Origin of the sequence: uncultured Comamonas sp., assembly GCF_964277875.1 — a bacterium.
GTDB classification, from domain to species: Bacteria; Pseudomonadota; Gammaproteobacteria; order Burkholderiales; family Burkholderiaceae_C; genus Comamonas; species Comamonas sediminis.
Genome location: NZ_CAXYJV010000002.1, coordinates 110,511 through 159,678, shown reverse-complemented (window position 1 = coordinate 159,678; position 49,168 = coordinate 110,511). Strand labels below are relative to the sequence as shown.

The following is a 49,168-nucleotide window of genomic DNA, read 5'->3' as shown; positions in this document are numbered from 1 at the left end:
GATGGTCGGCATGCGAAGCCATGCCGGCATCAGCCGCTTTGCCTACGACGGGGCAGGGAGATTAACTGGCGCGCACACGCCGCATGCTGGCTCGCAACGCTGGCAATTCGACCCAGCAGGCAACCGCCTACCCATCGCTGGGCCTGAAACCCTGCCCACCGCCCCAGACGCCATCACCGGCCACCTCAACGAAACCGACCGCCTCAGAGCCCAGCAACGCGCCGCCGCCCAAGCCAACCCCATCACCCAAGAGCAACTGCTGCGCAGCGACTTCAACCCGCTCCAAGCGGGTCCAGACCCCAGCAGCAACCAACCGCTGCACACCAGCAAACGCTGGGCCGGCAACCGCGTGGCCTATTACGAGAACCAGGAAGATGCGAGTAGCCAGGGTGCAAAAATCCACTACCAGTACGACAGCCGGGGCAATCGCACCCAAAGCCTGGACGAGGCCAAGGGGCGCAAGCTGGAGCTGGCGTATGACAGTGGCAACCAGTTGGTGCAGGTAGTCGTTGAAGAAGCAGGTCAGCGCCACACCCAGAGCTACCGCTACGACGCCTTTGGACGGCGCCTGGCCAAATACAAAATGCCGGCGAACTCAGAAGCAGGTGGTTTGAGCGAGACAGACTACTTCGGCTGGGACGGAGATCGCCTGATCCACACCGAGCGCTTTAACAGCGCCAATGCCAAAGATGACGATGGCGCAACCCAACCAGAAATCATCCACACCATCTACGAGCCAGGGTCCTTCACTCCGCTGATCCAGCTGCGCAGAGCCAGCAAAGCTCCCCTTGACCTGGGCGAACAACTGCTCGCCAACACCTCGCCAGGCGTAGTGCAAGACGCCTTGCGCAAAGCCCTGGCAGATATCAAAGAGCTCAGCGCCACGCTGCCCCAGAACATCGCCTTTAAATCCATGTCCAAGGATGTGCAGATCTTTATGCGCGAACAGCTGCAGGAGTACGAGCAAACGTTGAGCGACCAGCGCAAAGCAGCTGCAGAAAAAGTCGAGATCCGCCACTACCTCTGCGACCACCTGGGAACGCCCAATGCGCTGATCCGCGAGAACAGCCGGCTCGATTGGGCGGTGCAATTAGATGCTTGGGGGAATGTGCGGGTGGAGCATAACCCGGATGAGCTGTACCAGCCAATTCGGCTGCCGGGGCAGCATGCGGATGGGGACACGGGGCTTTATTACAACCGGCATCGGTATTATGAGCCAACTAATGGAGGGTATGCCACTCAGGATATGCTAGGGGTGGAGGGAGGAATAAACCTCGGAATGTACACAGGAAACCCACTCAAATGGATAGACCCTCAAGGGCTTTCTCCTGTAGCGACAAATGCCTGTGTCGTTGATCCGATTACAAAGCAAAATGTAGGAAGATTTATTGTGGATTCACGAGGAAATATTATTCCTGAGCCAGTGGGCGGCAAAACAATCCCTTACCCGCTATCCAACCCTGGAAGTCCGGATACCCATACACTATACGCAAATGGTTCAAATGCATACAGATTAAATCCCCAAGGGCATGCCAATAACCCAACACCTCACGGGCATGCACACTTACCGGGAACAGGTCCCAGCAGAAAAGGGCAAGGCCCATCTCTAGATGCTAGCGGACAGCAAGTTCCGTCCAACAGCGCTGGCGCACACATTGCATTAAAATCGCTTGGAGCAATTGACTTCCTAAGAAGTCTATACCAAATGGGTCGGCTTAAATCCTGTACTGAAGGTGGTTTTGGACAGTGTTTTTGCGCTTTAAATAATACAACCATGGGACATGATGAAAGAACTTCAGACAATGCCTGCATGGGAAACATAATGGATCTTTAAAATGATACTCAGTGACAATCAGAAAATTTACGTGGGCGACCGAGCTATAACCAAAGTAATGTTTGAAACATTAGCCAATAAAATATCTATCGAATTTGACTGTGTCTCCATTTTTGAAACCGAACGTTGGATCCCAGGGGAATCTATTGACATAGACAACTGCGTAATAGATTTTTTTGAGGTGACAGATTACTTCATAAAGCCTCTGGGATTTACCCCCAATGATTTTATAATCAACATTGAACTATCAAGCCATAAAGTAAATATTAAAACTCTAGGTGAATTATATAATTCACAAAATCACCAGCCAGATATTGTAGAAGGTGAGTTGTATATTGAGTTCGGTAGATACGCCATCAACGAATGATGGTAATGGGCACCACTTAAGAATTCTGCGAAACCCTCATCCGAAGGGCTGAACGCGGATCTGAATAAGACACATGAAGTCTTTTTGACAGGCAAGACGTAGCCATTGATTAGGAAGGCAACGAAGCGGATCGCCCGAACCCGCATCCATACCTCAAGGAAGGGGATCGGCAGAATTCCCTAAGCGCCCCCCCGCCTCAAGACCCCCGGTACGTCGAATAGCTCCAGGGGCTGACGAGCAGCGGCACGTGGTAGTGCTGGTCCGCATGGGCCACGCCAAAGTCCAAGTTCACCTGGTTCAGAAAGTTGGGGCTGGGCAGCTCCACGCCCTTGGCGGCAAAGTAGGCCGCCACCTCAAAGCTCAGGCGGTAGGTGCCGGGGCGCAGCGATGCATTGTCAAACAATGGGGTCTGGGTGCGTCCGTCGTGGTTCAGCGTGTCACGCCGGATCAGGCGCAGCTCGCCGCCATCGGTGGCATACAGTGCAATGTCCATGCCCGCTGCGGGGCAGCCGTGCATCGTATCGAGAACGTGGGTGCTCAGGCCCATAGGTAAATCTCCTGATGATTCTGGGTAAGATCGGACTGGTGATGTGCACTAAAAGTGTATACACTTTTTGTCATTCGGCCTACTATCCTGACATGGAAACCACCTCAACGTCCACCATTGCCCAATCCCTGACCCGTGCCATCGTCGAGCACCGGTTGCTGCCGGGCACCAAGCTGGCCGAGCAGAAACTCGCGGACCACTTTGGCGTGTCGCGCACCCTGGTGCGCCAGGCGCTGTTCCAGCTCTCGCAGAACCACCTGGTCACGCTGGAGCCGGCACGCGGCGCCTTTGTGTCGACCCCGTCCGTCACCGAAGCGCGCCAGGTCTTTGCCGTGCGCAAGATGCTCGAAGCGCAGATGACCCGCAGCTTTGTCGAGACCGTCACGCCCAAGCAGATCAAGGTCTTGCGCGAGCATGTGCGGCAAGAGGCCGCCGCCGTGCACCGCGCCGATGTCACCGAGCGCACCGAGCTGCTGGGCGACTTCCATGTGCGCATGGCCGAGCTGATGGGCAACGATGTACTGGCCCAGCTGCTGGGCGACCTGATCTCGCGCTGCGCGCTGATCACCCTGATGTACCAGTCGGCCAGCGCTGCCGCCCATTCGCACGAGGAGCACGAAGAGATCGTGCAGGCCCTCGCCCGCAAGGATGCAGAAGGCGCTGTGCGGCTGATGATCGCGCACCTGGAGCATGTCGAGCAAGGCCTGCAGTTCGAACGCGAGATTCCCAGCAACGATTTATCCATGGCTCTGTCCTCGATCACGCTATGACCTACGACGCTACCACACCCTACCCCCGCGACCTCATCGGCTACGGCCGCGATGTGCCCCACGCCCAGTGGCCCCAGGGCGCGCGCATTGCCGTGCAGTTTGTGCTGAACTACGAGGAAGGCGGCGAAAACCATGTGCTGCACGGTGACCCGGGCAGCGAGCAGTTCCTGTCGGAAATGTTCAACCCGGCCTCGTACCCGGACCGCCACATGAGCATGGATGGCATCTATGAATACGGCTCGCGCGCCGGCGTATGGCGCCTGCTGCGCGAGTTTGAGAAGCGCGGTCTGCCGCTGACGGTGTTTGGCGTGGCCTCGGCACTGCAACGCCACCGCGAACTGGCCCAGGCGTTTTCCGATCTGGGCCATGAGGTGGCCTGCCACGGCCTCAAATGGGTGCACTACCAGAACACGCCCGAAGACGTGGAGCGCGCCCACATGCAGCAGGCCATGGATATCTTCCACAGCCTCTACGGCAGCCGCAGCACCCACGGCCTGGGCTGGTACACCGGCCGCGACAGCCCCAACACCCACCGCCTGGTGGCCGATTTTGGCGGCTTTGCCTATGACAGCGACTACTACGGCGACGACCTGCCGTTCTGGATGAAGGTCGGCAAGAGCGATGGCAGCGCTGCCCACCAGCTGATCCTGCCCTATACGCTGGACTGCAACGATATGCGCTTTGCGCTGCCCCAGGGCTATTCGCATGCCGATCCCTTCTTCCAGTACCTCAAGGACAGCTTCGATGTGCTGTACGCCGAAGGCGATCCCGCCGGTGAGAACCGCCCCAAGATGATGAGCATCGGCATGCACTGCCGCCTGCTGGGCCGCCCGGGCCGCATCACCGCACTGCAGCGCTTTTTGGACCATATCCAGCAGCACCAGAACGTCTGGGTCTGCCGCCGCATCGACATCGCCCGCCACTGGGCCGAGCGCTTTCCCGCGCCCACGCTCTGAAAGACGACACCACCGCGCGCGTGCGCAAACGGCACCCATCCATTCGATAGGAAACACATGGCCCTGACCCTGGAACAACTCAACCAAGCCACGCCCGATGCGGCACTGGCCATGCTCGATGGGCTGTACGAGCACTCGCCCTGGATTGCCCAGGCCGCGCTGGCCCAGCGGCCCTTTGCCTCGCTCGCCCAGCTCAAGCACGCGATGGTGCGCGTACTGGCGCAGGCCCCGGTCGATGCGCAGCTCGCCTTGATCCGCGCCCACCCCGAGTTGGCAGGCAAGGCCATGGTGGCCAACACCTTGACGGCAGAGTCCACCTCGGAGCAAAACCGCGCGGGTCTCACCCAGTGCACGCCCGAGGAGTTCGCGCAGATTCAGCAGCTCAATGCAGACTACAACGCGCGCTTTGGCTTTCCGTTCATCCTGGCGGTGCGCGGGCCCCGGGGCCTGGGCCTGCCCAAGCAGGAGATCATCGCCACCTTTGCGCGGCGCCTGAACCACCACCCCGATTTCGAGCGCGAGGAGGCGCTGCGCAACATCCACCGCATCGCCGAGATCCGCCTGAACGACAAGTTCGGCTACGAGCCGGTGCTGGGCAACGACGTCTGGGACTGGCAAGAGCGCCTGGCCCAGCACAGCGACGAGGGCTTTGCCGAAAAAGGCCAGCTCACCGTCACCTACCTGACCGATGCCCACCGCGCCTGTGCCCAGCGCATCAGCCACTGGATGCGCGACAGCGGCTTTGACGAGGTCGAGATCGATGCGGTCGGCAATGTCGTGGGCCGCTACCGCCCGGCGCAAGAAGGCGGCAAGTACCTGCTGACCGGCAGCCATTACGACACTGTGCGCAACGGTGGCAAGTACGACGGGCGCCTGGGCATCTTTGTGCCGATGGCCTGTGTGCGCGAGCTGCACCGCGCCGGCAAACGCCTGCCCTTCGGCATCGAGGTGGTGGCCTTTGCCGAGGAGGAAGGCCAGCGCTACAAGGCCACCTTCCTGGGCTCGGGCGCGCTGATCGGCCACTTCAACCCGCAGTGGCTGGACCAGGCAGACGCCGCCGGCATCACGATGCGCGAGGCCATGCAGCACGCCGGCCTGTGCATCGACGACATCCCCAAGATCCAGCGCGATGCCTCGCAGTACCTGGGCTTTATCGAGGTGCACATCGAGCAGGGCCCGGTGCTGACCGAGCTGGATATTCCGCTGGGCATCGTCACCTCGATCAATGGCAGTTCGCGCTTTGTCTGCGAGATGCAGGGCATGGCCAGCCATGCCGGCACCACGCCGATGGACCGCCGCCGCGATGCCGCCTGCGGCGTGGCCGAGCTGATGCTGTACGCCGAGCAGCGCGCCGCGCAAGATGGCGACTCGGTCGCAACCGTCGGCATGCTGGAGGTGCCCAGCGGCTCGATCAACGTCGTACCCGGCCGGTGCAAGTTCAGCATCGACATGCGCGCCCCCACCGATCCGCAGCGCGATGCGCTGGTGCGCGACGTGATGGGCCAGCTGGAGGCGATTGCGCAAAAGCGTGGCCTGCGCTACCGCGCCGAGCAAACCATGCAGGCCGCAGCGGCCCCCAGCGCTCCGGCCTGGCAGCAGCGCTGGGAAAAGGCCGTGGCCGCCCAGGGCGTGCCCTTGTTCCGCATGCCCAGCGGCGCCGGCCACGATGCGATGAAGCTGCACGAGATCATGCCCCAGGCCATGCTCTTTGTGCGCGGCATCAACAGTGGTATCAGCCACAACCCGCTGGAATCCTCGACCGCCGATGACATGCAACTGGCGATCGACAGCTTCAGCCACGTCCTTCAACAACTAGAAAACGAAACCGTATGACCACGAACAACGCCACCTACGCCGCCCTGGACCAGTGGATCGACCAGCACTTTGACGAGCAGGTGCAGTTCTTCCAGAAGCTGGTGCAAGTCCCCACGGACACGCCGCCTGGCGACAACACGCCGCATGCCGAGCGCACTGCCGAGCTGCTGCAGGCCATGGGCTACACCGCTGAAAAGCATGAGGTACCCCAGGCCGATGTTGAAGCCTATGGCATGACCTCGATCACCAACCTGATCGTGCGCCGCCCCTTTGGCGCAGCCGGCTCGGGCCGCACCATTGCACTCAATGCCCATGGCGATGTGGTGCCGCCTGGTGAAGGCTGGAGCCATGACCCCTATGGCGCCCGCATTGTCGACGGCAAGCTCTATGGCCGGGCTGCCGCCGTGAGCAAGTGCGATTTCTCCACCTTCACCTACGCGCTGCGCGCACTGGAGGCCGTGGCCAAGCCCAGCAAGGGCGCGGTCGAACTGCACTTTACCTATGACGAAGAGTTTGGCGGCCTGCTGGGCCCCGGCTGGCTGCTGGAAAAAGGCCTGACCAAGCCCGACCTGATGGTCGCCGCTGGATTCAGCTATGAAGTGGTCGTCGCCCACAATGGCTGCCTGCAGATGGAAATCACCGTGCACGGCAAGATGGCCCATGCCGCCGTGCCCCACACCGGTGTGGATGCGCTGCAGGCCACCGTCGCGATCATGAACGACCTGTATGCGGAAAACACCACCTACCAAAAGGTCAGCTCCCAGGTTGCAGGCATCAAGCACCCCTACCTGAACATTGGCCGCATCGTAGGCGGCACCAACACCAATGTGATCCCCGGCAAGGTGCTGCTCAAGATTGACCGCCGCATGATCCCCGAGGAGAACCCGGTCGAGGTCGAGGCCCATATCCGCCAGGTGATTGCCAAGGCGGTGGAGCGCTTCAACAGCGAGCGCGGCTACCAGGGCGAAGACGCCGTGCGCATCGATATCAAGCGCCTGCTGCTGGCCAATGCGATGACGCCGCTGGCCGGCAACCAGCCGCTGGTCGATGCCATCCAGACCCATGGCGAAGCGCTGTTTGGCGAGAAGCCTCCGGCCGTCGGCACGCCGCTGTACACCGATGTGCGCCTGTACGTCGAGCGCGGCATTCCCGGCGTCATCTACGGCGCAGGCCCGCGCACCGTGCTGGAAAGCCATGCCAAGCGCGCCGACGAGCGCCTCGACCTGGAAGACCTGCGCCGCGCCACCAAGGTCATCGCCCGCTCGCTGGTCGATCTGTTGGCCTGATCCAACGCGGCGCTCCAGCACGCCGCCGAAAACATCCTTTTACCAACTGCCCCCTGGCCCGGCGCCCGGGGGCAGTTTTGCTTGTGCCTGCAAGCTTTGCGGGGGGCGGGCCGCTCATCGGCCACGGGGTTTGAAGCCGCTGCAACAGCGCTGCTTGAGGGTAATCAGGGGGGTGCTGTTGCAGTGCATGTGTATACACTTTTTGTATGGATTCCTAAGCAATAACACTGGCTTATTCAGTCAAATTCCCCCGCATGAGGAGTGATAAAGATGCAATCTGACAAACACCCCGTTGACCAGGTGCTGCCCCTGGGGCGCCTCACCACCTTGGGCTTGCAGCATGTACTGGTCATGTACGCGGGGGCCGTGGCGGTGCCGCTGATCGTGGGCCGCGCGCTCAACCTCGATTCCCACCAGATAGCCAAGCTGATCTCCGCTGATCTCTTCGTCTGCGGCCTGGTTACCCTGATACAGGCCTGGGGCGCGACCCGTTGGTTTGGCATCCAGCTGCCGGTGATGATGGGCGTGACCTTTGCCAGCGTGGCGCCGATGATCTCGATGGCGCAGACCAATGGCGGCGTCTATGGCGCAGGCCTGATCTTTGGCTCGGTCATCGGGGCGGGGGTCATCTCGATACTGATCTCGCCGCTGGTCAGCCGCATGCTGCGGTTCTTCCCGCCGGTCGTCACCGGCACCATCATCACGGTCATTGGCATCAGCCTGATGCGCGTGGGCATCAACTGGATCTTTGGCAACCCCGCCGGCCCCACCGCGCCTTCGGTGCCCAATCCCGAGCATGTCAAATGGCTGCAGAGTGCGCAGGTGGCCGCTGGCGCGCCCGGCTCGGCGCTGCCCCCCATCCCCCATGGGCTGGCGATTCTGCCGTCGGTCCCCAACCCCCGCTATGCGGACCTGAGCGGCGTGGGCATCTCTGCATTGGTGCTGGTCTGCATCCTGCTGATCACCAAGTTTGCCAAGGGCTTCATGGCCAATATCGCGGTGCTGGCCGGCATTGTCATTGGCGCCATCGTCGCCTCGGCGATGGGCCTGATGACCTATGAAAAAGTGGCGCATGCCGAATGGTTTGATTTTGTGATGCCGTTCGAGATTGCGATGCCGGTGTTCGACCCCATCCTGATCCTGACGATGACCCTGGTGATGATCGTCGTGATGATCGAATCGGTCGGCATGTTCCTGGCGCTGGGCGACATGACGAACAAGGAGGTCACCCCGGCCGACCTGACCCGGGGCCTGCGCACCGATGGCCTGGGCACCTTGCTGGGCGGCATCTTCAATACCTTCCCCTACACCAGCTTCTCGCAAAACGTGGGCCTGGTGGCAGTCACCGGCATCCAGAGCCGCTTTGTCTGCGTGGCCGGCGGCTTCATCCTGATCATTCTGGGCGTGCTGCCCAAGCTGGGCGCGCTGGTCGAATCGCTGCCGACGATGGTGCTCGGCGGTGCGGGTCTGGTCATGTTCGGCATGGTCGCTGCCACCGGCATCCGCATCCTGTCGAATGTGGACTTCCGCCATAACCGCTACAACGCCATGGTGGTGGCGGTGTCCATCGGCGTCGGCATGATTCCGCTGATTGCACCGCAATTCCGCCAGTGGATGCCCCATGCCATCCACCCGCTGATCGAATCGGGCATCCTGCTGGCCTCCATCTGTGCGGTGGCGTTGAACCTGTTTTTCAACGGCGCCAAACTTGACCAGGCCCAGATCATCAAGGCTGCGCAGCAAGCAGATGCCCACTGACAAGATTGCTGCGGTGCAGCATCGAAACTTAGGCCCACTGCCCCATAGGGGTGGGCCTGCGCCTTTATCATCAGCTGGGTTCACACTGGATTGATTCACTCTTATGGCACAACAACTGTCCGCCGCCGAACAGGCACTGCGCGAAGCCGCACTCGAATACCATCGCAGCCCCAGCAAGGGCAAGATCTCCGTCACCCCCACCAAGCCGCTGTCCAACCAGCGTGACCTGTCGCTGGCCTATTCGCCAGGCGTGGCCTACCCTTGCCTGGACATCGAAGCCGATCCCAGCCTGGCAGCCGACTACACCTCGCGCGGCAACCTGGTCGGTGTGATCACCAACGGCACCGCCGTGCTGGGCCTGGGCGATATCGGCCCGCTGGCCAGCAAGCCGGTGATGGAAGGCAAGGGCTGCCTGTTCAAGAAGTTCGCCGGCGTCGATGTGTTCGACATCGAGCTGGCCGAGCGCGATCCAGACAAGCTGATCGACATCATCGCCAGCCTCGAGCCCACGCTGGGCGGCATCAACCTCGAAGACATCAAGGCACCCGAGTGCTTCTACATCGAGCAAGAGCTGTCCAAGCGCATGAACATTCCGGTGTTCCATGATGACCAGCACGGCACGGCCATCATCTCCAGCGCTGCGCTGCTCAACGGGCTGGAACTGGTCGACAAGCAGATCGGCAACGTGAAGATCGCCGTCTCCGGCGCGGGCGCTGCAGCCATTGCCTGCGTCGATGTGATGGTGGGCCTGGGCGTCAAGCGCGAGAACATCTTCATGGTGGACTCCAAGGGCGTGATCTACGAAGGCCGCCCTGGCAACCTGGATGCCTCCAAGGCGCGCTACGCGCAAAAGACCGAAGCCCGTACCCTGGCCGACGTGGTCAACGGCGCTGACGTGTTCCTGGGCTGCTCCGCCCCGGGCGTGCTGACGGCCGACATGGTCAAGACCATGGCCGACAAGCCCATCATCCTGGCGCTGGCCAACCCCGAGCCGGAAATCCGCCCCGAGCTGGCCAAGGCCGTTCGCCCCGATTGCATCATCGCCACCGGCCGTTCGGACTACCCGAACCAGGTCAACAACGTGCTGTGCTTCCCCTACATCTTCCGTGGCGCGCTCGATTGCGGCGCCAGCAAGATCACCGAGGCGATGAAGCTGGCCTGCGTGCGCGAGATCGCCGCGCTGGCCAAGCAGGACGTCAGCGACGAAGTAGCTGCTGCCTACCAGGGCAAGGAGCTGAAGTTCGGCCCCGACTACCTGATCCCCACCCCGTTCGACACGCGCCTGATCCTGCGCATTGCGCCCGCCGTGGCCAAGGCTGCGCAAGAGTCCGGCGTGGCTGCACGCCCGATCGAAGACATCGACGCCTACCGTGAGAACCTCACCCGCTTCGTCTACCAGACCAGCATGTTCATGCGCCCGGTGTTTGCTGCGGCCAAGAGCCATGTGCAACGCGTGGCCTACGCCGAAGGCGAAGACGAGCGCGTGCTGCGCGCCGTGCAGGTCGCCGTGGACGACGGCCTGGCCAAGCCGATCCTGATCGGCCGCCCGGCCGTCATCGAAGCCCGCATCGCCAAGGCCGGTCTGCGCCTGCAACTGGGCAAGGATGTGGACATCGTCGATCCGGAAGATGACCCGCGCTTCCGCCAGTACTGGGAGGCCTACCACGCCCTGATGGGCCGCAATGGCGTGACCCCCGAGGTCGCCAAGTCTGCCGTGCGCCGCTCCAACACCGTGATCGCCGCGCTCATGGTGCACCTGGGCGATGCCGATGCGATGCTGTGTGGCGTGATGGGCCGCTTCGACAAGCACCTGGGCCATATCGAAGACGTGCTGGGCCACCAGACCGATGCCAACCGCCTGGCCACCGTGAACGCGCTGATGCTGGAAAACCGCACGCTGTTCATCGCCGACACCTACATCAACGAAGACCCGACCGCCGAAGAGCTGGCCCAAATCGCCAAGCTCGCCGCGCAAGAGGTGCAGCGTTTTGGCCTGCCGCCCAAGGTGGCCTTCCTGTCGCACAGCAACTACGGCTCGTCCACCCGCAAGTCGGCGCTGAAGATGCGCGCTGCCCGCGACCTGTTTGCCGCTGCCAACCCCGACATCGAATGCGATGGCGAGATGCATGGCGACGCCGCGCTGGACGAACACGTGCGCGAGCGCACCCTCATCGAGTCGAGCCTGACCGGTGAAGCCAATGTGCTGATCTGCCCGAACCTGGACGCAGCGAACATTCTGTTCAATGTACTCAAGACCACCGCCTCGCACGGCACCACCATCGGCCCGATCCTGCTGGGCAGCGAGGCACCCGCCCATGTGCTGACCCCTTCGTCCACCGTGCGCCGCGTGGTCAACATGACGGCCCTGGTGGCCGCCCAGGCCCAAGCCCGCAAGGAAGGCAAGTAAGCCCTGGCGCGGCACCCGCTGCGCCTTGGTTTGGTTTGCACGGATAGCCCAAAGATAGCCCCAGGCACAGCGCCTGGGGCTTTTTTACGTCTGCCACTCAGCCACGGCGGCTTTCAGCACGCCCCCGTCACCAGCCGGTCAAACAGCTGCGCATCGCCCATCTGCCCGCCTTTGAGCATCAGCTCCAGCCCATCGATGCGCGCATCATCGCTGCGCGCCACGCTCAAGGTCACCCCGGGCGCCAAGGTGCTGTGGAAGGCCAGCCCCCACAGCCCCATCGCTTGCGTTGCCAGGCTGGAGGTATCGCCACCTGCAATGCCCAGGCGCCGCAAGGGCTGGCCCTGTGCGGCCAGCAGGCGCAAGGTCTCTGCCACCAGCTGCGCGCTGCGCTGTGCCACTGCTGCCGTCGTGGCCGCATCCACCGCTTGGCTGGGCCGGCTGGTGTGCGCCAGCATAGGGCGCCCCTCGTGCAGGCCCTGGGCCAACTGGGCCGCGCAAGCGCTCAGATAGCCGTCTTCGGCCAGCAGCCGGCCCACCTCCACCTCCCGCTTGTCAAACTGCTGGCTGGCCGCGATCTGCTGGCGGGAGACCGGCGACAGGCTGCCGACCAGCACCAGCACCGGGCCCTGCGCGGGCGCCAGCGGCTCAGCCGCTGGCACATCGCCCAACCATCCCAGTTGGCGCCAGCCTGCTATCAGGCACTGCTCCACGCCGCTGGGCCCCACGGCCAGCAACGGCGCTTGCTGCGCACGCGCCCACAGCAGCGCGCCAATCTGCGGCAGCTGGGCTTCGTGCACCAGGTCGATCAGCAAGGCATCTGGCACAGGGCCTGCGCCTTCTTGCGCCTGCATCCAGCGCAACAGCACCTCGGTATCGGCACCCGCCAGCTCCAGCTGCCGCGTGCTCAGCAGCCGAATATCGGCCAGCCCTTGCCTGGCCAGGTGCAGGCGCAGATCGGCCTCGTCCATGGGCGTGACGGGGTGCTGCCGCATGGTGGGATGGCGGTCAATACGGTGAACCGCACCACCCGGCCCGGCCTGCGCAAACAGGTTGCCAAAGGCACAAAAGCGCCCGATATTGGGCTGGCCGCCCACGATGACCGCTGGTGATGCAGGCGCCACCTTGCGCAAGGCCGCCACGGCCGCACCAATGCTGCCCACATGCGGAGCGCTGTCAAAGGTGGAGCAGCATTTGTAGTGCAGCAGCGGCGCGCCACTGGCGGCCATGAACTGCGCCACCGGCGCCAGCACCTCGGCCATCGCAGTCGGCGGCAGGCTGCGGGCCGCACCGGCAATGCCAATGGCCTGCAAGGGCCCGGCCTTGGCCCGCTGCGCCTCGGTCGGCACATCCAGAAAAAGCAGGGACCGCAGGCCCGCCTGTGCCACCGTGGCCAGGGTGTCGGTCGCACCGGTAAAGTCATCGCCATACCAGACGACGGCGGGCTGGCCGCGCAGCAGGGTGTCCAGCATGTCGCCTATCCGCGCTTGCCAAAAAACTGCAGCGCGCGCGCCAGCTCCGGCGCATGCCAGGCATAGTCGTCCAGGCTGCTGCCTTCGCGCACGGCAGCCCAGGCCTGGCGAATGCTCACCACACCGGCAGCCGGGCCATCGGGGTGGGCCAGAATGCCGCCGCCCGACATGAACAGCAGGTCATCGCTCTGCAGCGCTGCCCAGGTGGCAGGCACCGTGCCCGCCCATTGGCCCGATGAGAAGGCCGGCAGCACGCGGTCATCCTGCGCCGCAGACAGGCGCCGCTGGCAGTCCTGCGCAGATTCCACCACCTCGGCATCGGGCTGCGCAAACTTGCCCTGCAGGCCATGCACATGCACATGGTCCACCCCAGCCAGGCGCCAAAGGGTCTGGTAGGCCTGGTAGCCCATGCCCAGCATCGGGTCGCGCGACAGTGCGCCATAGCCATTGCGGTGCGCATGCAGCGCCAAGGGCGTGTGGCGCCGCAGGCTCTGGATGCCCGATAGCCCGCACCAGTTGATGCTGGCCATCACGCAACTGCCGCCCTCCTGTTGCACCAGATCGGCATGGCGCAGCATGGCGCTGGTCTCATCGGTGATGTTGAAGGCCACCATCACCCATTTTCCGGTGCGCTCCCGGTGCTCGCGGATCACGCGCATCACCGCCGGAATGCGCTCCTGCAGCGGTGCATGCGCCGGGTTGGCCGATACCTCGTCGTCCTTGATAAAGTCCACGCCGGCATCACAGAGCTGCCGCACCAGGTCGGCCGTCTGCTCGGCAGAGAGGCCCACATTGGGCTTGATGATGGTGCCCACCATCGCGCCCGCGCTGACCCCAATGCTGCGCCGCGTGCCGGCCACGCCCAGGGTCGGCAGATCGAACTTGTCGCGGTAATCCGGCGGCAAGTCCAGGCTTTCCAGCCGCAGGCCCGACACCTCTCCCAGGTCATACAGATTGCCGCTGACCGTGGCGGCCAAGGTGGGCAGGTTGGCGCCCACATTGGCGATGGGGAAGGCAATGCGCACGCGCGCACGCTGCCAGTTGGCGCCCGCGCCATAGCCTTGGCGCTCCAGCCAGGCATTGGGCAGGCTGGGCCGCTCCACCGTGCCCAGCGGCTGCACCTGCAGCACCTGGGCACGTGCCCGCGCCCGCAGGTCATCGGTCTCGCCCGCCACACGGGTGAAGGTGCCGCAGGATTGCTCACCGGCCATCACCTCGGCCACGGCCTCGGGCGCCAGCGGCGTCTCGATCAGGTAGCTGGCTTCAAAATGGGTAGATTTCATCGCATTTCCAGGCCCAGGGAGGGCCGGCCATCACAGGGTGTTGAGGTCAGGGAAAGGGCGCACAGGGTTCTGGCCGTCCCAGTCCTGGGAGGCCGCGCGGATCAGATCAAACATCTTTCCCTTGGGCCCCATCACCTCGGACAGCTCGATCACCGTGCCCGGGTGGTACTCAGTGTCAAAGTAGATAAAGCGGCCGTTCTTGCCCACCTCGCCACTCATCTGCGGCTTGAAGCCCTGCGCCAGCAAGCGCTGCAGATCGGCGTCGTAGTCGGTGGTCCAGTACGCCACATGCTGCAGGCCCGTGCGGCCGGCGCGCAGAAAGTCGCGGTACATCGATGGCACATCGTTGCGCACCTGGATCAGCTCCACCTGCACAAAGCCCGAGTTGGCCAGCGCCACCGAGTTGTGCGGTTGGTAGCTTTCACCCGCGTACTGGTAGTTCTCGATCGGCACCTTCGGGTTGTAGAACCAGGGGCCCACGCCCAAGGTCTCACTCCAGTACTTCATCGCGGCCTCGATATCGTTGACCACATAGCCCAGCTGGCGGATTTCTCCCAAAAAGCGGCTCATAGCTTGTCTTTCGTTTGTTGTAGGGTTGGTTGTTGCGTTGGTGGCATAGGCGCTGCCTCACGTGGGGTACACGCGATGCAGACCTAGACCTAAAAGCGGGCCCTGAGACCGCAGCCCGCTTTAAAGAAATCCGGTAGAAATCCAGGGGATGGCCGCCACAAAGAGCAGCCCGACGAACAGCGCCAGCATGTAGCCGCCAATGGGCCGAATGCCCTCGTTGGGGTTGACCTTGCTGATCGCGCAGGCGCCGTAGTAGCCCACACCAAAGGGCGGCGCAAACAGGCCAATGCCCATTGCAAAGATCACGACCATCGCGTAATGCACCTCGTGCACGCCCACCGCTTTGGCGATGGGGAACAGCAGCGGGCCAAACAGCACGATGGCGGGGATGCCTTCGAGCACACTGCCCAGCACGATGAAGCAGACGATGGAGATCGCCAGAAAGCCCCAGCTGCCGCCGGGCATACTGGTCATCGCCTTGGCCAGGTCAGACGAGAAGCCCGACTGCGTCAGCCCCCAGGCCATGCCGGTGGCGCAGCCCACAATCAGCATGATCGCGCCCGACAGCGAAGCGGTCTCCACCAGCATGGGTTTGAGGCGCCGCCAGTCAAAGCAGCGGTAGATAAACAGGCCCACCAGCACCGAATAGACCACGCCGATGGTGGACACCTCGGTCGCCGTCGCAATCCCCTCAACGACGGCGGCGCGGATCACAAAGGGCAAGGCCAGCGCCGGCAGGGCAATCACCAGCAGGCGGCCAATCTGCTTGCCGCTGAAGCGCTCCACACCGCCCAGATCCTCTTTGCGGTAGCGCCACCACACGACGCAGCACAGCGCAGCGCCCAGCACCACGGCCGGCAGCATGCCGCCGGTAAACAGCGCGGCAATCGATATGCCGGTGACCGAGCCAATCGTGATCAGCACGATGGACGGCGGAATGGTCTCCGTCTGCGCGCCCGTCGCCGACAGCAGCGCGACCAGATCGCCCTCCTTGGCGCCACGCTTTTTCATCTCCGGGAACAGCACCGGCGCAATCGCCGCCATGTCGGCCACCTTCGATCCCGAGATGCCCGAGACCAGGTACATCGCGCCAATCAGCACATAGGACAGGCCCCCGCGCACGCGGCCCAGCAAGCTGGCCAGAAACTGGATCATCGCCTTGGCCATGCCGGTCATCTCGATCAGCGAGCCCAGAAAAATGAACATCGGCACCGCCAGCATGATCAGGTGCGACATGCCCTCATCGAGCCGCCCCACCATCACCACCAGCGGCGTGCGTGTGGTCAGCGCCAGGTAGCCAAAGGTGGCGAGCGCAAACGAGAACGCAATCGGCACACCCGCAAACACCGTGCCCGCCACCACCAGCACAAAGAAGATCACCAGGTTGAACTTGCCCAGGCTCTTGAACAGCGGCTGGCACAGCCAGAACAGCAGCACCAGCGCGGCCACCAGCGCCACCGCGGCCAGCGCCTTTTGCCAGCTGGTCTGCGTCAGCAGCCGCAGCAGGGCCACCACGGCCATCAGGCCCATGCCCACCGGCAGCGCAGCAGCCCGCCAGGCATTGCTCAGCTCCATCGCCGGGGTGGTGATAAAGGCCTCTTCCTCCGCATATTCGTAGGCGGGGCCCAGCACCATCAGCAAAAAGGCCAGCGACGCGGCCAGCGCAAAGGCCTCCAGCGCTGCGCGCAGGCCCGGCTGCACGTTGTTGATGAATGCCGTCATGCGCATGTGCTCGCCCCGGCGCAGCGCCACCACGGCACCCAGCATGGACAGCCACAGAAACATCAGCGAGGCCAGCTCATCGGACCAGACCAGCGGCTGGTGGAACACATAGCGCGCCACCACGCCGGCAAACAGCACGATGATTTCGGCCAGCACCAGGGCAGCGGCCGCCGTCTCGACGATGGCGCCCAGGCCACGGTCAACGCCACGCGCCAGCGAGGCCAAGGCGTTGTCGGGCGGCGCAGCAGAGAGCCCCGCCAGCGCGGGGGTTGCAGGGTGGGACATGGCAATGCTCTTTCAGGGCGTGAATCAGTGCATCGCTCACGCGAGCTTGCCAACGGCGCCTTCGAGCAGGCTCCACACATCCTTGCCAAAGCGGCCTTGCCAGTCCTTGTAAAAGCCCGAGCTGCGCAGCGCTGCGCGAAAGCTCTCCGCATCGGGCTGGTTGAACTGCAGGCCCTTGCTGGCCAGATCGGCCTGCACCGAGGCATTGAGCTGGCTGATATCCCCCCGCTGTGCCATGCCGGCATCGTTGATCGCCGTGGCCACGATCTTCTTCAGATCGGCCGGCAGGCTCTCCCACATGCGGCCGTTGGCAATGAACCAGTAGCCATCCCAGATATGGTTGGTCAGCGAGCAGAACTTCTGCACCTCGTAGAGCTTGGCCACCTGGATGATGGGCAGCGGGTTCTCCTGCGCATCCACAATCCGGGTCTGCAGCGACGAGTACACCTCGGAGAACTGCAGGCTGGCCGGTGCAGCGCCCAGGCCCTTGAACATCGCAATCGGCATCGGGCTCACCGGCACGCGGATCTTCAGCCCATCCATGTCCTTGGCGCTTTGCACCGCGCCCTTGCTGCTGGTGGTCTGGCGGAAACCGTTGTCCCACATCTTCTCGAACGCATAGAGCTTGCGCTTGGCAATCTCGGCCCGCACCATCGCGCCCAGCGGGCCATCCATCGCCTTCCAGACCTGGTCGTAGTTGGTAAACGCAAAACCCACTGCATTGATGGCCGCAGCCGGCACCAAGGTCGCAATCACCAGCGCCGATGGCGTGAAGAAATCGATGCCGCCCGAGCGCACCTGCGCCAGCATGTCGGTATCGCCGCCCAGCTGGTTGTTGGGGTAGATGGCTAGCTCGACGCGGCCATTGCTTTCCTTGCGGATGCGGTCCGCCGCCTCTTGCGCGCGGATGTTGAGCGGGTGGCTCAGCGGCAGGTTGTTGCCGTATTTGAGCGAGAACTCGGCGGCACGCGCAACCAATGGAAAGCCCGACACCATGCCTGCGGCAGGCAAGGCAGTCAGTCCCTTGATGAGGGAACGGCGGCTGAGTTCGTTCATGCTTGTCTCCTGATATTTGATTTGAATTGATGTAATGGCACAGATCTCATACTGGAAGATAGGCAAACGGCTTGCTATAGTCAAACGCACAAAATGATTGAATTTGATGTTTTCTGATGCCTCATAGCCCCTCAGCGCCGCCGCAGCGCCTCACGCTCAAGACCGTGGCCGCCCTGGCGGGCGTCTCCACCGCCACCGCCGACCGGGTGCTGAACCAGCGCCCCGGCGTGCGCCCCATCACCGTGCAGAAGGTGCGCCAGGCCGCGCAGGCGCTGGGCTACCTGCCCGATGCGCTGGCCGATGCCGCGCCGCAGTCCGCGCCCTGGAAGCTGGCCTTTGTGCTGCCCCAAGGGCAGAACCCCTACCTGCGCATGCTGGGCGACACCATTGGTTTTTCAGAAAGCCACCAGGCGCCGTTCAACGTCAAATGCCAGGTGGAATATGTCGAAAGCTTCAACCCCGAAGCGCTGGCCGCCACCTTGCTGCGCCTGGGCAAACGGGTGCAGGGCATCGCCTTCATGGCGATCGAGCACCCCGCCGTGCGCGAAGCGGTGCAGCAACTCGCCGAGCGGGGCGTGCCGACGTTGACCGTTATCTCCGACCTGGACAACAGCGCCCGCATCGCCTATGTGGGACTGGACAACCGTGCCGCCGGCCGCACCGCCGCCTACCTGCTGGCCCGCTTTATCGGCAGCCAGCGCCGCGATGCGCAAATCGCGCTGATTGCAGGATCGCGCAGCTACCTGGCGCATGAAGAACGCGAAGGCGGCTTTCTGCAACTGCATGCCGAGCAGTTCCCCGACATGCAGATCCTGGGCCTGCGCGAGAGCTACGACGACTCGTCCCGCAACTACCAGCAGACCAAGGAGCTGCTGCAGCGCCACCCGCATATCGCCGGCATCTACAACATCGGGGGTTCATCGGATGGCGTGGGCCGCGCGCTGCAGGAAGCCGGCCGCGAGCACCAGGTCGTCCTCATCGGCCACGGCCTCACCCCCGACACCCGCGCGCTGCTGATCAACGGCACGATGGACGCGGTCATCACCCAAAGCCACCTGGGCATCATCATGAGCTGCATCCGCATGTTCAGCAATCTGCGCGACCAGCTCGACACGATGACGGCGGTGGACATCGTGCGGAGTCAGATTATTTTTCGGGAGAATTTGCCTTGAGGGTTTGGATCCACATTGGCGGCACAAGCGCCAAGCACGGACTTAGCGCAGACACATCCAGCAGCTAGGATCCACGCCCAAATGCGCTTCAGCGGAATCCCCCGCCTCCCCCAACCCGAGGAATGACATGCATCCTGTACCGCGCTTGGCCCAACAGCTGGTGGCTGAATGGGCTGAAGACCTGGCCCTAGTCCTTGGACGGCCTGTTGATGAAATTCGGCAAAAAGGTCTGGGGGCAGCAGACTTTCCATCCAACGAAAGCCTGCACATCAAGCTGATGGACGGCTCGTTTGTCCAGTTCGAATACGCATTCCATGTAGTCAATGCGCAGAAGTTCGCGATTGCGGTGTTCACAGAACACTGCGGCTACCATGTCTTCCCCTTCCATGAGGCCGAGGTGTCCCGCATCCAGCGCGAGGTTCTGTTTGTGCAGGAGTTCTAGGAAGCCAGCAACTCCCGCACCTTAGCAATCCCCCGCGCCGGTAGCTTCCCTCACATCTCATCAATCGCCGTACTCCCCACCCCACTCTGCGCCGCAGCCAGGCCCTCCCCCGCCTCAATCGCAAAGCGCTCGCGGCAGTTGATGTAAAAGCTCGCGCCAAAGCGCCCGACGGGGAAGAACTCCTGCAGGCGCACCCGCCATTTTTCGGTGTCGACCAAGCCATCGCGCACGGCCAGCCATTGCACCCGGCCGATGAAGACGTAGCGGCTGGGGGTTTCCAGGGTTTCGTGCAGCACGCATTCGAAAGCGACGGGGGCTTGCACGATGCGTGGGGGGTGCACGCTTTGGGAGGGAGTGGCGGTCAAGCCCGTGTGGTCCAGTTCACTCTCGTGCGGGGCCAGGCGGTCGCCGCAGCGGTGCATGGCGGCGGCCATGGCTTCGTCGGCGATGTGCACCACAAACTCCTTGTCGCGCAGGATGTTGGTGGCGGTGTCTTTCTGCGCGGTGTCCTGCAGCTTGTTCACGCTCAGCATCACCACCGGCGGGTCCTCGCCCATCATGTTGAACATGCTGAAAGGGGCGGCGTTGACAGTGCCGTCTGCGCCCAGGGTCGTCACCAACGCAATGGGGCGCGGCACGATCAGGCTGGCCATCAGCTTGTAGCGTTCGTAGGTGCCCAACTGGGCAAAGTCGATCTCGGTCATGGGCGCTTTCTCATCGTCTGAATGGCGCATTTTGCTTGCAATTGCCATGCCGGGCCGCCCGCGCGCCAGTAGCCGATCAAGCATGTATACAAGCTGCACCAAGCGGATGCGCGGCCATGCATCGGAGCGTGCACGCGGATCCATTCACCACCCTGCATTTGCACCAGCCTGGTGCAACAAAGCCCGCCTACAGGAGCTTACAAACTGGCACCGATCTTGCAAACGACCTTGTATGCAACATCGGAGGACCCCCATGCACAAGCGCAGTTTTCTGAAGACCACCATCGCCGCTCTGGCGCTGTCCTGGGGTGCGGCCCAGGCGGCAGATACGCCCATCAAGTTCCAGCTCGATTGGCGCTTTGAGGGGCCGGCCGCCTTCTTCCTGCAGCCGGTCGCACAAGGCCTGTTCAAGGCCCAGGGCCTGGATGTCACGGTGGATGCCGGCAATGGCTCCGGCGGTGCGGTGCAGCGCGTGGCATCGGGCACCTACGACATGGGTTTTGCCGACCTGGCCTCGGTGATGGAGTTCCATGCCAACAACCCCGATGCGCCCAACAAGCCGGTCGCCGTCATGGTGGTCTACAACAACACGCCGGCGTCGGTGATGGCGCTCAAGAAGTCGGGCATCAAGACCCCCGCCGATCTGAGCGGCAAGAAGCTGGGCGCGCCGGTGTTCGATGCCGGCCGCAAGGCCTTCCCGATTTTTGAGAAGGCCAATGGCGTCAGCAACGTCGCCTGGACGGCGATGGACCCGCCCCTGCGCGAAACCATGCTGGTGCGCGGCGATGTGGATGCCATCACCGGCTTTACCTTTACCAGCCTGCTGAACCTGGAGGCGCGCGGCGCCAAGGCTAGCGATGTGGTGGTGATGCAGTACGCCGACTATGGCGTCAAGCTTTACGGCAACGTGATCATCGCCAGCCCCAAGATGATCCAGGAGCGGCCCGAGGCGATCAAGAAGTTCCTGACCGCCTTTGCCCAGGGTGCCAAGGGCGTGATCGCCAACCCGGCCCAGGCGATCCAGTCCGTCAAGGCGCGTGATGGCATCGCCAATGTGGCGCTGGAGACGCGCCGCCTGCAGCTGGCGATCGACACCGTCATCAACAGCGCCGATGCCCGCAAGGAAGGCTTTGGCCGCCTCGACAGCAGCCGCCTGAGCCTGATGGCCGCGCAGGTCTCGGACGCCTATGGCACGAAGACCCGCGTCAAGGCCGAAGACGTCTGGAACGGCGGCTTTCTGCCGCCCGCCAACGTGCTAGATGTGCTCCCCAAAAAGTAAGCCATCCCAAGCCACCTTTACCCCATTGCCCCCACCACCTGACGAGACCATCCCGTGAAAAAACGCAGCTTTCTCCACGCATCCCTGGCCCTGCTGGCCGCCGCCAGCACCTGCAGCGCACTGGCCCAGCCGCTGACGCCGCTCAAGTTCCAGCTCGACTGGCGCTTTGAAGGCCCGGCCGCCCTCTTTGTGCACCCCGAGCAAAAGGGCTACTTCAAGCAGGCCGGTTTGGATGTGACGGTGGAGGCAGCCAGTGGCGCCGGCGCGATCCAGCGCGTGGCATCGGGCACGCATGATTTGGGCTTTGCCGACCTGGCCGCGCTGATGGAATTCCATGCGAACAATCCCGATGCGCCGATCAAGCCCGTGGCCATCATGGTGATCTACAACACCACACCGGCATCGGTGATGGCGCTGAAAAAATCCGGCATCACCAAGGCCAGCGACCTGACTGGAAAGAAGATGGGCGCGCCGATTTTTGATGCCGGCCGCCGCACCTTCCCGATCTTTGCGCAGGCCAATGGCGTGGGCGCCGTGCAGTGGACCACGATGGACCCACCGCTGCGCGAAACCATGCTGGTGCGCGGCGATCTGGATGCCGTCACCGGCTACACCTTCACCAGCCTGCTCAACCTGGAGGCGCGTGGCATCAAGGCCGAAGACGTGGTCGTGCTGCCCTATGCCACCCATGGCGTGCAGCTCTACGGCAATGTCATCATCGCCAGCCCCAAGCTGATTGCCGAGAAGCCCGAAGCGGTGCGCGCCTTCCTCAAGGCCTTTGCCAAGGGCGCCAAGGAGGCGATTGCCGACCCACAGGCCGCCGTCGCGTCGCTCAAGGCCAAGGATGGCCTGGTCAATGTGCCGCTGGAGGTAAAGCGCCTCAAGCTCACGATCGACACCGCCATCGACAGCAAGGGCGCGCGCGAAGAAGGCTTTGGCCAGCTGCGCACCGAACGCCTGGGCCTGATGGCCGAGCAGGTGGCCAAGGCCTACGAAACCAAGAACCCCGTGCCCGCCCAGGCGGTCTGGAACGGCAGCTTTCTGCCCAGCGCTGCCGAGCTGGACATCCTCCCCAAGCGCTGACCCCGCCGCCTGCAGGGCGCTGGCTGCGCCCTGCCCTTTTGAAGACGATTGCACCCTATGACGGCCTCCCTCCAAGACCCTGCCTTTGTTGAGTTTCGCGATGTCTGGCTGGCTTACAACGACGAGTTGCAGGCCAAGAACCAGTTCGCCGTCGAAGCCATTGACCTGCAAGTGCGCCGTGGCGAGTTCATCGCCATCGTCGGCCCCTCGGGCTGCGGCAAATCCACCTTCATGAAGCTGGCCACCGGCCTGCGCATGCCCAGCATTGGCAAGATCCGCATTGATGGCCAGCCCGTCACCGGCCCGCTCAAGATATCGGGCATGGCCTTCCAGTCGCCATCGCTGCTGCCCTGGCGCACCACGGTCGACAATGTGCTGCTGCCGCTGGAGATCGTCGAGCCCCACCGCAGCCAGTTCAAGGCCCGGCGCCAGGAGCACGAAGAGCGCGCCCGCCGCCTGCTGCAAAAGGTCGGCCTGGCGGGCTATGAGGACAAGTTCCCCTGGGAGCTGTCAGGCGGCATGCAGCAGCGCGCCAGCATCTGCCGCGCGTTGATCCATGAGCCCAAGATGCTGCTGCTCGACGAGCCCTTTGGCGCCCTCGATGCCTTCACCCGCGAAGAGCTCTGGTGCATCCTGCGCGATCTGCATGCCGAGCAGCAGTTCAACGTCATCCTCGTCACGCATGACCTGCGCGAATCCGTGTTCCTGGCCGACTCAATCTATGTGATGAGCAAGAGCCCCGGCCGCTTTGTGGTGCGCCGCGATATCGACATCCCCCGCCCGCGCGATCTGGAGCTGACCTACACCAAGGAGTTCAGCGACATCGTGCATGAGCTGCGCGGCCACATCGGCGCCATGCGCAAGACCGGCACCGTGATCAACCAGTAAGCGCCCAGGCCCCACCACCTATGTACAAGCTCAACAACCCCAAGCTCGAACGCTGGTCGCCCTGGCTGCTGCTGGCCGCCGTGGTCATCGTCTGGCAAATCATCTGCTCGGCCTTCCAGGTGTCGGAGTTCATCTTCCCCAGCCCCTTGCTCATCTGGCAGCAATTTCTGGAGTTCCACACCACCATCGCCGCCCACGCCTGGCGCACCTTCTGGGTGACGATGGCCGGCTTTGGCGTCGCCATCGTCGTCGGCGTGTTGCTGGGCTTTTTGATTGGCAGCTCGCGCCTGGCCTATGCCGCCGTCTACCCGCTGATGACCGCCTTCAACGCGCTGCCCAAGGCCGCCTTTGTGCCCATCCTGGTGGTCTGGTTCGGCATCGGCATTGGCCCGGCCATCCTCACCGCATTCCTGATCAGCTTCTTCCCCATCATGGTCAACATCGCCACCGGCCTGGCCACGTTGGAGCCCGAGCTGGAAGACGTCCTGCGCGTGCTCGGCGCCAAGCGCTGGGATGTGTTGATCAAGGTCGGCCTCCCGCGCTCGCTGCCCTACTTCTACGGCTCGCTCAAGGTCGCCATCACCCTGGCCTTTGTAGGCACCACCGTGTCCGAGATGACTGCCGCCAACGAAGGCATTGGCTACCTGCTGATCTCCGCCGGCTCATCAATGCAAATGGGCCTGGCCTTTGCGGGCCTCTTGGTGGTGGGCGCGATGGCGATGGTGATGTATGAGCTGTTCAGCTTGGTAGAAAAGCGGACCACGGCCTGGGCGCACCGAGGCGCCAACAACCACTAAAGCAGATCGCGGCCCTCGGGCTGAATCACAGCAAGCAAAACAAAGGGGCCCGTTCCATGAACGGGCCCCTTGCTGTTTGGCGGCAGCGGCTAAATCTGCACCGCCCGGCCGATGAACTGAATCGGTCCCGTGGGCTTGCCAATCGGCGATCCGCCTGCAGGCTCCAGAGTCAGCTCAAACAGCTGGTTGGGCTGCAGCGGTGGCAGCTTGTCGACGGGCACCTCGATCGCCTCACCCGGTTTGACGAGGCCCAGCGATACTGGGGCACTCCAGCCATCGGCCTTGGTCCAGAACTGCAAGGATTTCTCGGCCGGCACCACATCGGTGCCCAGTGGCACCAAGCGCAGCCGGCCGGCGGCCTGGGCCTGCACCAGCCAGCCAGGGGCCTGGCTTTGCGGGGCGGCCAGCACCACAAAGTAGCGGGCGGGGCCAGGTGCAGGGGCGGGGCCCAGCACCAGCACACCGGCCAGCACCGCAGCGGCGGCAAAACCGCTGCCTGCCAGGCCACGCCACAGCGCCAGGCTGTCCCAATCCCACCAACGGCGCGGGGCTGCAGCAGCGGCCCGTTGCGGCTCGGCCGCTGGCCACAGGCTGGCGGCAATGCGCGGCCACAGGCCCATGCTGGGCTCTTGCGGTGGCGCAAGGCTAGTCAAGGGCTGCAGGCGCTGCTCCCAGGCATCCACGGCGGCGCGCAACGCAGCATCCTGCGGCAGCCGCTCTTCAATTGCGCGGCGCTCTGCAGCATTCTGCGTGCCCAGCACATACTGGCCGGCCAGGGTCTGCAGGTCGTCCGGACTGTCGCCTTCGGGCGGCAAGGTATTGGGGGTATCGGCGCTCATTGCATGCATTCCCGCAAGGCACGCAGGCCCCGCTGTATCCAGGCTTTGACGGTTCCCAGCGGGGCCTGCACCCGCGCTGCAATCTCACTGTGGCTGCAGCCATCCACATAGGCATGCAGCAGGCATTCACGGCGCTGCGGCTCCAGCCCTTCCAGGCACTGGCCCAGGCGGCCCAGCTGCGCCTGGCGGCTCAGCGCATCGCCCTCTTCCTGCCAGGCGGCCATTGCGGCGCTGGCTTCATGCGCTGTAGCGGTCGGCTCATCCAGCGCAGTCTCGCGGGCGCCGCTGCGCACCCGGTTCAATGCTGCGTGCCGAACAATGCTATAAATCCAGCCTCTAGCCGCGCCCCGCGCCGCATCAAAACTGTGGGCCTTGCTCCAGATCGCCACAAAGGCATCGTGCAGCACATCCTCGGCTGCCGCCCGGTTGCGCACTATGCGCAAGGCCACCCCCAGCAGATAACGCGATTCTTGCTCGTAAATACGCTGCAGCGCATCGCGGTCGCCACGCGCGCAAGCTTCTAGCGCCAAGGCATGGTCAAAACTGTCGTCGGTCACAAAAGCGGCTGGCGGCATGTAGATTTAGGGGGGAAGAAGGAACAAGACGTCCTTCTTCCAGTGTAGCCGCTAGAAAACAAAAATTTACACAGGCTTCCAGAAGATGTAATCCGCCTGGTACTGCACCACGGCCTTCTGGCCCTTTTGCGCAGCGGTGCAAGGCTTGTCAGCAGGTGCCACGCCGCCCTTCAATGCCACGCGCTGGATATGGCTCACGCCCACCAATGCACCACTGCCGGACGCAGGGTTGGCCTTCACCAGCTGGTAGGGCAGATTGCCGGCACCCGATGGCGCCACGGCCAGCTGCGTCGCCGTCAGCTTGGAGCCATCATTCGCTTCCCAGGTGGCGGGCGGGCCGTAGTAGCGGCCCACCGTCTTGCCAGCGCGGTCCTTCAGCACCGCATCCGGGCCCACAAACACCCACTCGGTCTGGCCGGGGGCGTTCGCCTTGTCACGGCATTCGTAGGTGATGTCACCGCTGCCTACCGTCTCCCAGGCCACCTTGTGGCCCGCTGGCACCTGGATGGCCGCTGGCAGGGATTCCTGCGAGAAAGCCATGTCCTTTTTATGCATCGAACCGCAGGCGGTGAGCAGGCCGAGGGAGGCCACTGCGGTGGCGATGGCGGCGATACGGGGAGCTGTGCGAGAGGTCAACATACGAGTTCTCCTAAGTAAAGGGGGACAGGACGGGAGTAAAAACAGCGCTGTTTGGTGTGTGCTGTCAGGACCCTCTGCAAAACCCTCGCCAAGCAGGATGGACGCGGATCGGGATGAGGCGCAAGGCGTCTTTTGCAGTCCATAGCACGCTATAGACAAGGAAGACAACGCAGCGAATCGCCCGAGACCGCATTCAGGACAAGGCAGGGAGTTTTGCAGAGGGTCCTTGGCTGTACTAGTCGCGAGCCATACGAATGGATGCAGTGGATGCAAATTTTTTTTTTCCGCTGCCTGCACCGCCCCTGCGCCACCCCGCTCAAAAATTTTTTCACCATCGGTTGAATCCACTGCGCCATCCGCTGCGTATTCCAAGCAGCCGCAACGTTTTTTCGGCTGTTCATCCACACGCAAGGAGCATCTCATGGCCTCGATCCAAAGTACGCGCAAACTGGTCTCTTATGGCATGGCTTTCATGGTCGCAAGCACATCCATGGCGGCGATCGCCAAAGACGTGATGGTGGGCGGCGCGCCCATGCTGCCCACCAAGGACATCATCGACAACGCCGTCAACTCCAAGGACCACACCACCCTGGTCGCAGCCGTCAAGGCAGCCGGCCTGGTAGAGACCCTGAAGGGCCCCGGCCCCTTCACCGTGTTTGCCCCCACCAATGCTGCCTTTGCGGCCCTGCCCGCAGGCACCGTAGACAACCTGCTCAAGCCCGAGAACAAGGGCACGCTGACTACCGTGCTGACCTACCACGTCGTCGCCGGCAAGTGGGATGCCGCCGCGATCAGCAAGATGATCAAGGATGGCGGCGGCATGGCCAGCATCAAGACCGTCAGCGGTGGCACCCTGGTCGCCAAGGCCCAGGGCGGCAAGGTCACGCTGACCGACGAGAAAGGCGGTACCGCCACCGTCACCATCCCCGATGTCTACCAATCGAATGGCGTGATCCATGTGATCGACAAGGTGCTGCTGCCTCAATAAGGCTGGTACGCACTGATGGGGCCGCATCCGTTGCAGCGCATGCAGGGCTGCGGTAACCAGACACCACCCCGCTGCAGGCCGCCGATAAGGGCCTGCGGCTTTGGCGTTGGCGAGCTCCGCCTGTGCAGGCTGGCGGCAAGCCGATGGCCCTGCTGCAGCAAATGCCGCCAGAGCATCTACAACAGCCCAGCAGCAAGCCAAACACCCGGCATAGCCATCCATTGCGCCTAAGGCGCAGGCGTTGCCCCTGGGCTGGAGTACAGTAAGCGCCATCTTGCGGCCTGGCAGCAGCCAGCGCCCACTCCCCACAACCTGCTCCCCTGCCCACGCATGCCGATCTCCTTCACGCCCGTCAAGGCCGCCAACTCCCTCGCCGACCAAGTGGCCCAGGCGCTGGAAGCCAGCATTCGGCAAGGGCAAATGCAACCCGGCGACCGCCTGCCCACAGAGCTGTTGTTGGTCGCGCAGTTTGGCGTAAGCCGAACAGTGGTGCGAGAGGCGCTGTCCCGCCTCAAATCCAGTGGCCTGGTCGCCTCCCGCCAAGGCAGCGGCGTCTTTGTACAAGCGCCCCGCGCTGAACCGCTGGACCTGGAAAAAGGCCACGCCGCCTCGCAAGAGGCCGTTATCCAGATCGTAGAAGTGCGCCGCGCGCTGGAGGCCGAAGTGGCAGAACTAGCGGCCGCCCGCCGCAGCACCGCCGATCTGCGCCGCATCCGCGCTGGCGTTAAGGCCCTGGCCAAAGCCGTGGCCAATGGCCAAGACGGCGTAGCCGAAGACGTCGCCCTGCACCGCGTCATCGCCCAGGCTTCGGGCAACCCCTTTCTGCTCAGTACCTTGGATTACCTGTCGCAGGTGCTGGCAGGTGCCACGCGCATTACCCGCGCCAATGAGGCGCGGCGGCAGGATTTTGCTGCTGCCGTGACGCAAGAGCATGCGCGGATTGTGGAGGCGATTGAGGCGGGGGACCCGGCGGCTGCGCGGGCGGCAGCGACCGCGCATATGAATAACGCGATTGACCGGATCCGGCAGGCGGATCCGGCGTTTTGGCGGCAGGATGGGGAGAGGTTGGCTCGGGTGTTGTTGGGGGGAGCCGGTGAGGATTCTAGCGCTGGACTCAAATCTACTTAGGAAACCTATTTTCGGCGGTCGCCGACAGTGGGACCGACCAAGCGTGCTCAAGCTGAGGTCCAAAATCGACCATCTCGTTCACCGGCCCACTCTAGGTGATAACGGCAATTATCTGATTTACATCCGTGCGAGGTCCGCGATTTTAGATGTTTGTTTTCCAACGTAGATATCCAGACGTTTTGCGATGAAACAAATAATTCATCGATAGTGATAGTAAGCCGTGTCAGATTCCAATCATGGCCTTTCGGATCGCCGGTAGTAATTCTTCCTCGACCTCGCAGCCTTCGATTTTGGCGGTTGCGTTGTTAGCAAGAAGTACCGTTGCAGATGTCGACCCGATGGCGATGCGAAACTGCAGCTTCTCTAATATGTGGGGTCTGTTTCCTGTTATTGTCTGACAAGCCTCACGTACATCTTTATCGCCCTTAATTACTACCTTGGCGGTAGCGCTGTCCCCCAACTTCAGGCCACCAACTTGGATAGAAGAAATTGTCAACATGCCCCCAAATGTCTGTTGAATTCCCTCAGCCCATTTCAGAACATCAACATTCAAAGGCGCAAGACTCACTGAAAAGTCGCTCGCCTCTATCAACTCGCTTAGAAGTTGCTGCACCGACCTCGAGGGATCAATCAATTCGAGACCAGGCCATGTCGCGGTGGCTCTAAAGGCTGTTTGACGATACTCCAACCGTTCAAACGTGACTTCCTTACCAAATGGGTCTGAGACCGTTTCTTGAAATTCAAAACGTTCAATGTATCGTGCCTCGAGGAAGTCATCTCGTATTCGATCAAGCAGAAATCCACTACGGTTTTCCAACTTAAAGCTGTTTTGACGCATACTCTTCGACAGACTTCTAATAGCGACTGGCCAATCCGCTTCTAGCCACCTATAGCGCGTCATGATGCTGCCGCCATTTTTGTGGGCGACCCGCCCACAGACTCGTCTTGTTTATCTACCTGAATTTTCGCTTCTAATGCTGCACGATTAGACCGCATATCAGATAAAACGTCTTGAGCAGTCTTTTCAATAAGTTTCGTTAGAAGCTCTCGCTCTAAATCTGTAACGGGCCTTGAAGACTTAATGTGACCACCCTCTTGAAAACGATACACTCCCTTGATAGCTAATCTGAAATCTTTACCATTTTCTCCATCTTGAAACTCTGCATGAAGATGATTTTTGTCGTATGGCGGTGAGATTTGCAGCCCCTTCCAAGTCACCGATGTGATGAAGAAACCACGCTTCTTGAGCGCTTGGTACTCAGGTGCTGCAATAAGATTTTCCCCACTCATACCCATACTACGGACTACGACAAGCATAGTGCGTTCCACTTCAGCACGCTCGTCTTCGTCGAGTTCGGCCGGTTCATCTGCATCACTCTGTGGTTTGCTCGGAGCAATCTTTAGATTGGTCACTCCATTGAGCTTATGCCCGGCCATCTCCGACATAATTCGTGTAAAAAACGTAGTGCGCTCATCGGCGGTGAATTCGGGATCTAGCGCGATAGCGTTACGTATCAAGGGAGCACGGCGATTACTTTCTATTCGTCCAGTTAAATTTTCCACGACTCGCTTTGCCTTATCGCTAGCCGGAAAGCGGATAATTGTTTGACCTGCCTCATGAGCAAAGGAAAAAGTCGCGTCTTGACGGGTACGCTGAATCAATCGAGTACGAGAGTAGTCAATTTCGTCATATTCAAGATTCATCACTACTGCACTAGCACCTTTGTTATGAGAGTCGACCTTCTCGGACTTACCCACTTCAATTTGGTACTCAGATACAACAGCACGTATGTCATTAAGTGGAACCTCTCCCTCGAGCACAATGAACGTTGTCTTCTCATTTCTCCGCGAGGTCTCTCTACGACTAATGAGATCAGTAACCTCGTAGTAAGTATGCGGAAGTGTTGAAATTGACTCAACCAAATCGTCTCGAGTGTCATGCAATGAGTAGAAGACTCCTCTCTCGCTGGCAAGCTCACGAAGTACGGTTTCCGTCAGACGTTGCTTTGCAGAAGCCAGCAAGTCATGGATATCCTTGTCTGTCGCATATAACTGCGCAAGCTGTTCACTCATAGTCCATTCCTATTTCAATCTGAGAAAATCGCGTGCGTACCTGAGCAATACTGGAGAACTGAATCTCTGAAACTCTTTGCGCCAAACTTGTGTCTTCTGCGCCCGCGGCAAGTCCTTCAATATATGTCTGAACAGCTTTTCGAAACTTCGGCATCGCATAAGCGGAAGCATCAAGCATCTTGATCTCTACGCTCACATCCTTCTCAAACACCTGATAATGTCGAAGGTAGTCAAATAGGTAAGTAAACTCATCACTTGACTCCCCTTTCCCCCGGTAAAAAAGCACCAATCCTCGCTTACCAGGCGACTCAGGATGCAGGAATTCCAAAACAATTAGTTTAGACGTAAGCATCTCTAAAGTTGCAGATTTTGCTTTGTCCATCTGCAAGTTTTTTTTGCGCGCGAGCTGAGGATAGTAATATTTACAATACTGTGGGGCTGGAAGCTTACTTCCACTGCGACGACCACGCATCTGCACAATTTCGTACCGCACATTGTCCAACCAGTAGATGTCTTCGGGACCAAGAACTACTATCTTCGAGCCACGTGGAATGTCCAACTTAACGGATTGAAGCGCCCTTAAGTTTTCGTTGAAGTCCTTGTCATACTCACCATCATGGTTGTAGATAAAAAGAAGACCTGCGATAGCAGGGGTCTGGCCTTTGTGGACATAAAGGTCTTGCCACTCCTCACTAACCTCTGCACAAGCAACTTGCTTGGCCAAGCTTTCAAGTGCCCCCTTCAGCTTAGGTAGAACGATAGAGCCTCGTGCATAGCTTTTAAGATCACACTGCAAGAATGTACGCTGTTGAGTATATGGTTCGTCATAGTAAAAGACGACATCTGAAGGATGGGTTTTCACCTCATGTACATCTGGGTTTACGCATGCCCAGTTGTGATTCATTGGGCCAGTGCGCTCCCAAAAAAATTCAGCGAACAACTCAGATGAAAGCATCTCCGCCATTGTGGCGATATTTCCAGTTTCAGCCATCTAAAAGGCCTTTCCTCAAGAGTTTATATTTATATCGTACCGAAGGCAGATGACGACTATCCGTCTTATAAATTTAAACAATATTTATCACAAAATATAAAATGGCAAGACGGAAGCAATAAATCACTTTATTACACAGATAGCAACAGAGGTAAACCACACAGCAAAACTGCTCCAAGGAAAAGTTCTTACTAATACGATTAGGTGCAATAAGCAAAAAACTCCCGGCACCCAGCTTTCGATATGAGAAATAGGCCGATACAGCCTAGGGTTTTTCCCGCGCTGTAGAGCATCCCATTCCGCATCGTAAGGACTTATAGGCAAGCGCTTTTCGATGTCTTGCACCACTTGCCACTTTGCAGTGTTCAGATTTTTGTATGAGTTGATTATGTTGTACCAAAAGAGAGTCAACATACATCCTGCCAATGCCAATAACCACATATAGTCGACTGGCTCCATCTTAGAGGTCAGATAACCGACGAATGCGAGAATTGCAGAGTTGACGCTTAAGAAGTATGTATTCGCGGCAGTGCGACGCTGACTAATACGATCAGCCATCTCAACATACAATTTGTACTGATCTAATAGGTGACTATGCCACTTGTCATTGACAGGATATATCTGCCCTTCCGTTAGCTCATTCCAGAGCTTTGCCTGTGGGACATCAGGCATTAACGACCGCCATGAATGAGAGCCTTCAAGTTCTCCCACGTCCAGTCGTACACTTTGTCGCTCGCTGATGCAGTCGTGGGCTTAGTACAAGCCTTGTCTTTATAGCCCTTAAGCAAGAAGTACGGCTTCTTCAATTCCTTTGCAATTTTCAACTCTTCAGCCACCCCAGCAGCAGCGTGAGTACTTTGACCGCACAGTATGCATACCACATCTACATCGCTTATCTTCCGGCGGACCTTAGCGATCCAGTCCCCATCCATATGCTCCTTGACCGACGAGTCCCAAATATCGAATGGCGTATCTGAATGTTTCGACTGCCCTACCAAGAGCATCTTGAGATCAGCATCGTTATCGAAGTCAAAGCTCACGAACAGCTTTTTGCGTGCCATGTCAGTTGTCTCATAAGTAGTGAAGTACAGAAGGATACATGATGTTGCTAAATGCATCTTTAAAAACATCTTGAGCGCTCCATCTCACTCCAACATTGCAAGCTCTGCCTTCTCTGCAAGAGTTCGCCTTTCTAGGACTCATGGCCCTCGATCTCCGGATAGCCAGCCATGGCAATTGCGTTGCTCTCCGCTGTAGCCGAGATCATTTGTTTAAGTAAAAACTAACGCTACTAATGAGGGCAACGCAGTGAATTTATCGCTGTTGTCTGCAGCAACTGGAAATACATCCAGCATATTTTTTCCCTTTAGCAGCTGATGCCTCAGAGACTTCATCAAAAGATAGCTATCGGGCAACTCGGGCGCTTAGAGCCGCTAACACAACCCTTGATACGTCGTTGCCCTGCCTTGTTGTACTACTGTACTGCCTGCGGCAGGACGCCTCGTCTCAACCGCAAACCTCCGGTTTGCTGGGTCGTGTTAGCGGCTCTTATTCGGCGATCACCTCTGCCCAAGAAACTGCACGAATCTCGAGCCTCCCCCCACTCCCGCACCCCAACAAGGCAAACTCTGACGCCCCCACCCTCCCCCGCAGCCGCAGAATTTGCCCATGCTCGCTGCTTCCGCATCTGCCAACGCCCCACCCGCTGACGTCATCACCCTGACCGACAAAGGTCTGTACTGCGCGGCTGGGGATTTTTTTATTGATGCCTGGAAGCCGGTTCACCGCACGTTCGTCACCCACGGCCACTCGGACCATGCCCATGTGGGGATGGGCGAGTACTACTGCAGCACGACCAGCGAGCCAATTTTGCGATGGCGGCTGGGGGAGCAGAACATCCATGCGCTGCCGTTTGGGCAGAAGATCACGATGGGGGAGGTACAGGTGTCGCTGCACCCGGCGGGGCACATTCTTGGTTCCGCCCAGGTGCGGGTGCAGCACGGCGATGCGGTATGGGTGTTCACGGGCGACTTCAAGCGCGAGCCGGACCCGACCTGCGAGGCTTTTGAGCTGCTGCGCTGCGACACCCTGATTTGCGAGGCAACCTTTGCCTACCCGGTGTACGCCTGGCCCACGATGGCCCATGAGGTGGAGCGCATTGAGCGCTGGGTGGCGCATTGCAAGGCGCAGGGCAAGGCGGCAGTGCTGTATGCCTACAGCTTGGGCAAGGCCCAGCGCGTGCTGGCGGGCTTGGCTGGCAAGCTGGATGCGCCCGTGTTGCTGCATGGCGCGATGGCACGCGGCACCGATATTTACCGGCAGGCGGGCATTGCGCTGGCCGCTACCGAGATGGTGGCCGATGTGCCCACCGACACCGACTTTGCCGGCCGCATGGTGCTGGCGCCGCCTTCTGCGCAAGATTCCGCCTGGCTCAAGCGCTTTAAACAGGTGGAGCAAGGCTTTGCCTCAGGCTGGATGCTGCTGCGCGGCAACCGGCGGCGGCGCAATATGCAGCGCGGCTTTGTCATATCAGACCATGCCGATTGGCAGGAACTGGTCGACACGATTACCGAAAGTGGTGCCCAGCGGGTTCTCGCTACCCATGGCAATACCGATGCACTGATCCCCTACCTGCAGAGCCTGGGCATACAGGCGGAGCGCCTGCGCACCGCCTATGGCGACGAAGAGGAGGCGGCCGAATGAACCGCTTTGTGGCGCTGTACCAGCTGCTGGATGAGGCCTCCGGCACGCGCGACCGCGAGCTGGCGCTGCAGCAGTACTTTGCCGGCGTGACTGCGGCCGAGGCGACCTGGGCCGTCTATGTGCTGAGCGGCGGCAAGGTGAACACCGGCAAGAACCGCCTGGCCACCACGACCGAACTGCGCAGCTGGGTGAGCGAGCTGACCGCTCTGCCGCTGTGGCTGGTGGAGGAGAGCTACCGCCAGGTGGGCGATTTGGCGGAGACCTTGTCGTTGTTGGTCGCGGCCTGGCAAAAGCAGCGTACCCACCACCCCGAGCTGGTGGATGCGCCCGGCACCGCGCTGCCTCCTGATGCCGATGCTCCCTGGCATGCAAGCCTGCTGGGCGCCACCTTTAAAACACCGGACAACGACAGCCGGCTCGACGAATGGACCGAGCAGTTTTTGCTGCCGCTGGTCGCCGCCGATGCCGAGCAGCGCAAGCGCGCAATACAGCAGGCCTGGCAGCAGTTGGATACGCCTTCGCGCCTGGTCTTCAACAAGCTACTGACCGGATCGCTGCGTGCCGGTGTCAACAAGCGGAGCCTGCAAAACAGCCTGGCGCCGCTGGTGGGCATATCTGCCGCCGATATGGCGCACCGCATGGTCGGCGAATGGTTGCCCAGCGCCCAGGCCTATGAGGCCTTGATGGACCCAGAGACCAGCGCGCAGCTGCTAGACAAGCCCTACCCGTTCTACCTCGCCTCGCCCCTGCAGCAAGAGCCAGAAGCCTTGGGCGATCCCAAGGACTGGCTGGCCGAATGGAAATGGGATGGCATACGGGTGCAGCTGGTGCGGCGCCAGGGCCATGCGCCTTATCTGTGGTCGCGTGGTGAAGAACGGCTGGATGGCCGCTTTCCCGAGCTGGAGACGGCCGCCGCACTGCTGCCGCGCGACATGGTGCTCGATGGCGAACTGCTGGCCTGGGATTACGAACAGAACAAGCCGCTGGGCTTTGTCGCGCTCCAAAGCCGCATTCAAAAGCGCAAGCCTTCTGCCAAGCTGATGCAGACCGTGCCAGCGCGCATTCTGTTTTATGACCTGCTGGAGTGTGATGGCGAAGACCTGCGCGCCCAGCCGCTGGCGCAGCGCCGTGCCAAGCTGGAGCAGGTCATCCGGCATGCGGATTTGCCGGCGCTGGGCATATCGCCCCAACTGCCGTTTGACAGCTGGGATGCGCTACCCCCGCTGCGCCATACCGCTGCCGAGCACAACGCCGAAGGGCTGATGCTCAAGGCACTGGCGTCGCCCTACAAGGAAGGCCGGCGCCGGGGCGATTGGTGGAAGTGGAAGGTGGACCCGTTCAGCATCGACGCGGTGCTGATCTATGCCCAAAGCGGCAGCGGCCGGCGCAGCACCTTGCACACCGACTACACCTTTGCGGTGTGGAGCGGCGATGCGCTGGTGCCCGTGGCCAAGGCCTACTCGGGCCTCACCGATGTGGAGATTTTGCGGCTGGACAAATGGATACGCGGCCACACGGTGGAGCGTTTTGGGCCGGTGCGCTCAGTCACGCCCAGCCTCGTGTTTGAGATTGCGTTTGAAGGCGTGAACCGCTCGACCCGCCACAAGTCCGGCGTGGCGGTGCGCTTTCCGCGCATCTTGCGCTGGCGTGAGGACAAGACCGCGCAGGACGCCGACCAACTGAGCGCCTTGCTGGAGTTGGCCGATGGCTGAGCTGGACCACAGCCTGGCCCCCAGTGACCGCGCAATGCAGCGCGCGGCCAAGCGCTGGCGTGACTGGTTGAAGGAACAGGACATTGGCGCGGCCGTCTTCCAGCAGCAGGCCTGGCGCGCGTATGCCGATGGGCACAGCGGTTTGATATCGGCCCCCACCGGCCGGGGCAAGACCTTGGCGGCGCTGGGCGGGCCGTTGATGCAGGCGATGGCCGAGGCTGAAACGCCTGAAGGCCGCGCCAGCCATGGCCCGCGCATGCTCTGGGTAACGCCTTTGCGCGCACTGGCCAGCGACACCCGCGAGCGCATTACCGGACCGGTAGCGGCGGTGCTGCCCCACTGGCAAGTAGCCATGCGCACGGGCGATGCCACATCGCGCGACAAGCGGCTGACCGATACCGGCAAGGCGCAGCTGGTGGTGATCACGCCTGAATCGCTGGCGCTGCTGCTGAGCCATGAGCGCAGCCGCGAGCAGTTCAGCCAGCTGCGCTGCATTGTGGTGGATGAATGGCATGAGCTCTTGCCCAGCAAGCGCGGGGTGCTGCTGCAGCTGAACCTGGCGCGCATCCAGGCGCTGGCACCGCAGGCCCAGGTATGGGGCCTGTCGGCGACGATTGGCAATCTGCAGGAGGCCAGCGATGTGCTGCTGAGCGCCTGGCAGGTGCAGGCGCCGGCGCTGATCCAGGACATGCGGCCCAAGCCGTTTCATCTGCACAGCATTACGCCGCCGCTGGGTACGCGCATGCCCTGGGCGGGGCATCTGGGCCTGGCCAATCTGGGCGAGGTGGCCAAGCTGGTGTTCAGCGCACCCAGCACGATTGTGTTTACCAATACCCGCGCACAGGCTGAGCTGTGGCATACGGCGCTGGCCAGCATCTGGCCCGAGGATGCCGAAACCCTGGCGATCCACCATGGCTCGCTGGACCAGGGTGTGCGGCAGTCGGTGGAGCAGCGCCTGCGCGCAGGCACCTTGCGCTGCGTGGTGGCAACCAGCAGCCTGGATTTGGGCGTGGATTTTCCGGCGGTGGAGCGCGTGATCCAGATTGGCGGCGCACGCTCTGTCGCCCGCATGGTGCAGCGCGCCGGCCGCGCCAAGCACCGGCCCGGCGCTGCGGTGCATGTGGAAGCGGTTGCCACCCAGGCGATGGACCTGGCCGAGTTTGCCGCCGTGCGCGAGCTGGCCGAGGCCCAGGTGTATGAGCGGCGCGAGCCACTGCGCCTGTGCTTTGATGTGCTGAGCCAGCATGCGATGAGCGCGGCGCTGGCGGGCGGGTTCAGGCCGCCGGAGCTGTTGGCCGAGGTGCGGCGTACAGCGGCCTTCTGTGATTTGAGCGATGCGCAGTGGCAGGCGGTGCTGGCGTTTTTGGAGCATGGCAGCGATTCGCTGGTGCAATACCCGCAGTACGAACGCCTGCACTGTGCCGATGGTCTGTGCCAGCCGGCCAACACCGGCGTGGTGCGCATGCACCGCATGTCGATCGGCACGATCACCGCGCACGGCGCAGTCAATGTGCAGTACCTGCGCGGCGCGCGGCTGGGCTCGGTTGAAGAGGCGTTTATTGCACGGCTCAGCCCTGGCGATGTCTTCAACTTTGCTGGCCGCAGCCTGGTGCTGGTGCGGCTGGAAAACCAGACCGCCTGGGTGCGCCGCAGTGCCGAGGTGGGCCTGCTGACCCCTGCCTGGGCAGGCTCGCTGATGCCAATGTCGTCATCATTGGGTGAGCGCATGCAGCAGCTGCTGAGCAGCGCCGCTGCCAGCCCTGCCGCCGATGACGCGCCGCATGCACGCGAGCTGCAATGGCTGCAACCGCTGCTGCAGCTGCAAAGCCAGCGCTCGCTGGTGCCGGGCGCAGACCAGCTGTTGATCGAGCAAGTGGGCAACACCCAAGCCGCCAAGGCCGCGCCGCTGTTTGTTTACCCCTTTGCCGGCCGGGTCGCGCATGAGGGGCTGGCGGTGCTGATTGCGACGCGCCTGGCGCATCTGCAGGCCAATACCTTTGCCTGGGCCTGCAACGAGATCGGGCTGATGATCCAGCCGACCTTGCCCATCGATGCGAATGCGGTGGACTGGGCAGAAATCTTCCAGCTTGACGGGCTCGACACCGATCTGCGCTCGGCGGTCAACTTCAGCGAGCTGGCACGCAAGCGCTTCAAGGAGATTGCGCAGATTGCCGGCCTGGTGCAATCCAAGGTGCCGGGCAAGAAGAGCCGTGCCAGTGACCGCCAATTGCAGGTCTCCGCCAGCCTGTTGTTTGACGTGCTGAGCAATTACGACCCCGAGCATTTGCTGCTGCGCCAGGCCCGGCAGGAGGCGCTGGACCAGGAGCTGCACCTGCCGACGATGCAAAGGCTGCTGGCCAGCATTGCGGGGCGGCAGATGGCCTTGCGCTTTCCGGCCAGGCACACGCCCTTCTCGTTCGGGCTGTGGGCCGAGAGCTTTCGCGGCCAGCTCAGCAATGAGACCTGGCAGGACAAGGTGCGCCGCATGGCCGCCCAGCAGGAGCGCCAGGCCGCAGGCGAGCCTGGACCGCGCACGGGCGCGCCTCGCACCCGCCCATCCCGCAGCGGCGCCCCCAGCCGTGGCGCTGCACCCCAGCGCCCCCGCTCCAAGGGCATCCCACCGCAGGGGACGCGTACTGCAGCGCGTCGCACCCCACAACTACAGGATCGATCTTGATGGCAGGAACGCAATCGGCAGAGTTTTTCTCCCCCATTCAACTGTCCCCGTCTCCGCAGGACCATGTCGCGGCCAGCATGGCCGGCATGGAGTTTTTGGTGTTGGCCGAGCGCGCCTTGTTCTGGCCGCAGGAGAGCATGCTGATCCTCGCCGACCTGCACCTGGGCAAGAGTGATATCTTCCGCCGCCGGGGCGTGGCCGTGCCGCTGGAGGTGCAGCGCCAGGACCTGCTGCGCCTGCACCAGATTCTGCAGAAGTGGCAGCCGCAGGAGCTGGTGATTCTGGGGGACTTTGTGCATGGCCGCTTTATCGGCGAAGACACCTTTCAGCTGTGGCAGATGCTGCGGCGCGCCAACCTCAAGACCCGCTTTGTGCTGACCCGGGGCAACCACGACCGCTACCTGCAGACGGAGGCCTTGCTGCTCGATGACGTGCACACCCACCTGGCGCGCCACCAGGTGCTGCTCAGCCATGAGCCTCTGGGGACCGGTGTGCACCATTTCTCGCTCAACATCCACGGCCATATCCACCCGACATTGCGTGTGCCCCAGATGCGCAAGCGCCTCCCCTGCCTGGCGTACTCCGCGCCGTACCTGAACCTGCCGGCATTTTCCGAATTCACCGGCTCGGGACCGGTGCCCGTACAGCCGCTGCACGCCTGGGTGTTTGCAACCGATGGCAGTGCGCCTGTCTCCGTCTATTGAGCCCCTGACCGCAGCATGCCGCAGCGGCGGCCGCGTGGCGGCCAGGCCCAGAGGCAGCAGGCTGGACATCTGACTCGGTCTGCCTTATCGCCTGCCTGATCGCCTGCCATTTCCGCTTGCGATTCCGCTTGCGATTTCCGCCTGCCATTTCCGCCTGCCGCTTCGGACCGCGCTCCAGCCCTGGCGCGGCTTTGCGCAGATCGGCTGATGGCGCTAACAGTGAAGCGCGCACGGGCGCGTTCGCGTTTGGACTACAAACTTTTCAAGGTCCAAAAGCAGAATAAAGGCGTCATCTAACAAGGAATAGCCATGGTCACCACATATGTAGAGGAAGAGCGCGTCGTCACCGGCGCAGTACCGCGCGCGATCGCGGGGAACAGTGAAAGTGCGGTCTCCTGGGCCGCCATTTTTGCAGGCGCATTGGCGGCAGCCGTGCTGTCGCTGCTGCTGTTCATGCTGGGCGTAGGCCTGGGCCTGTCATCGGTCTCGGTCTGGTCCGGCCGGGGCGCCGATGGCGAAACGATTGGCTGGGGCGCAGTCGCCTGGCTGGCATTCACGCAGCTCGCGTCTGCTGGCGTCGGTGGCTACATCGCCGGCCGCCTGCGCACCAAGTGGCAAGGCCTGCACACCGATGAGGTGTACTTCCGCGATACCGCCCACGGCTTTCTGGCCTGGGCGCTGGCAACGATGCTGATGGTGGCTGTGGCCGGATCGATGGCCGGTGCTGCGATCTCCGGCACGGCCAAGGCTGCCGGTGCCGTGGTCAGCGGTGCAGCCCAGGTGGTGGGCGGCGCTGCCAGCGGTGCGACCGGCGTGATCGGCGGTGCAGCCTCTGCCGCGCTCACCGGCGCCGCAGGCGTGACGGCCGGCAAGGCCAATGAGCCGGGCTCCGATTTGAACTACTGGATCAACAGCATGCTGCGCCAGGGCGGCCCGACCGAGCAGCAAAAGCAGGACATCAAGGATGGCGCGCAGAACGCCGTGCAACAGGCCCGCTCCGCTGCCGATGACGCCAGCGAGATGAGCAGCGTGTTCATGCATTCCTTGCAAGCTGGCTCGCTGTCGAACGAAGACCGCCAGTACCTGGGCCGCCTGGTCGCACAGCGCACCGACATGAGCCAGGAAGAGTCGGAGAAGAAGGTCCAGGCCACCTATGACCAGGTCAAGCAACAGATCGACAAGGCCAAGCAAGCCGCCCAGGACGCTGAAGTGAAGGCCAAGCAAGCGGCTGAGCAGGCCCGCAAGGCCACCGCGTATTCGCTGATGTGGATGTTCGTGGTGCTGCTGATTGGTGCCTTTGTCGGCAGCCTGTCTGCCACCTTCGGCGGCCGCCAGCGCGACGCTTGACTGACCATCGATTTGATCTGAACACCCACTTTGCCTGCGGGCAGACCTAGAAAGGAAACACCATGCGATCCATCCTGCTTTGGCTGATTGGCGTGCCAATCCCCATCATCATCCTGATTGCGCTGTTCTTCCACTGATCGGCGCAGCCAGCACAGAACCAGGCCGCTCACCGAGCGGCCTTTTTGCTGCGCGCCTGCCAGGGCGGTGCAGCGCAGTGCATTGCGGCGTCTCAGCCCGTGCATGACAAGCAAGTCCTCCAAATGCCTACAAGGGCGGGAACGGGCTGCTGGCATTCTTGAACCGCCAAGCGTCGCTCCACAACCCTCGCTGCCTCCTTCGCCGGCCGCCCGCCCGGTGCCGTGCCACAGGCCATTGCCCGCGGCGCGGTGCCAGGTCTGCGGCGCCCGGCGGCCATGGGTACAGCCGGTTCCTCCAGTTGTGGAGCACCTGCCAGCCCCAGGCCAACCCTGAACCAACCATCTGGAGATCCACGATGACCACTCGCAAATCGCCCGCATCCGCTGCCAACCAAGCCAGTACCGGAGGCGAGCGCCATGACCAGGCCGGTGATGGCCACCCGGTGATGACCACCCAGCAGGGTATCCCTGTCTCGGACAACCAGAACTCATTGCGCGCCTACGGCCGGGGACCCACCTTGCTCGAAGACTTTGTGCTGCGCGAGAAGATCACCCATTTCGACCATGAGCGCATTCCAGAGCGTATCGTGCATGCACGCGGCACGGCCGCACATGGCTACTTCGAGCTGAGCCATTCGCTGAAAAAGTACACGACCGCCAGGGTGCTGACCGAGGTCGGCAAGAAGGTGCCGATCTTTGCGCGCATGTCCACGGTGGCTGGCGGTGCGGGCTCGGTCGATACCCCGCGCGATGTGCGTGGCTTCGCGATCAAGCTCTACACCGAAGAAGGCAACTGGGACCTGGTGGGCAACAACATTCCGGTGTTCTTCATCCAGGATGCGATGAAGTTCCCCGACCTGGTGCATGCCGTCAAGATGGAGCCCGACCGTGGCTTTCCGCAAGCAGCGTCTGCGCATGACACCTTCTGGGATTTCATCTCGCTGATGCCCGAGTCCATGCACATGATCATGTGGGCGATGAGCGACCGGGCGATCCCGCGCAGCCTGCGTACGATCGAAGGCTTTGGCGTGCACAGCTTCCGCCTCATCAACGACAAGGGCGAGAGCACCTTTGTGAAGTTCCACTGGCGCCCGCAACTGGGCATCCAGTCGACGGTCTGGGACGAAGCGGCCAAGCTGCAGGCGGCCGACAACGACTTCCACCGCCGCGACCTGTTCGAGGCCATCGAGGCCGGCCATGCCCCTGCCTGGGACCTGTTCGTGCAGCTGTTCACGCAGGAAGAAGCCGACGCCCTGCCCTATGACCACCTGGATCCGACCAAGATCATTCCCGAAGAGGTGATTCCGCTGACCAAGATCGGCAGCTTCACGCTGGACCGCTGGCCGGACAACTTCTTTGCCGAGACCGAGCAGGTCGCCTTCTGCCCGGCCAATGTGCCGCCCGGCATTGATTTCTCGAACGATCCGCTGCTGCAAGGCCGCCTGTTCTCGTACCTGGACACGCAGCTGTCGCGCCTGGGCGGACCGAACTTCACGCAGATCCCCGTGAACGCGCCCAAGTGCCCGTTTGCCCACACCCAGCGTGACGGCCATATGCAGACCCAGGTGCCCAAGGGACGCGTGGCCTACGAGCCATCGAGCCTGGACCCGAACTCGCCACGCGAATCGCGGGCCCAGGGTTTCAAGTCGTTTGCCCAGCCGTCGGAAGGCGATGCCAAGAGCCGCATCCGCCCGGAAAGCTTTGCCGACCACTACAGCCAGGCGCGCCTGTTCTACACCAGCCAGAGCGACATCGAGCAGGCCCATATTGCGTCCGCGCTGGTGTTTGAGCTGTCCAAGGTGCAGACGCCCCATGTGCGCGAAGCGGTGGTATCCCACCTGCTGGTGATTGACAACAACCTGGGCAAGCGGGTGGCCAAGGGCCTGGGCCTGGCGGCCTTGCCCAAGCCCGCCAAGCCTGCGGTGCCGGTGCAAGACCTGCCACCCAGCCCCGCGCTGCGCATCATCGACCGTATGAAGCCCACCCTGGAAGGCCGCTGCGTCGCGATTCTGGTGGACGACGGCTCTAACGCCGAGAACGTGGCCGCGCTGCAAAAGGCCATCCTGGCCGAGAAGGCCATGGTCAAGATCATCGCGCCCAAGATTGGTGGCGCCACGTTGAGCGACGGCAAGCACATTGCTGCCGATGCGCAGCTGGCCGGCGCGCCCTCGGCGCAGTTCGATGCGGTGGCGTCCGTCATTCCGATGGCATCGGGTGAGACGCTGGCCAAGGACAGCGCCGCGCAGGACTGGTTCCGCGACGCCTTTGGCCACCTGAAGGCGATTGCCGCCTGCAAGGCCACGCACCTGATCCTGGACGCCGCTGGGGTGAAGCCGGACGAAGGCGTGTTCGAGCCCAAGGATGTGGCCGGTTTCATCGAGGGCGCGAAGACCCGCTTCTGGGACCGCGAGCCGACGTTGCGTACGCTGGCTTGATGCCAGGGCGGATTGCAGGGGCCACCGCCCGCTGCGATCCCAGCCAACGCCAAGGCGCTGCAGACCACTGCAGCGCCTTTTTGACGCCCACGTCCGGGATGCGAGGGCTTTGCAGGCAGGCGACCCGGCCTGCCGTGTGCAACCAAAAACCTTGCCCTGCCTCGGGAAAGTACCGCGCAAGGCCATGCGCGCGCAGTGCTATGATCGCGCAAAATTTGTATGATAACAATATAAACTGTCAGTGGCACCGCGCCATTTGGCCCCTTTGATAACCGAGTGAGACAAGTCCTTCGCCATGACGACCTTTGCCCTTCTGAGCATTGCGGGCGCCAGCATTGCTGCGCTGCTGCTGCTGATCATCCGATTCGAAGTCCATGCCTTTGTGGCGCTGATGCTGGTGAGCCTGCTGGTGGCGCTGGCCACGGGCATCCCGCTCGCTGAGATCATTCCCACGTTGATATCCGGCATGGGCGGCACGTTGGGGTCGGTGGCCATCCTGGTGGCGCTGGGCGCGATGCTGGGCCGGATGATCGAGGTATCGGGCGGCGCCAATACCTTGGCGCAGCGCTTCAGCCAGCTGCTGGGCCCCAAGCGGGTGCCGGCAGCGCTGACGGCGGCCGCGCTGGTGCTGTCGATCCCCGTGTTCTTTGATGTGGGTTTCATCATCCTGATCCCCATCATCTATGGCTTTTGCAAGGCCGCAGGGGTCAGCCCCATCAAGTACGGGCTGCCGGTGGCCGGCATCATGCTGGCCACCCATGTGGTCGTGCCGCCGCACCCGGGCATTGTCGGCGGCGCAGCGGTGCTGTCGGCCGATGTGGGCTGGATCACGCTGATCGGGCTGGGCATCTGCATACCGCTGGCCTTTGTGGCGCAGTGGGTGGGCGGCTATTTGAACCGCCGCCATTACACGATGCAGCCGGATGCAGAAGCCCAGTTCCGCAACTTTGGCAGCGGCGATGCCGCCGATGCGCCTGCCGCCAGGCTGCCGGGCGTGGGTGCCGTGCTGACCTTGATCCTGGCACCGCTGGCCCTCATCATGCTGGGCACGACGGCGGCGACCATGCTCCCCAAGGGCGATGCGCTGCGTGATTTTCTGGCCTTTACTGGCGCGCCGGTGTTTGCGTTGATGGTAGCGATTGGCCTGGCCTTTGTGCTGCTGGTGCGCCCGCTGGGCTGGACGCGCAAGCGCACCAATGAAGTGATGGAATCGGCGCTGCCCGCAGCAGCCACGGTGATCTTGGTGACCGGCGCTGGCGGCGTGTTTGCCAAGGTGCTGACGGTGAGCGGCATTGGCACCGCGCTGTCCCAGGCGCTGTCGGGTACCGGCCTGCCTCTGATCCTGCTGGGCTTCGTCATCTCTTTGGCCTTGCGCGCCGCGCAGGGCTCGGCAACGGTGGCCATTCTCACCACCTGCGGCCTGCTGGCCGAAAGCATTCAGGGCGGCGGCTACAGCGCGGTGCAGATCGCCGTGCTGACGGTGGCCATCGGCTTTGGCGGCCTGGGACTGTCGCATGTCAATGACTCGGGCTTCTGGATTGTGACCCGCTACCTGGGCCTGAGCGTGGCCGATGGGCTGCGCAGCTGGACGGTGCTGACCACCGTGCTGGGCGTCGCCGGCTTTGCGCTGACCTGCCTGGTCTGGGCGCTGGTGGCCTGATCCGCAGCCTGGTTGGTCGCTTTCCTATTTGTCGCTTGCATTCTTGTGCCCCGCCACCAGGCCGGGCATTCTCTACCTCTGATTCACGGGAGCTTCTCCAATGACTACACACGCACAGCACGCCAAGGTGGGCGTCATCGGCCTGGGCGCCATGGGCCTGGGCATTGCCCAAACCCTGCGCAACCGGGGCTACCAGGTCCATGTCTGTGATGTGCGCCCGGGCGCAGCGGCCGACTTTGCCAGCGCCGGTGGCGTAGCCTGCGCCCACCCGGCCGAGCTGGCCGCGCAGGTGGATGTGGTGGTGTCCGTCGTCGTCAACGCCGCGCAGACCGAGGCCGTGCTGTTTGGCGAGCATGGCGCCGCTGCGGCGATGCGCGCTGGCAGCACCTTTGTGATGTGCTCTACCGTTGACCCGAACTGGTCCATCGCGCTGGAGGCGCGCCTGGCCCAGAGCGGCGTGCTGTATGTGGATGGCCCCATCTCCGGCGGCGCGGCCAAGGCGGCGGCCGGCCAGATGACGATGATGACCTCGGCCACGCCAGCGGCCTACGCCGCAGCGGGCGCTGTGCTCGATGCGATGGCCGGCAAGGTCTACCGCTTGGGCGACAAGGCAGGCGCGGGCAGCAAGGTCAAGATCATCAACCAGCTGCTGGCCGGTGTGCACATTGCCGCCGCTGCCGAGGCCATGGCCCTGGGCCTGCGCGAAGGGGTGGACGCTGCGGCGATCTACGAAGTCATCACCCACAGCGCCGGCAACAGCTGGATGTTTGAGAACCGCATGGCCCATGTGCTGGCGGGCGACTACACGCCGCTGTCGGCCGTCGATATCTTTGTGAAGGACCTGGGTCTGGTGCTGGATACCGCACGCGCCAGCAAGTTTCCGCTGCCGCTGGCGGCCACCGCGCACCAGATGTTCATGCAGGCATCCACCGCAGGCTACGCCAAGGAAGACGACAGCGCGGTGATCAAGATCTTCCCCGGCATCACCCTGCCCCAGGCGGCCAATGACGGAGGCCAGCGATGAGCGGCGCCGCATTGAAGCTGGGCTGCATTGCCGACGACTTTACCGGCGCCACCGACCTGGCCAACAATCTGGTGCGCGCCGGCATGCGCGTGGTGCAGACCATTGGTGTGCCCAGCGGCCCGCTGGATGCGGAGGTGGATGCTGTGGTGGTGGCGCTGAAGTCGCGCACCATCCCCGCCGGCGAAGCCGTGGCCCAGTCGCTGGCGGCCCTGCGCTGGCTGCAGGGCCAGGGCGCGCAGCAGGTCTATTTCAAATACTGCTCCACCTTTGACAGCACGCCGGCCGGCAATATCGGCCCGGTGACGGACGCGTTGATGGATGCGCTGGGCAGCGACTTCAGCATCGCCACCCCGGCCTTTCCGGACAACAAGCGCACGGTCTTCAAAGGCTATCTGTTTGCCGGCGATGTGCTGCTGAACGAAAGCGGCATGCAGAACCACCCGCTGACCCCCATGACCGACCCCAACCTGGTGCGCGTGCTGCAGTCGCAGACCCGGCGCAAGGTGGGCCTGATCGACCACAGCGTGGTCGCCCAGGGCGCAGACGCCATCCGCAACCGCATCGCGGCGCTGAAGGCCGACGGCGTGGGCATTGCGATTGTTGATGCGGTATCGAACGACGACCTGCTGCGCATGGGCCCGGCGCTGGCCGATCTGCCGCTGGTAACCGCCGGCTCGGGCGTTGCGATTGCGCTGCCTGCCAACTTTGGCCTGCAGGCCAGCCACCAGGCGGCCGCCTTGCCGGCGGCCAGCGGGCTGCAGGCAGTGGTGTCGGGCAGTTGCTCGGTAGCGACCAATGCGCAGGTGGCGCACTTCATCGCCAGCGGCCGCCCGGCACTGGCGCTGGCGCCGCTGCGCATGGCCGCCGGTGACGATGTAGTGCGCGAGGCGCTGGACTGGGCCCGCCCGCATCTGGCCAACGGGCCGGTACTCGTCTACTCCACCGCCGAGCCCGATGCGGTGCGCAGCATCCAGGCCCAGCTGGGCGTGGAGCAAGCCGGTGCGCTGGTGGAGCAAACCCTGGCTGCCATTGCGCGCGGCCTGGTGGCGCTGGGCGTGCGGCAGCTGCTGGTAGCAGGTGGAGAAACATCAGGCGCCTGCGTGCAGGCCCTGGGCATTGCACAGATGCGCATTGGCGGCCAGATTGACCCGGGGGTGCCTTGGTGCCATGCGGCCAGTCCGGCAGCGCCGGAGGGCTTGCACATTGCGCTCAAATCGGGCAACTTTGGCAGCACCGATTTCTTCACCAAGGCATTCACCTCCTTGCAAGGCTGACAACGATGGTCTTTATGGACGAACCCAGCGCCCGCGCCGAGATCTGCCGGGTAGGAGCATCGCTGTTCCAGCGCGGCTATGTGCATGCCAGCGCCGGCAATATCAGCGTGCGCCTGGCCGATGGCTACCTGATCACCCCGACCGACGCAAGCCTGGGCCAGCTGCAGCCCGATCGCCTGGCCAAGCTCGATCTGCAAGGCCAGCAGCTGAGCGGTGACCGCGCCAGCAAGACCATCGTGCTGCACCGGCGCATTTACGAGGCCAGCGCCAACACGCCAACACCGGCCGGCTGCGTGATCCACACGCACAGCCGCCAGCTGGTGGCCTGCTCGCTGCAAGCGACTGCTGTGCCGGGGGTGGAGGCCGCTGCCGAGCTGCTGCCCGCGCTGACGCCCTACTTTGTGATGAAGGTCGGCCGTGTGCCGCACATCGCCTACCACCGCCCCGGCTCGCCCGATGCGGCACAGGCCGTGGCCGAGGCGATCGCGCAGTACGCAGCCGCCGGCAAGCCGATCCGCGCCGTGATGCTGGCGCGCCTGGGCCCCAATGTCTGGCACGAGAGCCCGGCTGCGGCGATGGCCGTGCTGGAAGAGCTGGAGGAAACGGCGCTGCTCTGGAACCAGTGCCGCCAGCAGCCACCCGCGCCGCTGAGCGACGCCCAGATTGACGAACTGCGCCAGAGCTTTGGCGCCCACTGGTAAAACTACTTCCCGGCCTGCCGCACGCTGACCGCCTGCCTGCCGGCCGCCCCTTTTTTGGAAAGCACCCCATGCCCCGTTTTGCTGCCAACCTGTCCATGCTCTACAACGACCTGGACTTTCTGGACCGCTTTGCCGCCGCTGCCCGCGATGGTTTTACGGCCGTCGAGTACCTCTTCCCCTACGCCTACGCGCCCGAGCAGCTGGCGGCCTTGCTGCAGCAACAGGGCCTGCAGCAGGTGCTGTTCAATGCACCGCCCGGCGACTGGGACCGGGGCGAGCGCGGCATTGCCTGCATCCCCGGGCGTGAGGCCGAGTTCCGCGACGGCATAGCGCAGGCGCTGCGCTATGCCCAGGCGCTGCAATGCCCGCGCCTGCATGTGATGGCCGGCCTGGTGCCTGCGGGCGCCGATGCCGCTACCGTGCGCGCCACCTACATCGCCAATATCCGCCATGCGGCCGAGCAGGCGGCAGCGCTAGGCGTGCGCATCCTGCTGGAGCCCATCAATGGCCGCGATATGCCCGGCTTCTTCCTGAGCCGCCAGGACCAGGCCCATGCCCTGGTCGCCGAGATGGGCGCCGCCAATGTGCAGGTGCAGATGGACCTGTACCACTGCCAGATCGTCGAGGGCGACCTGGCGATGAAGATCCGCCAGTACCTGCCTACGGGCCAGGTCGGCCACATCCAGATCGCCGGCGTGCCTGAGCGCCATGAACCCGATGTGGGCGAGCTGCACTACCCCTATCTGTTTGCGCTGCTCGACAGCCTGGGCTACGACGGCTGGATGGGCTGCGAGTACAAGCCCGCACGCGGCGCGGCGCCCCATGCCACCAGCGATGGCCTGGGCTGGCTCAAGCCCTATCTAGCCAAGGCCCACTAAGCGGCGCTACGCACCGCCGTGGTGGATGGGATGAATCGGCTGGCCTAGAATCCCGTCATCCCCTTTTAGCTGCAGGCCCACCGGCCCGCCGCCATGCGATGCGACCACCAGCGACCGAATCCTTTTTGCAGCGGGTGCGCCAGCACCTGCAGGCACTGCCGGCCACCGAGCGGCAGCTGGCAGACTTTGTGCT

At 62.6% G+C, this 49,168-nt stretch carries 43 protein-coding genes (1 of these 43 running past the window's edge); 28 read left to right on the top strand and 15 right to left on the bottom strand.

Annotated elements, in window-relative coordinates; all coding sequences use genetic code 11:
- Together ACHWUQ_RS01810 and ACHWUQ_RS01805 are read left to right on the top strand one after the other, a co-directional pair.
- Window positions 1–1,834 (top strand): RHS repeat-associated core domain-containing protein (locus ACHWUQ_RS01810; RefSeq protein WP_394680177.1); only part of this gene is annotated, 1,834 nt, incomplete at its 5' end.
- 1 nt (window position 1,835) lies between these two features.
- Entirely contained in the window at window positions 1,836–2,201 is a 366-nt protein-coding gene (locus ACHWUQ_RS01805; protein WP_394680176.1) for a DUF6258 family protein, read from the top strand.
- Between the two features lie 196 nt (window positions 2,202–2,397).
- Here ACHWUQ_RS01805 and uraH read toward each other — a convergent pair whose 3' ends face one another.
- Window positions 2,398–2,748 (bottom strand): hydroxyisourate hydrolase, encoded by a 351-nt coding sequence (uraH, locus tag ACHWUQ_RS01800; RefSeq protein WP_230771886.1) that lies wholly within the window; start codon window positions 2,746–2,748, stop codon window positions 2,398–2,400.
- 92 nt (window positions 2,749–2,840) lie between these two features.
- Between uraH and ACHWUQ_RS01795 the strand changes: the two genes are divergently transcribed.
- From ACHWUQ_RS01795 to ACHWUQ_RS01770, 6 genes are all read left to right on the top strand, one after another.
- A complete protein-coding gene (locus ACHWUQ_RS01795; protein WP_239811161.1) occupies window positions 2,841–3,518 on the top strand; it encodes a GntR family transcriptional regulator in 678 nt (225 codons plus the stop codon).
- Complete coding sequence (gene puuE, locus ACHWUQ_RS01790) at window positions 3,515–4,474, top strand: allantoinase PuuE (protein ID WP_312410248.1); 960 nt, start codon at window positions 3,515–3,517, stop codon at window positions 4,472–4,474. Before ACHWUQ_RS01795 ends, puuE begins: the two co-directional genes overlap by 4 nt.
- Window positions 4,475–4,531: 57 nt before the next feature.
- Window positions 4,532–6,307 carry a 2-oxo-4-hydroxy-4-carboxy-5-ureidoimidazoline decarboxylase gene (gene uraD, locus ACHWUQ_RS01785; protein ID WP_394680175.1) on the top strand — a complete coding sequence of 592 codons (1,776 nt, stop codon included), beginning with the start codon at window positions 4,532–4,534 and terminating at the stop codon, window positions 6,305–6,307.
- The gene (locus tag ACHWUQ_RS01780; protein ID WP_394680174.1) at window positions 6,304–7,575 is read left to right on the top strand and encodes a M20/M25/M40 family metallo-hydrolase; all 1,272 of its coding nucleotides are present in this window, start codon (window positions 6,304–6,306) and stop codon (window positions 7,573–7,575) included. The genes uraD and ACHWUQ_RS01780 overlap by 4 nt, the downstream gene beginning before the upstream one ends.
- A 270-nt stretch (window positions 7,576–7,845) precedes the next feature.
- The gene (locus tag ACHWUQ_RS01775; RefSeq protein ID WP_394680173.1) at window positions 7,846–9,333 is read left to right on the top strand and encodes a nucleobase:cation symporter-2 family protein; all 1,488 of its coding nucleotides are present in this window, start codon (window positions 7,846–7,848) and stop codon (window positions 9,331–9,333) included.
- A gap of 103 nt (window positions 9,334–9,436) precedes the next feature.
- A complete protein-coding gene (locus ACHWUQ_RS01770; RefSeq protein ID WP_230771898.1) occupies window positions 9,437–11,740 on the top strand; it encodes an NADP-dependent malic enzyme in 2,304 nt (767 codons plus the stop codon).
- A gap of 113 nt (window positions 11,741–11,853) precedes the next feature.
- On the opposite strand, the gene ACHWUQ_RS01765 is transcribed toward ACHWUQ_RS01770, so the two are convergent.
- From ACHWUQ_RS01765 to ACHWUQ_RS01745, 5 genes are all read right to left on the bottom strand, one after another.
- Window positions 11,854–13,209 carry a four-carbon acid sugar kinase family protein gene (locus tag ACHWUQ_RS01765; RefSeq protein ID WP_394680172.1) on the bottom strand — a complete coding sequence of 452 codons (1,356 nt, stop codon included), beginning with the start codon at window positions 13,207–13,209 and terminating at the stop codon, window positions 11,854–11,856.
- 5 nt (window positions 13,210–13,214) lie between these two features.
- Window positions 13,215–14,492 (bottom strand): ribulose-bisphosphate carboxylase large subunit family protein, encoded by a 1,278-nt coding sequence (locus ACHWUQ_RS01760; protein WP_394680171.1) that lies wholly within the window; start codon window positions 14,490–14,492, stop codon window positions 13,215–13,217.
- 30 nt (window positions 14,493–14,522) lie between these two features.
- Window positions 14,523–15,062, bottom strand: a complete 540-nt coding sequence (locus ACHWUQ_RS01755) for a VOC family protein (protein WP_239811154.1) — start codon at window positions 15,060–15,062, stop codon at window positions 14,523–14,525.
- A 120-nt stretch (window positions 15,063–15,182) separates the two neighbouring features.
- On the bottom strand, window positions 15,183–17,069 hold the full coding sequence (locus ACHWUQ_RS01750; RefSeq protein WP_394680170.1) for a TRAP transporter large permease subunit: 1,887 nt from the start codon (window positions 17,067–17,069) through the stop codon (window positions 15,183–15,185).
- Window positions 17,070–17,105: 36 nt separating this feature from the next.
- The gene (locus ACHWUQ_RS01745; protein ID WP_394680169.1) at window positions 17,106–18,125 is read right to left on the bottom strand and encodes a TRAP transporter substrate-binding protein; all 1,020 of its coding nucleotides are present in this window, start codon (window positions 18,123–18,125) and stop codon (window positions 17,106–17,108) included.
- 116 nt (window positions 18,126–18,241) lie between these two features.
- Between ACHWUQ_RS01745 and ACHWUQ_RS01740 the strand changes: the two genes are divergently transcribed.
- Complete coding sequence (locus ACHWUQ_RS01740; RefSeq protein WP_394680168.1) at window positions 18,242–19,297, top strand: LacI family DNA-binding transcriptional regulator; 1,056 nt, start codon at window positions 18,242–18,244, stop codon at window positions 19,295–19,297.
- Window positions 19,298–19,424: 127 nt separating this feature from the next.
- Window positions 19,425–19,739 carry a hypothetical protein gene (locus ACHWUQ_RS01735; protein WP_394680167.1) on the top strand — a complete coding sequence of 105 codons (315 nt, stop codon included), beginning with the start codon at window positions 19,425–19,427 and terminating at the stop codon, window positions 19,737–19,739.
- Between the two features lie 50 nt (window positions 19,740–19,789).
- Here ACHWUQ_RS01735 and ACHWUQ_RS01730 read toward each other — a convergent pair whose 3' ends face one another.
- The gene (locus tag ACHWUQ_RS01730; RefSeq protein WP_394680166.1) at window positions 19,790–20,443 is read right to left on the bottom strand and encodes a flavin reductase family protein; all 654 of its coding nucleotides are present in this window, start codon (window positions 20,441–20,443) and stop codon (window positions 19,790–19,792) included.
- A gap of 253 nt (window positions 20,444–20,696) precedes the next feature.
- On the opposite strand from ACHWUQ_RS01730, the gene ACHWUQ_RS01725 reads away from it, so the two are divergent.
- The 4 genes from ACHWUQ_RS01725 to ACHWUQ_RS01710 are packed head-to-tail and all read left to right on the top strand — an operon-like array spanning window position 20,697 to window position 24,490.
- The gene (locus ACHWUQ_RS01725) at window positions 20,697–21,722 is read left to right on the top strand and encodes an ABC transporter substrate-binding protein (RefSeq protein ID WP_394680165.1); all 1,026 of its coding nucleotides are present in this window, start codon (window positions 20,697–20,699) and stop codon (window positions 21,720–21,722) included.
- Window positions 21,723–21,776: 54 nt separating this feature from the next.
- A complete protein-coding gene (locus tag ACHWUQ_RS01720) occupies window positions 21,777–22,805 on the top strand; it encodes an ABC transporter substrate-binding protein (protein WP_394680164.1) in 1,029 nt (342 codons plus the stop codon).
- Window positions 22,806–22,862: 57 nt separating this feature from the next.
- On the top strand, window positions 22,863–23,693 hold the full coding sequence (locus ACHWUQ_RS01715; protein WP_394680163.1) for an ABC transporter ATP-binding protein: 831 nt from the start codon (window positions 22,863–22,865) through the stop codon (window positions 23,691–23,693).
- A gap of 20 nt (window positions 23,694–23,713) precedes the next feature.
- Window positions 23,714–24,490 (top strand): ABC transporter permease, encoded by a 777-nt coding sequence (locus tag ACHWUQ_RS01710; protein WP_239811137.1) that lies wholly within the window; start codon window positions 23,714–23,716, stop codon window positions 24,488–24,490.
- Between the two features lie 89 nt (window positions 24,491–24,579).
- Here the strand turns inward: ACHWUQ_RS01710 and ACHWUQ_RS01705 are convergent, their stop codons facing one another.
- The 3 genes from ACHWUQ_RS01705 to ACHWUQ_RS01695 all read right to left on the bottom strand — a co-directional run bounded on the left by ACHWUQ_RS01705 (window position 24,580) and on the right by ACHWUQ_RS01695 (window position 26,543).
- Complete coding sequence (locus tag ACHWUQ_RS01705) at window positions 24,580–25,329, bottom strand: anti-sigma factor domain-containing protein (protein WP_312451534.1); 750 nt, start codon at window positions 25,327–25,329, stop codon at window positions 24,580–24,582.
- Window positions 25,326–25,904 (bottom strand): sigma-70 family RNA polymerase sigma factor, encoded by a 579-nt coding sequence (locus ACHWUQ_RS01700; protein ID WP_394680162.1) that lies wholly within the window; start codon window positions 25,902–25,904, stop codon window positions 25,326–25,328. The genes ACHWUQ_RS01705 and ACHWUQ_RS01700 overlap by 4 nt, the downstream gene beginning before the upstream one ends.
- A 66-nt stretch (window positions 25,905–25,970) precedes the next feature.
- Window positions 25,971–26,543 carry a DUF3455 domain-containing protein gene (locus tag ACHWUQ_RS01695; protein WP_394680161.1) on the bottom strand — a complete coding sequence of 191 codons (573 nt, stop codon included), beginning with the start codon at window positions 26,541–26,543 and terminating at the stop codon, window positions 25,971–25,973.
- A gap of 421 nt (window positions 26,544–26,964) precedes the next feature.
- Between ACHWUQ_RS01695 and ACHWUQ_RS01690 the strand changes: the two genes are divergently transcribed.
- Window positions 26,965–27,531 carry a fasciclin domain-containing protein gene (locus ACHWUQ_RS01690; protein WP_230771922.1) on the top strand — a complete coding sequence of 189 codons (567 nt, stop codon included), beginning with the start codon at window positions 26,965–26,967 and terminating at the stop codon, window positions 27,529–27,531.
- 330 nt (window positions 27,532–27,861) lie between these two features.
- Complete coding sequence (locus tag ACHWUQ_RS01685; protein ID WP_394680160.1) at window positions 27,862–28,659, top strand: FadR/GntR family transcriptional regulator; 798 nt, start codon at window positions 27,862–27,864, stop codon at window positions 28,657–28,659.
- Window positions 28,660–28,882: 223 nt separating this feature from the next.
- Here the strand turns inward: ACHWUQ_RS01685 and ACHWUQ_RS01680 are convergent, their stop codons facing one another.
- The 5 genes from ACHWUQ_RS01680 to ACHWUQ_RS01660 all read right to left on the bottom strand — a co-directional run bounded on the left by ACHWUQ_RS01680 (window position 28,883) and on the right by ACHWUQ_RS01660 (window position 32,784).
- Window positions 28,883–29,497: a hypothetical protein gene (locus ACHWUQ_RS01680; RefSeq protein ID WP_394680159.1), complete on the bottom strand. Its 615-nt coding sequence runs from the start codon at window positions 29,495–29,497 to the stop codon at window positions 28,883–28,885.
- 59 nt (window positions 29,498–29,556) lie between these two features.
- On the bottom strand, window positions 29,557–30,732 hold the full coding sequence (locus tag ACHWUQ_RS01675; RefSeq protein ID WP_394680158.1) for a hypothetical protein: 1,176 nt from the start codon (window positions 30,730–30,732) through the stop codon (window positions 29,557–29,559).
- Window positions 30,725–31,723, bottom strand: a complete 999-nt coding sequence (locus ACHWUQ_RS01670) for a hypothetical protein (protein ID WP_394680157.1) — start codon at window positions 31,721–31,723, stop codon at window positions 30,725–30,727. Before ACHWUQ_RS01670 ends, ACHWUQ_RS01675 begins: the two co-directional genes overlap by 8 nt.
- 123 nt (window positions 31,724–31,846) lie before the next feature.
- Window positions 31,847–32,281, bottom strand: a complete 435-nt coding sequence (locus ACHWUQ_RS01665) for a hypothetical protein (RefSeq protein ID WP_394680156.1) — start codon at window positions 32,279–32,281, stop codon at window positions 31,847–31,849.
- Between the two features lie 113 nt (window positions 32,282–32,394).
- The gene (locus tag ACHWUQ_RS01660; RefSeq protein ID WP_394680155.1) at window positions 32,395–32,784 is read right to left on the bottom strand and encodes a TIR domain-containing protein; all 390 of its coding nucleotides are present in this window, start codon (window positions 32,782–32,784) and stop codon (window positions 32,395–32,397) included.
- Window positions 32,785–33,391: 607 nt separating this feature from the next.
- Here ACHWUQ_RS01660 and ACHWUQ_RS01655 point away from each other — a divergent pair.
- The 12 genes from ACHWUQ_RS01655 to ACHWUQ_RS01600 all read left to right on the top strand — a co-directional run.
- On the top strand, window positions 33,392–34,426 hold the full coding sequence (locus ACHWUQ_RS01655; protein WP_394680154.1) for a ligase-associated DNA damage response exonuclease: 1,035 nt from the start codon (window positions 33,392–33,394) through the stop codon (window positions 34,424–34,426).
- The gene (locus ACHWUQ_RS01650; RefSeq protein WP_394680153.1) at window positions 34,423–36,138 is read left to right on the top strand and encodes an ATP-dependent DNA ligase; all 1,716 of its coding nucleotides are present in this window, start codon (window positions 34,423–34,425) and stop codon (window positions 36,136–36,138) included. The genes ACHWUQ_RS01655 and ACHWUQ_RS01650 overlap by 4 nt, the downstream gene beginning before the upstream one ends.
- The gene (locus tag ACHWUQ_RS01645) at window positions 36,131–38,815 is read left to right on the top strand and encodes a ligase-associated DNA damage response DEXH box helicase (RefSeq protein WP_394680152.1); all 2,685 of its coding nucleotides are present in this window, start codon (window positions 36,131–36,133) and stop codon (window positions 38,813–38,815) included. The genes ACHWUQ_RS01650 and ACHWUQ_RS01645 overlap by 8 nt, the downstream gene beginning before the upstream one ends.
- Entirely contained in the window at window positions 38,815–39,519 is a 705-nt protein-coding gene (gene pdeM, locus ACHWUQ_RS01640; protein WP_394680151.1) for a ligase-associated DNA damage response endonuclease PdeM, read from the top strand. The genes ACHWUQ_RS01645 and pdeM overlap by 1 nt, the downstream gene beginning before the upstream one ends.
- Before the next feature lie 309 nt (window positions 39,520–39,828).
- The gene (locus tag ACHWUQ_RS01635) at window positions 39,829–40,866 is read left to right on the top strand and encodes a hypothetical protein (RefSeq protein WP_312410341.1); all 1,038 of its coding nucleotides are present in this window, start codon (window positions 39,829–39,831) and stop codon (window positions 40,864–40,866) included.
- A 493-nt stretch (window positions 40,867–41,359) separates the two neighbouring features.
- Window positions 41,360–43,438, top strand: coding sequence for a catalase (locus ACHWUQ_RS01630; protein ID WP_394680150.1), 2,079 nt, complete (start codon window positions 41,360–41,362; stop codon window positions 43,436–43,438).
- Window positions 43,439–43,733: 295 nt separating this feature from the next.
- Complete coding sequence (locus tag ACHWUQ_RS01625; protein WP_312834181.1) at window positions 43,734–45,098, top strand: GntP family transporter; 1,365 nt, start codon at window positions 43,734–43,736, stop codon at window positions 45,096–45,098.
- A gap of 100 nt (window positions 45,099–45,198) precedes the next feature.
- The gene (ltnD, locus tag ACHWUQ_RS01620) at window positions 45,199–46,122 is read left to right on the top strand and encodes an L-threonate dehydrogenase (RefSeq protein WP_373448752.1); all 924 of its coding nucleotides are present in this window, start codon (window positions 45,199–45,201) and stop codon (window positions 46,120–46,122) included.
- Entirely contained in the window at window positions 46,119–47,396 is a 1,278-nt protein-coding gene (gene otnK / locus ACHWUQ_RS01615) for a 3-oxo-tetronate kinase (RefSeq protein WP_394680149.1), read from the top strand. Before ltnD ends, otnK begins: the two co-directional genes overlap by 4 nt.
- Window positions 47,397–47,410: 14 nt before the next feature.
- Complete coding sequence (locus tag ACHWUQ_RS01610) at window positions 47,411–48,097, top strand: aldolase (protein WP_394680148.1); 687 nt, start codon at window positions 47,411–47,413, stop codon at window positions 48,095–48,097.
- 68 nt (window positions 48,098–48,165) lie between these two features.
- Window positions 48,166–48,975 carry a 2-oxo-tetronate isomerase gene (gene otnI, locus ACHWUQ_RS01605; protein WP_394680147.1) on the top strand — a complete coding sequence of 270 codons (810 nt, stop codon included), beginning with the start codon at window positions 48,166–48,168 and terminating at the stop codon, window positions 48,973–48,975.
- Window positions 48,976–49,073: 98 nt separating this feature from the next.
- Window positions 49,074–49,168 carry the start of a MurR/RpiR family transcriptional regulator gene (locus tag ACHWUQ_RS01600; protein ID WP_312834176.1) on the top strand. The gene runs 751 nt beyond the window's last position, so only the first 95 of its 846 coding nucleotides appear in the window; the start codon lies at window positions 49,074–49,076; its stop codon lies beyond the right edge, outside the window.

Excerpts from the sequence above, each read along its gene's own strand:
- ACHWUQ_RS01805 (WP_394680176.1), top strand. The coding sequence starts at position 1,836 with ATGATACTCAGTGACAATCAGAAAATTTACGTGGGCGACCGAGCTATA.
- uraH (WP_230771886.1), bottom strand. The coding sequence starts at position 2,748 with ATGGGCCTGAGCACCCACGTTCTCGATACGATGCACGGCTGCCCCGCA.
- ACHWUQ_RS01795 (WP_239811161.1), top strand. The coding sequence starts at position 2,841 with ATGGAAACCACCTCAACGTCCACCATTGCCCAATCCCTGACCCGTGCC.
- puuE (WP_312410248.1), top strand. The coding sequence starts at position 3,515 with ATGACCTACGACGCTACCACACCCTACCCCCGCGACCTCATCGGCTAC.
- uraD (WP_394680175.1), top strand. The coding sequence starts at position 4,532 with ATGGCCCTGACCCTGGAACAACTCAACCAAGCCACGCCCGATGCGGCA.
- ACHWUQ_RS01780 (WP_394680174.1), top strand. The coding sequence starts at position 6,304 with ATGACCACGAACAACGCCACCTACGCCGCCCTGGACCAGTGGATCGAC.
- ACHWUQ_RS01775 (WP_394680173.1), top strand. The coding sequence starts at position 7,846 with ATGCAATCTGACAAACACCCCGTTGACCAGGTGCTGCCCCTGGGGCGC.
- ACHWUQ_RS01770 (WP_230771898.1), top strand. The coding sequence starts at position 9,437 with ATGGCACAACAACTGTCCGCCGCCGAACAGGCACTGCGCGAAGCCGCA.
- ACHWUQ_RS01765 (WP_394680172.1), bottom strand. The coding sequence starts at position 13,209 with ATGCTGGACACCCTGCTGCGCGGCCAGCCCGCCGTCGTCTGGTATGGC.
- ACHWUQ_RS01760 (WP_394680171.1), bottom strand. The coding sequence starts at position 14,492 with ATGAAATCTACCCATTTTGAAGCCAGCTACCTGATCGAGACGCCGCTG.
- ACHWUQ_RS01755 (WP_239811154.1), bottom strand. The coding sequence starts at position 15,062 with ATGAGCCGCTTTTTGGGAGAAATCCGCCAGCTGGGCTATGTGGTCAAC.
- ACHWUQ_RS01750 (WP_394680170.1), bottom strand. The coding sequence starts at position 17,069 with ATGTCCCACCCTGCAACCCCCGCGCTGGCGGGGCTCTCTGCTGCGCCG.
- ACHWUQ_RS01745 (WP_394680169.1), bottom strand. The coding sequence starts at position 18,125 with ATGAACGAACTCAGCCGCCGTTCCCTCATCAAGGGACTGACTGCCTTG.
- ACHWUQ_RS01740 (WP_394680168.1), top strand. The coding sequence starts at position 18,242 with ATGCCTCATAGCCCCTCAGCGCCGCCGCAGCGCCTCACGCTCAAGACC.
- ACHWUQ_RS01735 (WP_394680167.1), top strand. The coding sequence starts at position 19,425 with ATGCATCCTGTACCGCGCTTGGCCCAACAGCTGGTGGCTGAATGGGCT.
- ACHWUQ_RS01730 (WP_394680166.1), bottom strand. The coding sequence starts at position 20,443 with ATGACCGAGATCGACTTTGCCCAGTTGGGCACCTACGAACGCTACAAG.
- ACHWUQ_RS01725 (WP_394680165.1), top strand. The coding sequence starts at position 20,697 with ATGCACAAGCGCAGTTTTCTGAAGACCACCATCGCCGCTCTGGCGCTG.
- ACHWUQ_RS01715 (WP_394680163.1), top strand. The coding sequence starts at position 22,863 with ATGACGGCCTCCCTCCAAGACCCTGCCTTTGTTGAGTTTCGCGATGTC.
- ACHWUQ_RS01710 (WP_239811137.1), top strand. The coding sequence starts at position 23,714 with ATGTACAAGCTCAACAACCCCAAGCTCGAACGCTGGTCGCCCTGGCTG.
- ACHWUQ_RS01705 (WP_312451534.1), bottom strand. The coding sequence starts at position 25,329 with ATGAGCGCCGATACCCCCAATACCTTGCCGCCCGAAGGCGACAGTCCG.
- ACHWUQ_RS01700 (WP_394680162.1), bottom strand. The coding sequence starts at position 25,904 with ATGCCGCCAGCCGCTTTTGTGACCGACGACAGTTTTGACCATGCCTTG.
- ACHWUQ_RS01695 (WP_394680161.1), bottom strand. The coding sequence starts at position 26,543 with ATGTTGACCTCTCGCACAGCTCCCCGTATCGCCGCCATCGCCACCGCA.
- ACHWUQ_RS01690 (WP_230771922.1), top strand. The coding sequence starts at position 26,965 with ATGGCCTCGATCCAAAGTACGCGCAAACTGGTCTCTTATGGCATGGCT.
- ACHWUQ_RS01685 (WP_394680160.1), top strand. The coding sequence starts at position 27,862 with ATGCCGATCTCCTTCACGCCCGTCAAGGCCGCCAACTCCCTCGCCGAC.
- ACHWUQ_RS01680 (WP_394680159.1), bottom strand. The coding sequence starts at position 29,497 with ATGCGTCAAAACAGCTTTAAGTTGGAAAACCGTAGTGGATTTCTGCTT.
- ACHWUQ_RS01675 (WP_394680158.1), bottom strand. The coding sequence starts at position 30,732 with ATGAGTGAACAGCTTGCGCAGTTATATGCGACAGACAAGGATATCCAT.
- ACHWUQ_RS01670 (WP_394680157.1), bottom strand. The coding sequence starts at position 31,723 with ATGGCTGAAACTGGAAATATCGCCACAATGGCGGAGATGCTTTCATCT.
- ACHWUQ_RS01665 (WP_394680156.1), bottom strand. The coding sequence starts at position 32,281 with ATGGCTGATCGTATTAGTCAGCGTCGCACTGCCGCGAATACATACTTC.
- ACHWUQ_RS01660 (WP_394680155.1), bottom strand. The coding sequence starts at position 32,784 with ATGGCACGCAAAAAGCTGTTCGTGAGCTTTGACTTCGATAACGATGCT.
- ACHWUQ_RS01655 (WP_394680154.1), top strand. The coding sequence starts at position 33,392 with ATGCTCGCTGCTTCCGCATCTGCCAACGCCCCACCCGCTGACGTCATC.
- ACHWUQ_RS01650 (WP_394680153.1), top strand. The coding sequence starts at position 34,423 with ATGAACCGCTTTGTGGCGCTGTACCAGCTGCTGGATGAGGCCTCCGGC.
- ACHWUQ_RS01645 (WP_394680152.1), top strand. The coding sequence starts at position 36,131 with ATGGCTGAGCTGGACCACAGCCTGGCCCCCAGTGACCGCGCAATGCAG.
- pdeM (WP_394680151.1), top strand. The coding sequence starts at position 38,815 with ATGGCAGGAACGCAATCGGCAGAGTTTTTCTCCCCCATTCAACTGTCC.
- ACHWUQ_RS01635 (WP_312410341.1), top strand. The coding sequence starts at position 39,829 with ATGGTCACCACATATGTAGAGGAAGAGCGCGTCGTCACCGGCGCAGTA.
- ACHWUQ_RS01630 (WP_394680150.1), top strand. The coding sequence starts at position 41,360 with ATGACCACTCGCAAATCGCCCGCATCCGCTGCCAACCAAGCCAGTACC.
- ACHWUQ_RS01625 (WP_312834181.1), top strand. The coding sequence starts at position 43,734 with ATGACGACCTTTGCCCTTCTGAGCATTGCGGGCGCCAGCATTGCTGCG.
- ltnD (WP_373448752.1), top strand. The coding sequence starts at position 45,199 with ATGACTACACACGCACAGCACGCCAAGGTGGGCGTCATCGGCCTGGGC.
- otnK (WP_394680149.1), top strand. The coding sequence starts at position 46,119 with ATGAGCGGCGCCGCATTGAAGCTGGGCTGCATTGCCGACGACTTTACC.
- ACHWUQ_RS01610 (WP_394680148.1), top strand. The coding sequence starts at position 47,411 with ATGGACGAACCCAGCGCCCGCGCCGAGATCTGCCGGGTAGGAGCATCG.
- otnI (WP_394680147.1), top strand. The coding sequence starts at position 48,166 with ATGCCCCGTTTTGCTGCCAACCTGTCCATGCTCTACAACGACCTGGAC.